Here is a 42,154-nt window from a genome sequence, read left to right as displayed (position 1 = left end):
CCAAAAGCCAAAACGGAGCGAGACCTCGCGACCAAATCGCTCCGCGAGCCTGTCCTCGCTAACTGCGCAACAGGCCCTCTCTGGGAGGCGTCTCAGGGGATCAGGCGAAAGCCAATTTTCTCGACGGTCTTGGCACTGACCGGCCAAGTTCATGCGCAGCTTCTATCCAAGCCGCGATGGCATCCTGAACATTCGCGATGGACTCTTCGGGAGTTTCGCCATCGCTCACGCAGCCGGGAAGATCCGGGACATAAGCGGAGAACCCGCCACCGTCCTCAATCGAGAGTGGTGCGATGACGACAGGATATTCAAGCTTGTCCGTCATGCTTTTTTGCCTCGTCGATAAACGATACGAGCTTTCGGATATATACGGGCTTGATCGGGCGTATGAAAGACACCGTCAAAATGTCAGCCATTGTCGTGTGGTAGATTTTGTAATGCGAACCGCCCGATCTCGGCGGCACGCATTGAATGCCGGCCTTCGTCGCAAACTGCTTTAACATCTCGCATCGACCAGTCGCCGCGGGGATTGCGGCGCATTTGTTCGAGTCTCTTGCTCACGAAAGTCGTTCCGGGGGGCGTTCGACAACTCACCGCCGGTCCATGTCGCGCTTGAACTGGTCGAAGATCGTGCCGACGCTCTTCTCATATTCGTCGCGCTGCTGAGCGCCGGTCTCGAACATCTTGCCGAAGATGTCGTCGAACGGGTTTCGCGGCCGGCCGCTCGGGTTGGTCTGCGGCTGTTGCGGGGCGCTCTGTTGCGGCTGTGGTGCCGGCTGTCCGCCGGGCAGGCCGAAGCCGCCGCCGCCTTGGCGCAGCATCTCTTCGAACATCTTGCCGAGCGGGTTGTCGCCATAGGGGCTTTGCGTCTGTGGCGGTTGAGTCTGCTGCGGCTGCTGCGTCGTACCGCCGCCGAACATATCCTGCAGCACCTTGCCGAGGGGATTTTCGCCATAGGGGTTGGGCGATTGCTGCGGTTGGGACTGGGACCCACCGCCGCCGAACATATCCTGCAGCACTTTGCCGAGCGGGTTCTCGCCATAGGGATTGGGCGCCGGCTGCGGCGCCTGGCGTTGCTGCGGCGCCGGCGCGACGCCGCTTTGCCGCATCATCTGCTCGATGATCTCGCCGAGCGGATTGTTGCCGCCACCGAAACCGCCGGCGGCCTGCATCTGCCCCCCACTCAATTGAGTGTTGGTCTGCTTGAACAGCCCGCCCATCATCATCGAGGCCATGGCCGGCAGCATCTGTTGCAGCACCTGCTGGCTCAATCCCGTCGCCTGCGCGGCCTGGCTCGCCACGGCGCGCGACAAATCCTTCGAGCCGAACAGGTGGCCGAGAATGCCGTTGCCCTCATCGATGCCTTGCGGCGAAAAGGCCCTGGTAGCGTCCTCGAAATACTTGGCGTGCTGGCCGCTTGCCATCGCCGTCATGAAGGCGCCGAGACCGTAAGGGTCGGCCGTGTTGCGCTGCAACCCTTGCGAGAAGGCGGGCAGAAGTGCCTGCACCGCGGCCTGCGTCTGCTGCATCGAAAGCCCGTATTGCTGTGCCAGCGCCTGCATGCCGGCGCCGTTCTGGGCCTGGGTGAAAATATCGAACAGGGAAGGCATTTGGGTTCTCCTCCGAGAATATCCTCGTGAGGAGCCTAGTTCGTTTCCATCACCGATTGAAGCGGCTTTCGGTGGCCAACTCCTCGGCGCATGCCTGACAGTTAATACGCATACTCCATGAACACCGGCTCGATCGAGCCGCCCCAGCGCGTGTGGTAGGCCGACAGCATCTCCTCGGCGCTGGTGGTGCCGCGCGCCACGACCTCGTCCAGCGTGTTCAGGAACGACGTCTCGTCATAGCCGTCGCGGTTCTTCTTGCCGCGGTTCTTGAGGCCCGTGCGGGAGATGGCCAGCACGTCACGGGCGACGTCGCGCAAGGTGGCATTGCGGAACGGTGCGGAAATGCCGAGCTCCGGCACGGCGTTGCGCATTGCGAGCGCCTCTTCATAGGTCCAGCTCGAAGTCAGCGCCTCGGCGGCGTCCAGCGCCTGCTCGTCATAGAGCAGCCCGACCCAGAAGGCGGGCAGGGCGCAAATGCGCCGCCACGGCCCGCCGTCGGCGCCGCGCATTTCGAGGAAACGTTTCAGGCGCACGTCGGGGAACAAGGTCGAGAGATGGTTCGCCCAGTCGCCCATCGTCGGCAGGCCGTCGGGGATTTCATTGCGCGCAGCGCCCGCCATGAACTGGCGGAACGTGTAGCGCGTCATGTCGTGATAATGGCCGTCGCGGATGACGAAATACATCGGCACGTCGAGCGCCCATTTGACATAGTCGGCAAAGCCGAAATCGGGCGAGAAGCAGAATTCGAGCATGCCGGAGCGCTGGTTGTCGGTGTCGCGCCAGATATCGCCGCGCCAGCTCTGCAGCCCGTTCGGCCGGCTCTCGGTGAAGGGCGAGTTTGCAAACAGCGCCGTCGACAGCGGCTGCAGCTTCAGCGACACCTGCATCTTGCGGCGCATGTCGGTCTCGCTCTCGAAGTCGAGATTCACCTGGATCGTGCAGGTGCGGTACATCATGTCGAGGCCCTTGGCGCCGACCTTCGGCATGTAGCGCGTCATGATCTCGTAGCGCGACTTCGGCATTTTCGGTGTGTCGGCCAGCGACCATTTCGGGCTGCCGCCGAGGCCGAGGAAGCGGATGCCGAGCGGCTCGGCGATCTCGCGCACCTGCGCCAGATGCGCGTTGCCTTCGCGGCAGGTCTGGTGGATCGACTCCAGCGGCGCGCCGGAAAGTTCGAACTGGCCGCCGGGCTCCAGCGAAATCGCGCCCTGGCCGGTCGGCTCGACCAGGCCGATGATGCGGCCGGCATCCATGATCGGATCCCAGCCGAGCTTTTCCTGCATGCCTTCCAGGATGGCGCGGATGCCGCGCTCCCCGCCATAGGGCACCGGGGCGTTACCGTCGACATAGAAGGGGAACTTCTCGTGCTCGGTGCCGATGCGCCATTTTTCGCGCGGTTTGTTGCCGGCGGCCAGATAGCCGACCAGTTCGTCGACGCCTTCGATGGGCTGGGTATCTGTTGTGTCGCGCGCCATCTAGCCCCTCCGTGCGCATGATCTCCGAAAACCGATACCGATTTCCGCTGGACGTCCGGCGCAAGTCTTTAAGTGTTACAGCGCCCTTTGCTCCACGAAAAGGTGGCGAGGGTGCTGCAGAGGCCGGACGGCCGCCGGCGCTAGATGGACGAAATGTCAGTGGCCGATCAAGCAAAAAATCCTGAGCCAGGCCTCAACAGGATTTGATCACCAGTCGCCGATCGTCGCCTGGATCACCGCCAATGCCGCCACCGCTGCGGTGTCGGCGCGCAGGATGCGCGGCCCGAGCGGGATGGCGGTGACGAAAGGCAAGGCCCTCAGCATCTTGCGCTCGTCCTCGGAAAATCCGCCTTCCGGACCGACCAGAAGCGCAAGTTTCTTCTCACTGACCGCTTGCAGGGCCGGCAGCGGATTGTTCGTCGAGGCATCCTCGTCGCAGAAGATCAGCCGCCGCTCCTTGTCCCAATTGGCAAGCAACCGTTCCAGCTTCTCCGCTTCTCGCATTTCCGGCACCGCCAGGATGCCGCATTGCTCGGCCGCTTCAACCACATTGGCGCGCAGCCGATCGATGCCGGGCTTCGCCACCTGCGTGTGCTGGGTGATGACCGGCTGCAGGGTGCCGGCGCCCATCTCGACAGCCTTCTGCACGAGGTAGTCGAGCCGGCCCTGCTTCAGCGGTGCAAAGCAATAGACGAGATCGGGCAGCGGCGGCTGCGGCCGCTGCAGTTCGAGCACCCTCAGCCGGACCGCTTTTTTGGACCTCGCGGCGATCGACGCCGACCATTCGCCATCGCGGCCGTTGAAAAGCAGGACTTCGGCGCCTTCGCCGAGCCGCAGCACATGGGCGAGATAATGGCTTTGCTGTTGCCCGGCATCGAATTCGAGACCCGAGCCCAGATCGTCCGGCACGAACAGCCGCTGCATTTTGTAGTTGGCGCGCATGGCTCAAGCAGGTTCCGCAAAAGTGTCCCGCGGTTTTGCGATCAGAACCTGCGAAAAACAAGGGAATCTAAGCAGATATTCGTGGGACATCCCACGGATATCCGCTTGGCAATGAGCGAGGCCGGCTGCGGCGTCAAGCTTCGGCGGTTGGATGCCAGACCGGTGCAAAGCCTTGCCGCAGCACCGCGATGGTGGTCGCCGGCGTCAGCAGGCGCAACGGTCGGTCGTCCAGGCGATCGAAGGCAATTGGACTGGCGTAGCCCGCGAACGACCATTTGCGTGCGGTACCGGCACGCAGCACATAGGCAGCGTCGCCGTGCGCGATCATCGTTCCGTCCGGCAAGCCGCCGAGCTCCGGTGCGGCCACGGCAAGCGGGCATCCGCCTGAGGCCAGCCGCTCCTTGTGGAGCCTTTTATCGACCATCGGCGCGCGCGGCTCAGCAATGCCGAACGCCTCGCCGAAGCGCTTGACGAACTCGGTCGCTCGTTCGCGTTGGCAGAAGAAGCAGGGCCGGTGGCCGGCAGTCAATGCCGTCACCTCGTCGAGGAAGAACAATTCGGTCCAGCCGGCTTTTCCTCCCGGCCTGTTGCGGCCCATCGGCTCGCGTCGCACGCCCCGGAATTGGCAAACGCAGATGATCCAGGCCGGCAACGCCCAGCGCTTCCTCAGCAGCGTCTTGGTCTCGGGATCGTGGATGATACCGCGATTGCCGGTGAACAGGCCGCGTTCCGGCACGGCATGGATGGCGCCGAAGGGGTCGATCCGGTTCTGCAGTGGCATAGCTTTCTCTCCGGCACGTATCTTGGCTGAAATACGGGCCGCATGATATCGCTCGCCCCAGCGTTTTCATGTCAGCAGGATTCTAGATGCGCGTGCTGGTGGTCCAGAACTACGACAATACCGGCCTCGGTCAGGTCGGTGCCGCTCTGGCCGAAGCGGGCGCCGATCTCGACCTGCGGCGCCCCTACCAGGGCGATCCGTTGCCGGAGGATGCAGGCGGGCATGATGCGATGGTCTTGCTGGGCGGCGGGCAGAATGCGCTGGCCGACGAGGACTATCCCTATTTTCCGGCGCTTCTCGAGCTGACGCGCGATTTCGCGGACAAGGGCCGCTCGGTGCTCGGCATCTGTCTCGGAAGCCAGCTTCTTGCCCGCGCGTTCGGGGGCGACAACCACATCGGCGGCGCCACCGAGTTCGGCTGGCACAAAGTCTCGCTGACGCCGGCCGCCAAGTCGGACCCGGTGCTGGCGGCGCTGCCCGAGAAATTTCCGATCTTCGAATGGCATGACGACACCTTCGCGCTGCCGGAAAACGCCGTGCGGCTGGCCGGCAGCGAGGTGGCCGAAAACCAGGCCTTCCGCCTCGGCCGCGCTATCTATGGCTTCCAGTTCCACTTCGAGGCGGATACGCCGATGGTGCGCGACTGGAGCACGTCCTTCGCGGCCACGATCGCCGAGCGCCATCCCGACTGGAACGATCGCCTCGGCGACGAGCTGGCCCGCAATGGCGCCGACGCGGACGCTGCCGGGCTGGCGATTGCCCGCGCCTGGGTCGCTACGATCTGATCATCCAGGCCGTCCTCGCCGGGCGTGGCATAATTGGCACGCCCGGGGGCTTCCGCCTGGGGATAACATTCTTCTTTCTTGGTTTGTGTCCGGCCGCTCTTCTAAGAGGGCGCGCTTCGTATCGTCGGTGCAACCGCCATGAACCTTTTGTGTGATCCAGCCGACACACCGGCGATACAGAATCTGCTTAGAAGCGCGAAATCGTCGAAAGATTGAGACGCATTTTATCGTTTCAACGCATTGGTAACCGCCTCGTGCCCAGATGCAGAAAGCTTAACCAGAGATGACGTCCGTGAAAGCAGCTCTCCTGTCTTTTGTCATGCTGTCTGCCATCGTCGTGTGCGGCCTCGGCATTTATGCTGCCGATGCAGCCAACAATCACCAAGCCGTCGACGGCTACGGCGTCACCGCCGCGCTTCGCTAAAGCCTGATCCTTCCCGATCGACGGAAGCTGATCCCACGCCGGATCACGGCTAGAACGCCTTTCCTTCGGCTGTCAGGATACGCTTTTCCGCGCCGTTGACGACGAGCGCGCTCAGCGTTCCCGAATGCCAGGCGAGCGTGTCGACATTGACGCGGTTGGCCAACACTTCAGCCTCCGGCACCGGTGTGTGGCCGTGCACGATCACCTTCGGATAAAGGCCGGGGTGGTCATGGAAGGCGTCGCGGATCCAGATCAGGTCCTGCGGGCTCTGGCGGTCGAGCGGAATGCCGGGCCTGATGCCGGCATGGCAGAAGAAGAAGTCGCCGAAGGTCACCGAAAAGGACAGCGAGCGCAGGAAGTCGACATGGGCTTGCGGCACCGCTTCGACCAATGCCGCGTGTCCGCGCGCCAGCGCCTCGTCCGGCCTGCCGAACCAATTGCTGCCGGTCGAGAGCTTCACCCCGTATGACGCCGCGGTCTGGACCCCGCCATAGCGCATGAACAGCCCGTCCGGGTCCGGACGGTCGAGAAAATCGAGGAAGCCGATATCGTGATTGCCGGCAAGCATCAGGTTGCGCGGATCGCGCGCTCGCGCCTCGATCAGGAAGTCGATGACGCTTTTGGAGTCCGGTCCCCTGTCGGTATAGTCGCCGAGATGGATGATGCGCCAGTCGCTGGATGCTGCGTATTCCAGCTCGCTTTCGATACGGCGGTGCATGGCGGCGAGCAGGTCGTGGCGGCCATGCACGTCGCCAATCGCGTAGAGACGCATGCCGTCCGGCCCGCGCGCGTCGAGATAATGGATGCCGGTCTCAGTCAAGGCGAGCGTTTTCCCGTGTCGTTCATCACGGGAAACTAGGGCGGATCGGTGAACAAGGCCTAGCGCCGCAGCTGGTCCTTGCCCATATCGGTTACCAAACGCTTACCGCACAGCGCCAGCGTGATGTCCATTTCCTTGCGGATGATTTCGAGCGCCTTGGTGACGCCGTCCTTGCCCATCGCGCCGAGGCCGTAGAGGAACGGCCTGCCGATATAAGTGCCCTTGGCGCCGAGGCAGAGCGCCTTGAGCACGTCCTGACCGGAGCGGATGCCGCCGTCCATATGGACCTCGATCCGGTCGCCGACCGCATCGGCGATTTCTTCCAGCACCGAGATCGAGGAGGCGGCGCCGTCGAGCTGACGCCCGCCATGATTGGAGACCACGATCGCATCGGCACCGGTCTCGGCCGCCATCAGTGCGTCCTCCTTGTCGAGGATGCCCTTCAGGATCAGCTTGCCGCCCCAGCGCTCCTTGATCCAGGCGACGTCCTTCCACGACAGGTGCGGGTCGAACTGCTCATTCGTCCAGGACGACAGCGAAGAGACGTCGCCGACACCCTTGGCGTGGCCGACGATGTTGCGGAAGGTGCGGCGTGGGGTGCCGGCGATCCCCAGGCACCAGCGCGGCTTCAGCGCAAGGTCGATGATGTTGGCAAGCGTCATCTTCGGCGGCGCCGAAAGCCCGTTGCGGATATCCTTGTGGCGCTGTCCGAGGATCTGCAGATCGAGCGTCAGCACCAGTGCCGAGCACTTTGCCGCCTTGGCGCGGTCGATCAGGTTGAGCACGAAATCCTTGTCGCGCAGCACATAGAGCTGGAACCAGAACGGTTTCTTGGTCGCCGAGGCGACATCCTCGATCGAGCAGATGCTCATGGTCGACAGCGTGAACGGTACGCCGAACGCTTCCGCCGCCTGCGCCGCCAGCATCTCGCCGTCGGCATGCTGCATGCCGGTCAGTCCGGTCGGCGCAAGCGCCACCGGCATCGCCACCTTCTCGCCGATCATGGTCGATTCCAGCGAGCGGTTGCTCATGTCGACCAGTACTCGCTGGCGGAATTTTATCTTGCCGAAGTCCTCTTCGTTGGCCCGGTAGGTGCTCTCCGTCCAGGCGCCGGAATCGGCATAGTCGAAGAACATCTTCGGTACCCTGCGGCGTGCCAGGTCCTTGAGGTCGGCGATGGTGAGGATGTCGCTCATGGTGGTCCCCGCTAAATCTGTGCTTAGGAGCGTTTGCGTGTAGGTTCGGTTTCGCCGGCTTCCGAGCGCTGTCTCAGCCTCAGCCGCGACACCCGCTGCCAATCGCCGCTGCGCTCGGCTTCAGCCATCGAGCGCTCGACAAAGGTGATGTGGTCCATCGCCGCCTTGCGCGCCGCGACCGGATCGCCGGCCTTGATCGCGGTATGGATCGCCCGGTGCTGCTCGAGCAGCGCCTCGCGCGCGCCGGGCACGCCGAACACCAGAAGCCGGTTCTGGAACACGCCCTCCGACAGCAGCCGGTAGCAGGAGCGCAGCGTGTGCAGCAGGATGATGTTGTGCGCGCATTCGCACACCGCATGATGGAACTCGACGTCAATTTCGGCCTCGTCGTCGAAATCGCCGGTCCGGTGCGCCTCGTCCATGCGCGCCATGATGCGGTCGAGCAGGGCCAGATCCTCTGGCGTGGCGCGGCGCGCCGCATATTCGGCCGCCACCGCCTCGATCTCGCGCCGGTATTCCAGATAATCGGTCACCGCCTTGCGGTGAGTGGAGATGAGGTCCGTCACCGGCTTGGTGAAGAGCTGGCCGATGACGTCGGCGACATGCGTGCCGCCGCCGGCCTTGGTCGTCAGCAGTCCGCGGCCTTCCAGCGCCTTTAGCGCATCGCGCAGGATCGGCCGCGATACGTCGAACTGGCGCGCCAGCTCGCGCTCGCCGGGCAGCCGGTCGCCGGTGCGCAGCACGCCTTCGAGAATCAGGCTTTCGATCTGCTGCCCCACCTCGTCGGCGGTGCGCGAATGCTCGATCCTGGAGAAAATGTCGCTCAAAGGGGCGCCTGGAGAACGGGACGGAAGTAGCCCAGACTAAAGCGTCGGTGGCCAACTGGTCAAATTATTTATCCAATTTGTCTGGTCCGATCGGATCGCTTGCCGCGCCTCCCCATCCCGAAGCCCTGATATTTGCTGTTTACGCGTCCCGCCGATTACCGCAAGACGAGCGGATTGCACGATGGGTCGAAAATCAGGGGGACCAGCCGTGTCGGACGAGACGTCCAAGCTCGAATTCCAGCCGCGCGCGCAAGGCAGCGTGATGGGCTTCCCGGCGCATGAGGGGCGACCTGGCGCGCTGGGCGAGGTCCACGCCCGTCCGCACCCGCTGATCGAAAAACCGCGGGTGCTCATCCAGCTTTCTTTCATGACCGAGGGCGGCGCCGCGGTCGACCATGCTGTGCTCTCGGAACTGTCGCGGCGGCTGGGCATCGCCGCGCCCGAGCGCTATGCGCGCCATCATGCCATGAAATGGGGCAAGGGCACGCTGCGCTGGGAACGGCATACGGAATTCTCGACTTATCTCTGGGAGGGGCCGCTGGCCGAAAACGGCCGGGCCCAGGAGGATTCGCCCTTCGGCAATGGCTTCTCGCCGCCGGGCACCGTGATTTCCGGCATCCGCCTCGAGATCCGCAAATGGACACAGGCGAGTGAAAAGCTGATCGCCGGCTTTGACCCGACCAGCCTGTGCTATTCGCTGGTCGAGCGGGGCGCCGCCGCCATCATCACCGATTTCCGCCAGGACGGCGATGGCCTGACCCGCATGCTGGTGCTCGATCGCGGCCTGACGCCGGCCAGCACCGGCGCCTTGTCGCAGCGGCTGATCGACATCGAGACTTATCGGACGCTGGCCATGCTCGGCCTGCCGATGGCCTTGACGCTGTCCGGCCGCGCCCGTCGCATCGAGGACCGCCTCGCGCAGACGACGCTGGAAATGAAGGCGGTCGAGACCCGCGACAGCCAGACGCTGCTCGCCGATCTCACCGAACTTGCCGCCGAGCTCGAGGCCGACGCCGCGTCCAGCCTCTACCGCTTCGGCGCCAGCCGCGCCTATGACGGTATCGTCACCGCGAGGCTCCAAGCGCTGGATGAAGAGCCGGTGCAAGGCTATGACACCTGGGCGGGCTTCCTGCTGCGGCGCATGGCGCCCGCCATGCGCACCTGCCGCTCGGTCGAGGAGCGCCAGGCCAACCTGTCGCGGAAACTCACCCGCGCCACCACGCTTCTGCGCACCTGGGTCGATGTCGATGTCGAGAAGCAGAACCGCGACCTGCTCGCCTCGATGAACAACCGCGCCCGGCTGCAACTGCGCCTGCAGCAGACAGTCGAAGGCCTGTCGGTCGCCGCCGTGTCTTATTACGTCGTCGGCCTCATCGGCTATGTGGCCAAGGGCGCCTCGATCTTCGGTCACGCTTTCGCGCCCGAAGTTGTCACCGCGGCCTCCGTCCCGGCCGCTATCCTGCTGGTCTGGTGGGGCGTGCGCCGCGTGCGGAAAATGCATTCCGAGCCGGCGAAGCATCCAGGCGAGTAAGCACCTCTTTTACCTCCCCCTTGTGGGGAGGGTCGATCCGCATAGCGGATCGGGGCGGGGGTGCTCGTAAAGCGCCTCGTGGCCCCCACCCCGCTCACTTCGTTCGCGACCCTCCCCGCAAGGGGGAGGGTAGAGCGCCAGCGGCAGATTGCCGCTGCGGAAGCTTGTTGTCACGCTCGCCGCCGAATGCAACCAAAGCAGCGTTTGCAACAAAACGGTCAAGCTGGTAAAAGATTTTGACCAGTCAAGCGAGATGAGGCCACCCCGATGTCCGGCCTAGCCATGCCCAAGCCAGATGCCGGCACGCTGCGCCGGCGCACCGAGATCGTCACCGACATGCGCATCATCGTGCCGGGCGAGGGGGTCGTCGACGCGGCCAATGAAATGCGCGCCTTCGAAAGCGACGGCCTGACCGCCTACCGGCAGCTGCCGCTGATCGTGGTGCTGCCGGAAACGGTCGCGCAGGTCTCGCGCGTGCTGAAATACTGCAACGAACGCAACATCCGCGTCGTGCCGCGCGGCTCCGGCACTTCGCTGTCCGGCGGCGCACTGCCGCTCGAGGATGCGGTGCTGCTGGTTATGAGCCGCTTCAACCGCATTCTTCAGATCGATTATCCCAATCGCGTCGTTGTCGCCCAGCCGGGCGTCACCAACCTCGGCATCACCACCGCCGTCGAGCAGGAGGGCTTTTACTATGCCCCCGATCCATCCTCCCAGATCGCCTGCTCGATCGGCGGCAATGTCGCGGAAAATTCCGGCGGCGTGCACTGCCTGAAATACGGGCTCACCGCCAACAATGTGCTGGGCATCGAGATGGTGCTGATGAATGGCGAGGTGGTGCGCCTCGGCGGCAGCCATCTCGATCAGGAAGGCTACGATCTGCTCGGCGTGATGACCGGCTCGGAAGGCCTCCTCGGCGTCGTCACCGAGGTGACGGTGCGCATATTGAAGAAGCCGGAGACCGCGCGCGCTCTCTTGATCGGCTTTCCGACCAGCGAACAGGGCGGCCAATGCGTCGCCGACATCATAGGCGCCGGCATCATTCCCGGCGGCATGGAGATGATGGACCGTCCGGCGATCCACGCGGCCGAGGATTTCGTCCATGCCGGCTATCCGCTCGATGTCGAGGCGCTGTTGATCGTCGAGCTCGACGGACCGAGCGTCGAGGTCGATCACCTCATCGGCCTCGTCGAGGCGATCGCCTACAGGAACGGCTCGACCACCTGCCGCATCTCGCAATCGGAGCAGGAGCGCCTGAGCTTCTGGGCCGGCCGCAAAGCGGCCTTTCCGGCTGTCGGCCGCATCTCGCCGGACTATTACTGCATGGACGGCACCATCCCGCGCAAGGAGTTGCCGAGGGTGCTTGCCGGCATGCGCGACCTTTCCGAGAAATATGGTCTGGGCGTCGCCAATGTCTTCCACGCCGGCGACGGCAATCTGCACCCGCTGATCCTCTACGACGCCAATGTCCCGGGCGAGCTCGATAAGGCGGAAAGTTTTGGCGCCGACATCTTACGGCTTTGCGTCGAGGTCGGGGGCGTCCTGACCGGCGAACATGGCGTCGGCGTCGAGAAGCGCGACCTGATGCCAGAAATGTTCAACCAGATCGACCTCGACCAGCAGATGCGGGTGAAATGCGCGTTTGATCCCAACCACCTGCTCAACCCCGGCAAGGTGTTTCCGCAGCTTCGCCGCTGCGCGGAGCTGGGAAGAATGCATGTGCATCGCGGGCAGGTGGCCTTTCCGGACATTCCGAGGTTTTGATGGGGGCTCAGGATCAAAGTTCCTCGCCCCCGCAAAGCGGGGGAGAGGTGGCTCGGGCGAAGCCCGAGACGGAGAGGGGGGCGGCCTATCAGCCAAGCCGCCGCTCGCCCGAGAAAATTGCCCGCGCCCGCGCGCTTCGTAGCGGCGATAACCAGGCGGAAGCGATCCTTTGGAACGAACTGAAGGCAAGAAGGCTAGGCGGATACAAATTCGTTCGCCAGATGCCCATCGGTCCGTATTTCGCGGATTTTGCGTGCAGGAGCGAAAAGCTGATTGTGGAACTGGATGGCAGCCAGCACGCGGACAGCTCGTACGACAGGCGGCGGGATGAATTCATGCGAGGCGAGGGCTTCTCGGTTTTGCGGTTTTGGAGCTTCGATGTTTGAAGAACAAGAGGAGCGTTTGCGAGACGATCTTTGCGGCGTTGGAAGGACGGCTTGCCGAAGACGCAGTTGCTGCCGACCTCAGGTTTGTTTTCGCAGCCAGGAAGACGGGAGACAGCGCTCTATGATGGCCCCCTCTCCGTCTCGGGCTTCGCCCGAGCCACCTCTCCCCCGCTTTGCGGCGGCGAGGAACCCAAGCTTTCCAAGGTCGCAACGTCGGTGGTCGGCGTTTCCTCTCCCCCATGAAATGGGGGAGAGGTGTCCGCGTAGCGGACGGAGAGGGGGCAGCGCTGCCGTATGCGATTGCCCTGGCCTCGCGGGGGCGAGGAACGGCGCCCGCTCATGACCACCTTCGCCCCCTCCACTGCCACCGAAACCCTCTCCACCATCCAATGGGCAGCCGCCGAAGAATCGCCGCTCGAAATCCTGGGCCACGGCTCCAAGCGCGGCATCGGTCGACCATTGCAGACTGAGCATACGCTCGACTTGTCGCACCTCACCGGCGTAACCCTCTACGAGCCGGCCGAACTGGTGCTCTCGGCCCGCGCCGGCACGCCGCTCGCCGAGATCGAAAAATTGCTTGCCGAAAACGGCCAGCAATTCGCGTTTGAGCCGATGGACTACGGCCCGTTGCTCGGCGGCGAGCCGGGCCAAGGAGGCAAGAACGGCACGATCGGCGGCGTGCTGGCTTCGAACCTGTCCGGCCCACGCCGCCTCAAGGCAGGTGCGGCGCGCGACCACATCCTGGGTGTCGCCGCCGTCTCCGGCCGCGGCGAGGCGTTCAAGTCGGGCGGGCGCGTGGTCAAGAACGTCACCGGCTATGACCTCTCCAAGCTGATGGCCAACAGCTGGGGCACGCTCGCCGTCTTGACCGACGTCACCTTCAAGGTCCTGCCTGCCGCGGAAACCGAAGTGACCTTGGCTATTCGTGGCCTGCTCGACGATGCCGCCGTTGCCGCCATGGCGCTGGCGCTTGGCTCCAGCGCCGAAGTGTCGAGCGCCGCGCATCTGCCGGAGCGCATCGCCGCGAAGGTCGCCGGCGGCAAGTATGGCAGCGATGCCGCAACGCTGTTGCGCGTCGAGGGCTTTGGCCCTTCGGTCGTCTATCGCATCGAGGCGCTGAAGCAACTGCTCGGCAAGGCCGGGCCGCTCGAGGAGATCGCCGGCGAGGCCTCGAAAACCCTCTGGCGCGACATTCGCGATTGCCGGCCTTTCGCCGATGGCGGCACGCGACCGGTCTGGCGCGTCTCGATGGCGCCGTCTGAGGCGCATCACATGGTGATGGCGTTGCGCATGCAGGCCGCGGGCGATGCCTTCTATGACTGGCAGGGCGGCCTGGTGTGGCTGTCGATGCGCGAGAACGACCCGGAGGCCGGGCTGCTGCGTGAACTGATCCGCAAGCATGGCGGCGGCCATGCGACGCTGGTGCGCGCATCCGAACCGCATCGCGCGGCGCTGCCGGTGTTCGAACCGCAGCCGCCGCATCTGGCCGCGCTTTCGGCGCGGCTCAAGGCCGAGTTCGATCCAAAGCAGGTTCTCAACCCCGGCCGCATGGCCTAAAGCAATTCCAGGAAAAGTGTGAAACGGTCTTCCGTCCGGAATTGCGTTTAACAGAGACGGCGATATGCAGACCAATTTCTCCGCCGCGCAGCTTGCCGATCCGCATGTCGCGGATTCGGAAAAGATCCTGCGCAAATGTGTGCATTGCGGCTTCTGCACCGCCACCTGTCCGACCTATGTGACGCTGGGCAACGAACTGGATTCCCCGCGCGGCCGCATTTACCTCATCAAGGACATGCTGGAGAACGGCCGGCCGGCCGACAAGGAGATCGTCACCCATATCGACCGCTGCCTGTCCTGCCTTGCCTGCATGACGACATGCCCCTCGGGCGTGAACTACATGCATCTGGTCGATCACGCCCGCGCCCATATCCAGGAGACCTATAAGCGCCCGCTGCTTGACCGGATGACGCGCGCCATGCTGGCCTTCGTGCTGCCTTACCCGAACCGCTTCCGCGCCGCGCTGAAGCTCGCCGGGCTTGGCCGGCCGTTCATCGGCCTGTTCGAGAAATTGCCGGCGCTGAGACCGGTGGCGGCCATGCTGAAGCTCGCGCCCGCGTCGATCCCCCCGGCATCGCCGCTGGCCTCGCCCCGCACGCATGCCGGGAAAGGCGCGAGGCGTGGCCGCGTCGCGATCCTCACCGGCTGCGCGCAGTCCGTGCTCGATCCGGCGATCAACGAGGCGACTATCTCTTTGCTGACTAGGCTCGGCGTCGAGGTCGTTGTGCCGGAAGGCGAGGGCTGCTGCGGCGCGCTCGTCCATCATATGGGTCGTGAGGATCAGGCCCTTGCCTCGGCCAGGCGGAATGTCGACGCCTGGACGCGCGCCATCGACCGGGGTGGTCTCGACGCCATCATCATCACCGCCTCGGGCTGCGGCACCACGATCAAAGACTATGGTTTCATGCTGCGCCTCGATCCCGCCTATGCCGAAAAGGCGGCGCGCGTCTCGGCTCTGGCCAAGGACGTCACGGAATACCTCGCCGCTCTCGATTTGCCCGAGCCGGTGCGCAAACCGGGCACGGTCGTCGCCTACCACTCCGCCTGCTCGATGCAGCATGGCCAGAAGATCACGCGCCAGCCGAAGGAGTTGCTCGCCAAGGCAGGTTTCGTCGTGCGCGAGCCGCGCGAGGGTCATCTGTGCTGCGGCTCGGCCGGCACCTACAACATCCTGCAGCCCGAGATTTCGGCTAAATTGCGCGACCGTAAGGTGAAAAACATCGAGGCGACCGGCGCCGAAATCGTCGCCACCGGCAACATCGGCTGCATCACGCAGATCGCGTCCGCCGCCAAGCTGCCGGTCGTGCACACGATCAAGCTGCTCGACTGGGCCTATGGCGGCCCGAGGCCGGAAGGCGTTGTCGACAGCGGTTTGATCGCTGCCGAATAATTATTCCGCCGCGAGCTGGTCCGGCACGCCGTAGGTCGCGCGGTAAAGCGCGCGCTGGCGGTTGAGCGCCACCATGGTGTTGCGCAACAGGATCGCGACCGTGAGCGGGCCGACGCCGCCCGGCACCGGCGTGATCCAGGACGCCACTTCCTTGACGCTGTCGGTGTCGACGTCGCCGACGATGCGGGTTTCGCCGTCGGGCCCGATCTCTGAATTGATGCCGATGTCGATGACGGCGGCACCCGGTTTCACCATGTCGGCCTTGATCAGCCGCGGCTTGCCGACGGCGACGAACAGCGCATCGGCGCGCCGCGCATGCGCCGCCAGCGAGCGCGTCATGTGATGGCACACCGTCACCGTTGCGCCCTCGCTCATCAACAGGAAGGCGATCGGCTTGCCGACGATCTCCGAATGGCCGACGACGACAACTTCCAGCCCCTTGAGCTCGAGGCCGGTCTCCTTCAGCAATTCGACTGAGGCCGCCGCCGTGCAGGGCGCCAAATCGAGCTGGTTGTAGACGATGTTGCCGATCGAGGCCGGATGCATGCCCTCGACATCCTTCAGCGGATGCACCGCCGCCTGCAGCGTCTTGATCGGGATATGCGCCGGCACCGGCCGTTGGATGATGATGCCGGTGACGCGCGGGTCGGCATTGAGGCCGTGGATCGCCGCTTCCAGCTCGCCGGCGGTGATGTCGGCGCCAAAACGCCGTTCCTCGAAGCTGATGCCGGCAAGGGCTGCCTTGGCGCGCTGGTTGCGCACATAGACATCGACCGCGGCTGTGTCGCCGACGGTGATCGAGACCAGCTTCGGCGGAAAACCTTCGGCCGTGGCGATCGCCGCGTCTTCGCGCACCGAAGCGATGATGCGCTGGGCGACCGGGCCGCCTTTCAGGTAGCGGCTGTCGTCGGTTCGGGTCATGGCTGGCACCTTTGTCTTCTGGCGCAATTCGGACGACAAGCGCAACAGCGGCTTTCTGTCTGGAATTGCGCAACAACTGAGATTTGTGCGCTGCAATAGCAGAACAGCGCCGGGAAATCAGCCCCGAAAGCGAAACCGCCTGCTTTGCGGGCGACTGCAGCGTCATGCATCGAAAAAACGCAAAAACGAAAAAGGCAGCGCGGTTTCCCTGCGCTGCCTTTTCGCGACTGGCCGTATCCCCACACGGCCCGTCCCCCGTAAACCCCTTCACTGGTTAAAGCACATCCCGCAGGATAGCACTATGACTTGGCTGCAACAGCATCGGACAAAAAGTGCTGCGCCGTCTAACCAGCTGATTCGCTGGGATTATATCACCTCGACCATCGTTCCGACATTCACGCGCTCGTAAAGGTCGACGACATCTTCGTTGCGCATGCGGATGCAGCCGGAAGACACCGCGCCGCCGATCGTCCAGGGCTGGTTGGTGCCGTGGATGCGGTATTCGGTGGTGCCGAGATAGAGCGCGCGCGCGCCGAGCGGGTTCTCGATACCGCCGGCAAGATAGGTTGGCAGGTAGCGGCCCTTGGCAGCTTCGCGCTTGATCATCTCCGCGGGCGGCCGCCAGTCCGGCCAGACCTTCTTGTCGGTGATCTTGTGCGTGCCTGACCATTCGAAGCCGGGTTTTCCGGTGCCGACGCCGTAGCGCCGCGCCTTACCGTTCTTCTCGACCAGATAGAGGAAATTCTGGTGCGTATCGATGACGATGGTGCCCGGCTTCGCAGGGCCGTCATAGGCGACTTCCTGCGGCAGGTAGACCGGATTGATCTGCGGCCGCATCACCATGCGCTTGGCCGGCTGCTGCACGGCCGCCGTCTTCTGCCGGTCGGGCTGCGCCTGGAACAGGCGCTGCAGCGGCTGCTGTGCCGCCTGCCGGGCCGGCCGCACGATGCCCGGCGCGTGGCCAAGCTGCAGCACCCAGGGTGCCGAAAGGTCGGGGCTCACCATGACCGGCGGCACGTCGGCATAGCGGTCATTGGCAAGGGAAGTCGTGGCGCCAGCGGCAAGAATGGCCACCGCGCCGAGCAGGGAACAAAACGCTGTCTTCATCGGAACGCACCTTGATCGAACTCATTCGGGGCGGCGAGCGCGCCCGCGATTTCGCGATCCTTGGCGCGGAGCGGCAAGCAAAACATGAATCGGAATGCGTAAAATGCCGCTTTGTCAGTAAACCTTTTGGTGTGGTTACCGGCCGGTTCAGGAATCTGGTAAAGCCACGGTAAAACGGCGCTGAAGCGCATTAACGAATGGATCTGCTAGCGATGGCGACTGAAAATGCCGGTATTCTCGACGGCCCCGACGGCAAGGCACGCTGCTTCTGGCACGGCAACCTGCCGGACTATCTTCATTACCACGATCATGAATGGGGCCGGCCGGTAACGGACGATCGCCGGCTGTTCGAGAAGATCTGCCTCGAAGGCTTCCAGTCGGGCCTATCGTGGCTGACCATACTGCGCAAGCGCGAGAATTTCCGCGAGGCCTTCGCCGGTTTCGACTTCGACAAGGTGGCGGCATTCACCGATAAGGATGTCGAGCGCCTGCTCGGCAATGCCGGCATCATCCGCCATCGCGGCAAGATCGTTTCGACCATCAACAACGCCAAACGCGCCCGCGAGATGGTGGACGAGTTCGGCTCGCTTGCCGCCTGGTTCTGGAAGTTCGAGCCGGGTCCGGGCGAGCGGCCCGAAATCGTCGACCTGGCGCATCTGCGCTCCAATCCGACGACGGCGGTGTCGGTCAGGATATCGAAGGAATTGAAGAAGCGCGGCTGGAGCTTTGTCGGCCCAACGACAGTCTACGCCTTCATGCAGGCGATGGGCCTGGTCAACGACCATCTCGAAGGCTGCTACTGCCGCGCCGAGGTGGAGAAAGAGCGCATGAAGCTGAAGCGACCGAAGTAGCGGCGCCGGCAAGCGCGCACGCAAATTGCAACTGCATGATGATCCCCTGATCGTCGAGTGAAAGTCAGATGCTGCCGGCGCCGGCCAGGAACAGCTCGGCAATGATCGCAGCCACGGCCGCGAAGGCCTGGTAGATGACCAGCAGGCCGGTTATCAGCGCGTCGCGCACGGTCGGCTCACGTCTCTGCGTCGGAACTTCGAACGGGCCAGCCGGCTGCTGCGCTGGCCTGAGGGCGACATTGCCGGCAGGCCGCAGCTTGGGCGATGTGCCGCTCTCGATCATGTCGTTAGCCGTTGTCATGGCCCCGAACCCCTTGTTTCGGCGCGCTTTATGGTCGCCGATTGTGTCGGCAGCATGCCGCGCCGATGGCGGAATTGTTTCGTTTTTGGCGCGGGTTTGTTTCGGATACCGACGCGAGTTCCGAAGTATTGGGACACGAGGCTGAGGTTAATCGCCGCTCGTTCGCGCTGCCCCTCATCACCCTGCCGGGCACTCTCCCCGTATAGTGACGGGGCGAAGGACGCTGCCGTCGCCGATTTCGCCAATCGCTGACGTTGAATCCAGGCGCCGGCGCCGCGGCCTCTTCCTTCTTCCCGTCACTATACGGGAGAAGGTGCCGGCAGGCGGATGAGGGCAGCGCGGCGCCAGCAAACTATCGAACTGTTCCTGCAGTTCTGCAAACGCTTGCCGCACCACTTGGCATGGGTTAGGACACGCCCGCTCCAGATAAGCCAGTGTTTACTTAACGAAAAGACCGATCCCATGGCCGACAAATCGGAAAAGACGAAAGCGCGGTTGCCGCGCGGTTTTGCAGACCGCAGCGCCGAAGACATTCGCGCCGTCGAGAAGATGATGGCGACCATCCGCTCGGTCTATGAGCTCTATGGTTTCGAGCCGGTCGACCAGCCGATGATCGAATACACCGATGCTTTGGGAAAATTCCTGCCCGATCAGGACCGGCCGAATGAAGGTGTCTTTTCTTTCCAGGATGACGACGACCAGTGGCTGTCGCTGCGTTACGACCTGACCGCCCCGACGGCCCGCTTCGTCGCCGAGAATTTTGACAAGCTGCCAAAACCCTATCGCAGCTATCGCTCCGGCTGGGTGTTCCGCAACGAAAAACCCGGTCCCGGCCGCTTCCGCCAGTTCATGCAGTTCGACGCCGACACGATCGGCACGCCCGGCGTCGCCGCCGACGCCGAGATGGCGATGATGATGGCCGATGTCATGGAAGCACTCGGCATCAAGCGCGGCGACTACGTCATCCGTGTCAACAACCGCAAAGTGCTGGATGGGGTGCTGGAAGCGATCGGGCTTGGCGGCGACCAGAATGCCGGCCGCCGGCTGACCGTGCTGCGCGCCATCGACAAGCTCGACAAGCTCGGGCCGGAAGGCGTCAGGCTTCTGCTTGGTCCCGGCCGTTGGGATGGCGGCAAGGAAGGCGAGGGCGACTTCGCCAACGGCGCCGGATTGAACGACACGCAAAGTGAGGCGGTTCTTCTGGCAACGGCAAGGAACGGGCAGGCCGCCCAGGATGCAAGCGTCAATGCCAACGCTGTCTATCAGGAAGGCGTTGGCGAACTGGCAACGATCGAGGCGCTGGTTAGAGCCGCTGGCTATGGCGAAGACCGCATCGTGATGGATCGCTCCGTCGTGCGCGGGCTCGAATACTACACCGGCCCGGTCTTCGAGGCCGAGCTTCTTGCTGAAATCCCCAACGACGAAGGCCAGATCGTGCGCTTCGGCTCGGTCGGCGGCGGCGGGCGCTATGATGGGCTGATCTCGCGCTTCCGCGGCGAGCCGGTGCCGGCGACCGGCTTCTCCATCGGCGTCTCGCGGCTGATGACGGCGCTGAAGAACCTCGGCAAGCTCGACTCCTCCGATGTCATCGCGCCCGTCGTGGTGCTGGTCATGGACAAGGATACGGAAAGCCTCGGCCGCTACCAGAAGATGGTCGCGGACCTGCGCGGCGCCGGCATCCGCTCCGAAATGTATCTCGGCGGCGCCGGCATGAAGGCGCAGCTGAAATATGCCGACCGCCGCGGCAGCCCGGTCGCCATCATCCAGGGCGGCGACGAGCGCGCCAGGGGCGAGGTGCAGATCAAAGATCTGATCGAGGGCGCCCGCCTGTCTGCCGAGATCACCGACAATGCCGAATGGCGCGCCGCGCGGCCTGCCCAGGTGACGGTGGCGGAGAGTGAGTTGGTTGGCGAGGTGAAGAAGATACTCGCCGCGCAGGCCGAGGAGCGGGCACGTGGCCGATAGGGCGCCGACCTCCCCTTCTCCCCTTGTGGGAGAAGGTGGCCGAGCGAAGCTCGGTCGGATGAGGGGTGTTCCAGGGAACGCCGGCGTCTCATTCCTTCCAACACCCCTCATCCGTCTCGGCGCTGCGCGCCGATCCACCTTCTCCCACCAGGGGAGAAGGGGAAGGGGCGCCGCATGACCAGCCGTCCCGCCATCGCTGCCGACATCGTCAAACTCTTCGCCGCCCGCGACACCCACGCGGTGGAAGTCGCCGTGCTGCAGCCGGCCGACCCGTTCCTCGACATGGCCGGCGAAGACCTGCGCCGGCGCATCTTCCTGACGGAAAGCGAGACCGGCAAGACGCTGTGCCTGCGGCCCGAATTCACCATTCCTGTCTGTCTCGATCACATCGCCAGCCAGGCCGGCACCCCCCGCCGCTATTCCTATCTGGGCGAGGTGTTCCGCCAGCGCCGCGACGGCGGCAACGAGTTCTTTCAGGCCGGCATCGAGGATCTCGGCGACCGCGACACGGCCGCCGCCGATGCCCGTTCGCTGGCCGACGCGCATGCACTGCTGTCGCTGGTGCTGCCCGGCCGGGAGCTCGCCATCACCCTCGGCGACCAGACGCTGTTCGAAGCGGTGCTGGCGGCGCTCGGCCTGCCGCGCGGTTGGCGAATGCGCCTTGCGCGTGCCTTCGGCTCGGCGCCGATGCTGGAGGCAGCCCTTGCCGATCTCGCCAATCCGCCGCGCAACAGCCAGCTCTCTGGTCCGGTAGCCCTGCTGGCGCTCGACGGCGATGCGGAAGACCTTGCCGCGCATATTGCCGAAGGCATGGAGGAAGCCGGATTGTCGGCGTCGTCCGGCCGTGCCCCGGCCGATATCGCGCGCCGGCTGATCGAGAAAGCGCAACTGCGCAGCGTGCGGCTGTCCGATGACGCCTTCTCGGCACTGAAAGGTTTTCTCGAGATCGATGTCTCGCTCGACAGCGCGACCGCGGCGCTGGAAAAATTCGCCGCCGATGCCGGCCTGTCGCTGGGATCGGCGCTGGAGAACTTCGCCGCCCGCGCCAAGGCGATCGAGGCGCATGGGCTGTCGGCGGCAGAAATCCGCTATGACGCCGCCTTCGGCCGTCCGCTCGATTACTACACGGGCCTTGTCTTCGAGATCGCGGCGGCGGATGGCGATCGCCCGCTGGTCGGGGGCGGTCGCTACGACCGGCTGCTGACGCTGCTGGGAGCAAAAAAGCCGATCCCAGGCGTCGGCTTCTCGGTTTGGCTCGATCGCATCGAAGCCTTGCGGGAGAACGCCAAATGATCACGCTGGCGATCCCGTCGAAAGGCCGTCTCAAGGAGCAGTCGCTCGAAGTGCTGGCCAGGGCCGGCCTGGCTGTCGCCTTGCCAGAGGACGACCGTAAATACCGCGCCCGCATCGACGGTCTCGACAATGTCGAGGTGGCCTTCCTGTCCGCGTCCGAGATCGCCGGCGAGATCGGCCAGGGCGCAGTCGATCTCGGCATCACCGGCGAGGACCTTTTGCGCGAGAACCTCGCCGACTGGGAGGCGCGCGCCGAGATCGTTGCGCGCCTCGGCTTCGGCCATGCCGATGTCGTGGTCGCGGTGCCGGACATCTGGCTGGACGTCGACAGCATGGCCGACCTCGATGACGTCGCCGCCGATTTCCGCCAGCGCCACGGCCGGAGGCTCAGGATCGCCACTAAATACTGGCGGCTGACGCAGCAGTTCTTTTCGCTCAAGCACGGCATCCAGGTCTACCGCATCGTCGAAAGCCTCGGCGCCACCGAAGGCGCGCCGGCGGCGGGGCTGGCCGACGTCATCGTCGACATCACCACCACCGGCTCGACGCTGCGCGCCAACCACCTCAAAGTGCTGGGCGACGGCGTGATCCTGAAGTCGCAGGCTTGTCTGGTTGCTTCGAAGAAGCAGCGCGATGCGGCCGACGAAGCGGTCTTGCGCGACATCGCCGCTAAGATGAGCGTCCTGCCTCACCCTTGAGCGCCCTCAAGGGGAGGGGGACCTTTGACGGATTTCCACCGCCCTCATCGGCTGATAGGCTGGCTTATCCCGGGAGGTGACGGCGATGCCGATCAAACTCGACGAGCTCATGAACGCCACCAATCTGCGCAAAACGCGCAACAGCTTCATTGCTCCGGTTGGCGGCAAGGCGCATGTGTCGGGCGACCGCTCGGTGCCCCTGCTCGACAAGACCATCCCTGAATTGTTTTCCGAAACGGTGAGCAGATACGCGACGCTCGACGCTGCCGTCTTCGTCGGCCAGGACAAGCGCTTCACGTGGAGCGAGCTGTCGGATGCGGTCGACGCCTTGGCCGCCGGTTTCCTGGCGCTTGGGCTGGAAAAGGGCGACCGCGTCGGCATCTGGTCGCCAAACCGCTGGGAATGGCTGGTGACGCAGTTCGCCACCGCCCGCATCGGCTTGATCCTGGTCAACATCAACCCGGCCTATCGGCTGACCGAGCTCGAATACGCATTGAACAAAGTCAGCTGCAAGGCGCTGGTTACCGCCGCTCAGTTCAAGACCTCCGACTACCTCGGCATGATCGAGACATTGGCGCCTGAACTAGCCAGGGCCGAGCCTGGCAAGCTCAAGGCGAAGAAACTGCCGGCGCTCAAGATCGTCATCCGCATGGGCGACGACAACTCGCCCGGCATGTTCAATTTCGGTGACGTGCTCGCCATGGCCGGCCGCGACGAGCATGACAGCCTCGACCGCATCTCCGAAGGCCTGAAGCCCGGCGAGGCCATCAACATCCAGTTCACCTCCGGCACCACCGGCGCGCCGAAGGGCGCGACGCTGACGCATTCCAACATCGTCAACAACGGCAATTTCGTCACCTCGGCGATAAAGCTCACCGTCGACGATCGGCTCTGCATCCCGGTGCCGCTCTATCACTGCTTCGGCATGTCGATGGGCACGATGGGCTGTGTGTCGAAAGGCGCGACAATGGTCTTCCCGGGCGAGGGTTTTGACGCCGGCGCGACGCTCAAGGCGGTCGCGCAGGAACGCTGCACCGGCCTCTACGGCGTGCCGACCATGTTCGTCGCCATGCTCGACCATGCGGATTTTTCGAGCTTCGACCTCTCCAGCCTGCGCACCGGCATCATGGCCGGCTCGCCATGCCCGATCGAGGTGATGAAGAAGGTGGTGTCGCTGATGCATATGAGCCAGGTGACCATCGCCTATGGCATGACCGAGACCAGTCCTGTCTCCTTCCAAAGCAGCGTCGACGATCCGCTGGAAAAGCGCGTCTCCACCGTCGGCCGCATCCACCCGCATGTCGAGGTCAAGGCGATCGGCGCCGACGGCGCCACCGTCGCGGTCGGCGAGCCGGGCGAGCTCTGCACGCGCGGCTATTCGGTGATGAAGGGCTATTGGGACGACGCCGAAAAGACCCGCGAGGCGATCGACGCCGACGGCTGGATGCACACCGGCGACCTCGCCACCATCGACGCCGAGGGCTATTGCAACATCGTCGGCCGGGCGAAGGACATGGTCATCCGCGGCGGCGAGAACGTCTATCCGCGCGAGGTCGAGGAATTCCTTTATCGCCATCCCAAGATCAAGGAAGTGCAGGTCTTCGGCATCCCGGACGACAAATATGGCGAGGAGCTCTGCGCCTGGATCGTGCTGAAGCCCGACCAGATCGCCACCGCCGAGGAGATCAAGGCCTTCTGCGCCGGCCAGATCGCGCATTACAAGGTGCCGCGCTACATCCGCTTCCGCACCGAGCTGCCGATGACGGTGACCGGCAAGCCGCAGAAGTTCCTGATGCGCGAGGCGATGGTGGAGGAACTGGGACTGGTGGCGCAGAAGACGGCGTGAAACGGCATCCATGGACAACGAGTTTCCAAATTTCGCGGCGCTCAAAGCCGCCAAAATCGAAAACATAGATTATCGCATCATCGTCCGGCGTGGCGCGCGAACCGGCGGTGCGATCGTCATGGCTCCGCATGGCGGCAAAATCGAGCCTCGCACCTCGCTGATCACCGAGACGATAGCAGGGGCCGATCTCGATATGTATTGCTTTGAAGGGCTGATGCCGGAAAGCAACAGGGAACTGCATATAACGTCCAGGAACTTTGACGAGGCAACCGCGCTCGAACTGTTGCGGACGAAGTCCACCGTCGTCGCTATCCACGGCCGTCAGGATCGCGACGATTTCTCGACAGTCTACCTGGGCGGCAAGGACGCCGCGCTGGTTTCAGAGTTAGCCGGGCGTCTGCAAGAGGCCGGTTTCCAGACAAAAAGGGACAACCATCCCTTTCCCGGTCTCCAGGATACCAACATCGTCAACCGCGGGCTAACCGGGAAAGGAGCGCAACTGGAAGTGCCCTTCTCGCTGCGCCGCCGATTGGGGACCGAGCCGGAACTTCTGCAAAAATTCTGTGGGGCGGTTCGCAAGGCCATCGAGACGTTCGACGCCATAAACGGCGCCCGGTCCCCAATCATGTTTTGAAATGCTGCAAGGATGCCCATGAGAGGTGCTCCCCACGCGCTTTTCCGCTAAGCTCGCGCAAACGCCTGGCATTCGGGGGCTTCGATGACTGGTTACGGGCGATCGGTGACTTCCTACACAATGCCGTTGGCCGCGCTGGCAATGGCTTTCGCGGTCAGGGCCAGCGGCCTTTCGGTCGACGAAGGGTCGCTGAATACCAGGATCCTCGTCGGAGCGCTGTCGAGCGCCATCATGTTCACCACCATTTTCGTCGTGCTCGACCACGCCGAGGCAGTCGCCTTGCGCGTGGGCGAGCCCTATGGAACTTTGGTGCTGACTTTTGCGGTGACGGCAATCGAAGTGTCGATCATCGTCTCCATGATGCTGCATGGAGAAAACAACCCGACGCTGGCGCGCGAGTCCGTTTTCTCGACAGTGATGATCACCTCCACCGGCGTCGTCGGCATTTGTCTCACGCTTGGCGGCTGGCGCTACCGCAAGCAGGCGATCCTCCGGCAAGGCACCAACGCATACCTGTCGGTTCTGATCGCGCTGACCGTGATGACGCTTATTCTTCCGACCTACACCCAGGCTACCGATCCCGGCACGTTTTCGGCGGCTCAGCTTGGTTTCGTCAGCGTCCTTTCGGTGTTGCTCTATGCGAGCTTCGTGTTTGCCCAGACCGTCCGGCACCGGGAGGACTTCGTCCAGGGGCAGGCGCACGACGTTCCGACGCGGACCGCGTCCCACAAAAGCATTCTCGTCAGCGCCCTGCTGCTGTTGAGCGGGCTCATCGGCATTGTCCTGCTCGCCGAGCAGGTCGCCGCGAGCGTGGAGGATGCGCTCGCCGCCTATAAAGTGACCCAGGCCGACAGCATCGTGGGAGCAATGATCGCGGCACTGGTTTTGATGCCGGAGGCGATCTCGGCGATCCGGGCCGCCTTCAACAATGAGCTGCAGCGCAGCCTGAACGTCGCGATGGGCTCGGCCTGCGCCACGATCGGTTTAACAATACCGGCGGTCGCGGCCGCCAGCCTGCTGACGGGCAGGGGGCTGACCCTGGGGCTCCCGGCGTCCGATGCCGTGCTTCTGGTGCTGGCGCTTTTCATCTGCAGCGTCAGCTTCAGCACCGAAAGAACGACGTTCCTGACCGGCATGGTCCATGTCGTGGTGTTTTTCACCTATGTGTTTCTGATCTTTGTGCCGTGAGAACTGGCCGCGATCGGATGAGTGGCGGGTAGCGGTCCACAAGCCATCCTTGCTATCGCCGTCCACTCCGCATGCCCGACCGCTTCCGCGCCAAGACTCGCCATCCGCGGCGGCGAAGACGTTATTCGTCCGAGATGAAAAGATTTCTCTATTGGCCCCAATGGGCGGCGTGGACTTATCAGTATCCGCCCCCGCAAAACCAGTCCGAATTGGCCAGCGCAATATACATCGCGGTTTGCCAGGAATTAATGTTAGCTGCCCAGCTACTTTCCGCCCGCCGTATAAGCTCGGCTCGAATATCATCCGTTGTACCGCGCTCTGCGATACGCTGCAGTCCGTATCGAATGTTTGTAAGTTCCACGGCAGAGTGTGAGGCATACAAAGCGCCCAATCCAAATTTCTGGAAATGTAAACGCAGTCGCTTTTTCATCGTCTCTGGCCAATGAGGCGGCGGATCGGGCGTGTACAGAAGCGCGGCAGGGCTGCGTTCTTCAACAATTGCACAAAGCCAAAGTTCATCATCCACGTTGTCGAAATAAGGATGCAGCGTTTGCTGGTCCGCGCCCGTAGGCTGCGCATCAAGCTTCGCCTTGTTGCAGTCCCCGCAAGCGGGGACCAAATTCGCAGGCGTGATCACGAATGCGGCATGATGCGATTGTGCGAGGTAGTGATCGAGTGTCCCCACCGTTCGTTGACCGCACATAGGACAGATATCATTTGGTGGAAGCTTTTTGATAGCATCATAGATGTAGCGCGTGCCTTTGCTCTTCACAAAGGTCCCTTTATATACCCGCTTCATATCTTCTATAGTCATAGCCCCAACGCTGGTTGACTGAGCTATGGTGAAAAGCGTCTCGGCTGTTCCATGTTGCCTATAAGTTATCTCGGCTTTTTCAATTTGCTCACCGATGTGTTCAAGGCGAGCTGAGAGGTCTTTATCCTGGATGCTCTTGGCGCATTGATTGACGACATTGCGAGCTGAATATGCAGGAAGTATGAGTCGACGCATAGATTGCTATATTCCGGCGTCGCGCTCGGCTACGAGGGCCTGGACTATCGCCCGCGCCTCGGCGCCGAGTTGCCCTCCAAAATGTTCCAAGACTGCATCATACCCAAGACCTCGTTGGTTAACTGCAGAGTCAAGCATCTGGTGAAAGCCAGATTTCGTAACCTCGAAAACACTTCGCGTGTCAGAATGCCAACATTTTCGCCAAAGGTCTCGATTGATGGGCGCTCAGCCACCGAAACGCGCCCGGAACGACGGAGTTTCCATGCGCAAGACTGCGGCACTTCTTGCAGAACTACCGGGGAGTGAGTGGCAACTATGGCTACTCCGTTTCGCTTAACTAAAAGGTCAGATAACGCGCGGATAAAAGCAGATAGCAAAGGCGGGTTAAGGTGACCCTCCGGTTCGTCGAGTAGTACAAGTGTTCGCTCATCTACGAGCTCGACCAAGCGAGTTATAGTGAGTAGCACGATCGCATGGCCCGAGCTCAGTCTTTTGTATAATAGAACTGCCTCTTCGCCCCAATTTTCATCGTCCAAATCCAGGAGCGTCGCAACGTTTGCCTCGGCAAAAAGATCGTCTGTTTCAAGCGTTTCTACCGCTGCGCGCCAGCGCATTGATCGTAGTCCCTGACGGCAGGAGGCAAAGCTCTCTTGAAAGTCCATCGCGAGATCAGCTGGAGTTTTTCGCGTCATGAACTCTGTATCGTTTTCGTCGGTTTGCCATTGGAGGAGGCCAACCTGACTTGAGCGGATCAAGTCATTCGCAAGCGGGCGAAGATCAAAGTCATCGAATGCACTGAATGAAATCATAACTAAGCCCGAGAAAGACCATTCCTCCCCCTCAGCGGCGACGACAGCAATATCACCGATTGACTCATCGTCTTCTTCCAGTTTTCGACCAAGCAATGCGGTCGCGATCCCTCGCATGCATCGAGTCTTGCCAACACCATTGCGCCCAATAAGAACGTGGACATTTGTCGGTGGCTCCGTCTCAGGTATAATGTTAAACCCGATGACCGGTGGGGTAACTTCGTCACCTATTCAAAGTTAAATTCTGTTAGCGTGGCATCTCCGCGAGAGAGTCTATTTAAGCGGCCACGAATATTACGTGTGTCAACGCTACGAAGCAACGAGCGTTGCATAACCTGTTGGTCACGAGCTGAGTTGAAAATATCCAAGTCAAACGCACAATCGCGCAAGCCTAGAAGTACCCGATCTCGCTGAGAGATAGACAAGCTATTCAGAGTTTCATAGTAGTTCTCGTCTTGCCCCAGCGAGAAGAACCGATCGTCAAGGCTATCGAAAGTGTTATCTAATTCCGGCGAGCGAGCACCTGGGCCCACTGCCCCTGACGGTCGCAAACCATCTTGACCAATTTTTACAGAGCCAACCCGATGTCGGGTTCCTTGCTCATCAAATACCCAAAGGGTGAACATGGTTCGATAGCTGAACCAGTCATCCCAATTGTCTACGACGAGAAATGCTGCGTCATACGCTTCGGTGGGCACCTCAGTGAAGTTATTTGCAACGGTGAAGAACATTCTCGTCTATCACCTGACGCTTCTTCGCAAGCCAAGGGGACGTAAACATTCGTCGTTCTGCAACGGATCTCGGTACAAAATACGTTGCCCTACAAAGTGTTTGGTGCTGAGAAAGTGCTAAAACGGGAGGCGCGCGAGACCATGGCGCCTGCGAACGATCGGGCGATCCAAGGCGACTCTTAAATTATCTCTGACAGTCACGCCGCAAGCACCGCACGGTCCAGCCTGCGTATGATCCGCGCCAGTTCAACGCACTCGTCCTGCCTTACCTTGTTGCGGCGCCAGGCCATGCAGATCATGCGCTGCGGCATCGGCTCTTGGAACGGCACGATCCTCAGATCCGGCATGACGCCGGCCGCACTTGTCGCCATTTCCGGCACCAGCGTGACGCCGAGCCCATGCGCCACCATCTGCAGGAGCGTCGTCAGGCTTGTCGCGCCATAGCTTGCCATCGCCACCGGCCGCACATTGCCGCAGATGGCCAGGGCCTGCTCGCGCAGGCAGTGGCCTTCCTCCAGAAGCATCAGCCGCTCCAGCGCCGGGCTTTCGGGCGGCACCGGCGGTGAGGCGAAGGCCGGATCTCCGGCGGGAACGGCGAGGAAGAAGCGGTCGGGGAAAAGCGCTTCGGTGACGATCGCCGGCTGATCGAGCGGCAAGGCCGCGATGAAGGCGTCGAGCCGGCCGGTGGCCGCGTCCTCGACCAGCGACGCGGTCACCGCCTCGCGCAATTCGAGCTGCAGGAAAGGATAGTGCCTTTTCAGCTCCGGGAGCACATGCGGCAGGAGATAGGGCGCGACCGTCGGAATGATGCCCAGCCGGAAGCGTCCTTGCATGGTCGGGCGGCCGCGCCGGGCAGTCGTCTCGACGTCACGTATATCGGCCAGAATGCGCTCGATTCGCGGCTGCAGGGCAAGCGCCTCGTCGGTCATGCGCACCGCCTTGCCGCCGCGCTCGAACAACAGGCAGTTCAGGCGCCCTTCCATCTCGGCGATCTGCGCGGAAAGGGCCGGCTGACTGACGCCGGCAAGCTTCGCCGCGCGGCCGAAATGCAGCGTCTGCGCCAGCGCGTCGAAATACTGCATTTGCCGGACGGTGAGGCCAATCATAAGAAAATCCTATCAAACGAAACAGGAAAGGCAATTTGTCTTTATCGGCAGGCCGGCCTAGTCTGGAATCATTCCAGGTTGGCGTGGCCAGCGGCTGCCCCCGAAATTTCGGGAAAAATCAACCTCGGCAAAATGCAACCACGGCAAAACCTCGGCAGAATCGGGAGACTAAGATGGACGCGAAAACCGACGACAATAGCGCTGGCAAATGCCCGGTGGCGCACGGATCCAGACGGAGCAACCGTGACTGGTGGCCGAACCAGCTCGACCTTGCTGTCCTGCATCAGCAATCGAACCTCTCGGACCCGATGGACGAAGATTTCGACTACGCCAAGGAGTTCGCGAGCCTCGACCTCGATGCGGTGATCGCAGACCTGCACAAGGTCATGACGGATTCGCAGGACTGGTGGCCGGCCGACTTCGGCCATTACGGGCCGCTCTTCATCCGCATGGCCTGGCACAGCGCCGGCACCTATCGCATCGGCGACGGCCGCGGCGGCGCCGGCGCCGGTCAGCAGCGCTTCGCGCCGCTGAACAGCTGGCCGGACAACGCCAACCTCGACAAGGCGCGCCGGCTGCTGTGGCCGGTCAAGCAGAAATACGGCCGCAAGATCTCCTGGGCCGACCTTCTGATCCTCACCGGCAACGTCGCGCTGGAATCGATGGGCTTCAAGGCCTTCGGCTTTGCCGGTGGCCGCGCCGACGTGTGGGAGCCGGAGCAGGACGTGGATTGGGGCTCCGAAACCAAGTGGCTCGGCGACGAGCGCTATTCTGGCGACCGTGAGCTTCGCGGCCATCTCGGCGCCGTCCAGATGGGCCTGATCTACGTCAACCCGGAAGGCCCGAACGGCAAGCCGGATCCGGTCGCCGCCGCGCGCGACATCCGCGAGACCTTCGGCCGCATGGCCATGAACGACGAGGAAACCGTGGCACTGATCGCTGGCGGCCACACCTTCGGCAAGACGCATGGCGCCGGCGACGCCTCGCTGGTGGGCGCCGAGCCGGAAGGCGCCGGCATCGAAGCGCAGGGCCTCGGCTGGTCGAGCAAATATGCCTCCGGCATTGCCGGCGACGCCATCACCTCGGGCCTCGAGGTCACCTGGACGACGACGCCGACCAAATGGAGCAACAATTTCTTCGACAATCTCTTCAACTATGAATGGGAGCTGACGAAGAGCCCGGCCGGCGCCCATCAGTGGACGCCGAAAGGCGGCGCCGGCGCCGGTACCGTTCCGGACGCCCACAATCCCTCCAAGCGTCGCGCGCCGGCCATGCTCACCACCGACCTCGCGCTGCGTTTCGACCCGGCCTACGAGAAGATCTCGCGCCGCTTCCACCAGAACCCGGACCAGTTCGCCGACGCCTTCGCCCGCGCCTGGTTCAAGCTCACTCATCGCGACATGGGCCCGGTCGTGCGCTATCTCGGCCCGCTCGTGCCCAAGGAAGAGCTGATCTGGCAGGATCCGATCCCGGCCATCGACCATGGGCTGGTAAGCGAGTCCGACATCGCTGCGCTCAAGGCCAAGATCCTGGCCTCCGGCCTGTCGGTGTCGGAGCTGGTCTCGACCGCCTGGGCCTCGGCCTCGACCTTCCGCGGCTCGGACAAGCGCGGCGGCGCCAATGGCGGCCGCATCCGTCTGGCGCCCCAGAAGGATTGGGAGGTCAACGAGCCGGCCCAGCTCGCCAAGGTGCTGGCCAAGCTGGAAGCCATCCAGAAGGAGTTCAACGCAGCCCAGACCGGCGACAAGAAGGTCTCGCTCGCCGATCTGATCGTGCTTGGCGGCGTCGCCGCGGTCGAGAAGGCGGCGAAGGACGGCGGCAACGAGGTCAAGGTGCCCTTCACGCCGGGCCGCATGGATGCTTCGCAAGAGCAGACGGACGTCGCCTCCTTCGCGGCGCTGGAGCCGAAGGTCGACGGCTTCCGCAACTATGCCCGCGGTACGTTGCCGATGTCGGTCGAAGCGATGCTGGTTGATCGCGCCCAGTTGCTGACGCTGACGGCGCCGGAGATGACGGTGCTTGTCGGCGGCTTGCGCGTGCTCGGCGCCAATGCCGGCGGCTCGAAGCACGGCGTCTTCACCGACAGGCCGGGCACGCTCACCAACGACTTCTTTGTCAACCTGCTCTCGATGGCGACCGTCTGGGACCCGGCGGCCGGCTCCGAGCCCGGTTCGGACGAGGTCTACGAAGCGCGCGACCGCAAGACCAAAGAGGTGAAGTGGACCGGCACCCGTGCCGACTTGATCTTCGGCTCGCACGCGCAGCTGCGCGCGCTTTCAGAAGTCTACGCCTCGGCCGACGCCAAGGCCAAGTTCGTCAAGGATTTCGTCAAGGCCTGGACGAAGGTGATGAACGCCGACCGCTTCGACATCGCGAAATAAGGTCGTAACCTCCCAAGCAAAAGGCGCGGGGTCATGCCCGCGCCTTTCACTTTCATCGAACTGCGGTCAGTCCTTTTCGAACATGCCGGCCTTGGCGACGACACCGGCGACCGCCCCGCCGATCAGCGGCGCGACGATGAACAGCCAGAGCTGGCTGAGCGCAGCACCACCCGAAAACAGCGCCGGGCCGATCGAGCGGGCCGGATTGACCGAGGTACCGGTCACCGGGATCATGGCGAAGTGGATGCCCGCCAGCGTCAGGCCGATGACCAGGCCGGCAAAGGCGGTGGTATGCTTGGCGTTGGTGACGCCGAGGATCACCGTGACAAAGGTGAAGGTGCCGATCAGCTCCCACAGGAAGGCCGAGCTCATGCCCCATTTCGTTTCGTCCCAGCCATTGGCGCCGAAGCCGCCGGTGTGGCCGCCGGCCTGGCCGGAAACGATGATCCACAGCGCCAGCGAGGCGATGATGGCGCCGATGATCTGCGCGATCCAGTAGGGGACGACGTCCTTGGCCGGCATCCGTCCCGCCAGGAACACGCCCAGCGTCACCGCCGGATTGAGATGCGCGCCCGAGATCGGGCCGATCGCATAGGCCGCGGCAATCAGGCCGATGCCGAATGCCAGGCCGATGCCTTCCTGTCCGAGCGGCAGCGCGCCGCCGAAACCGCCCGTGACCACGGAGGCGGTGCCGATGAACACCAACAAAAACGTGCCGAGAACTTCTGCCAGATAAGTCTTCATTGCCCTCTCCTCATAGGATCCGCCAAACCGCGTTTCCTGCGTCGCGAATCACTGCCGGAAGAGTATTCCTGCGGACAACACTTGGAAAGATGACAGGTTAAGCCTGTGGGCTTCCTTACAGACGTCAATCAAAACATTAGAAGTCTTTCATATTCTGTTCGATTGTTCTGTTTCCTGGCTGCGCCGCTCATGGTGGAAAAACCGTTCGGCCAAATCGCCCGGTCCTGAAACATCATTTTCATCGGCAAGCCGAACGGAACTGTTTCAATCCCGGCCTGAAAGGCTTTATGAGCGGGCTGGAACCGATTTGTAACAGCTACGGAAAACGGGGATGCGACTGGGCGGAAGGCTGGCGGCGGCCATAGAGGTCCTTGAAGACATCGGCCGGCGGCACCGGCCGGTGGCCGACGCACTGCGCGACTGGGGCCTGTCGCATCGCTTCGCCGGCGGCGGCGATCGCGCGGCGATCGGCAACATCGTCTATGACGCGCTGCGCCGCAGGCGCTCGGCCGGCTGGCTGTTCGGCGAGGACACGCCGCGCGCCATCGGCTTCGGCGCGCTTCTGTTGGAGTGGGGGCAGACGGCGCAGTCGCTCAACGACGCGCTGGACGGCGATAAATTCGCGCCGCCGCTGCTCAGCGCGTCCGAGTTGAAGGCGGCGGCCGAGCGCAGGCTTGGCGACGCGCCCGATGCTGTGCGCGCCGACGTCCCGGACTGGTGCGCGCCGTTGCTCGAGCAGGCCTATGGCGACGCCTGGGTCGAGGAAGGCGCCGCTCTCGCGCAGCGCCCGCCGCTGGACCTGAGGGTCAACACGCTCCAGGCCGATCGCGCCAAGGTGCTGGCCGAGCTCCAGGGCACCGGTGCCGCGCCTACGGCGATCGCGCCGCATGGCATCCGCATCCCGCCGATCGACAGCGACGGCAGACATCCGAACGTGCAGGCCGAGCCCGCCTTCCAGAAAGGCTGGTTCGAAGTGCAGGATGAAGGCTCGCAGCTTGCCGCGGCGCTCGCGGGGGCTGCGCCCGGCATGCAGGTGCTCGACTATTGCGCCGGCGCCGGCGGCAAGACGCTGGCGCTGTCGGCCGAGATGGGCAATACAGGCCAGCTCTTTGCCCATGACGCGGAAAAGGTGCGGCTGGCGCCGATCTTCGAGCGCATCCGTCGCTCGCACAACCGCAACGTCCAGGTCGTCAGCAAGCCGGCGGAGCTTGCACCACTCACCGGGCATATGGACCTCGTGCTGATCGACGCGCCCTGCACCGGCAGCGGCACCTGGCGGCGCCGTCCCGACGCCAAATGGCGGCTGACCGAGCGTCAGCTCGATGCCCGCAAGGGTGAGCAGCAGGCGATCCTCGACACCGCGCAAGCTTTCGTCAAGCCGGGCGGCCTGCTGGTCTACATCACCTGTTCGGTGTTCGACGCCGAGAACGGCGAGCAGGTCGCGGCGTTCCGCGCGCGCCATGAAGGCTTCGCGCCGGTCGATCACCGCCAGCTCTGGGACAGCCGCTTCCGGGGCCATGAAGGAGCCGCGCGCATTGCCGATAGCGGCGGTATCTCGCTGTCGCCGGCGCTCAGCGGCACCGACGGGTTCTACCTCCACGCCCTGCGCAGGAGTGCTTCTTGAAGATGCCGACTTTTGCTGCGCTGCAGCATAAAAGATTGCCTGTCTTGCCCGGCTCTGCAATAACTTCGCCAGCAATATGAGGCAAAGCGCCATGGCAGCAGCCAAGATCGTACCCGCTCCGGATTTCGAGGAACGCGTCAGAGCGTCCTTTGCCCGCCAGAAGGCGATGGCGACGATCGGCGCCGAGCTGACGCTGGTGACGCCCGGCATCATCGAGATCGAAATGCCGTATTCAACTTCGCTGACCCAGCAGCACGGTTTCCTGCATGCCGGCGTCATCTCCACCGCGTTGGACTCCGCCTGCGGCTACGCGGCCTTTTCGCTGATGCCGGAGAATTCCGGCGTGCTGACCATCGAGTTCAAGGTGAACCTGCTCGCGCCGGGCAGGGGCGAGCGGTTCCTGTTCCGCGGCTCCGTGACGAAGCCCGGCCGCACCATCATCGTCGCCGATGGCCAGGCCTACGCCTTCGCAGCCGACGGCGAGGCCAAGCTGATCGCCACCTGACCGGCACGATGATGACGGTGGTCGGCCGCGACGGAATTGAAGGTTGAACCATGGCGGGTGCAGTTCAGATCGCCGGCAAGGCTGTTCTCTTCGTCATCGCGGCGGAGGCCGAATACGGCCCACACCTCAAAAATCTGTTCACGCCGCTGATGACCGGGGTCGGTCCGGTCGAAGCCGGTGTCAGGTTGGGCGCCGAGCTGGCCGCATTGAAGGCCGAGGGAGCACTGCCGGACTTGGTCGTCTCGCTGGGCTCGGCCGGCAGCCGCAAGCTGGAACAGACCGAAATCTACCAGGCCGTGTCGGTGAGCTATCGCGACATGGATGCCTCTCCGCTTGGCTTCCAGAAAGGGGCGACGCCTTTCCTCGACCTGCCGGTGACGGTGCCGCTGCCTTTCGTCATCCCGGGCATCAAGACCGCCTCGCTTTCGACCGGCGGCGCGATCATTTCCGGCGCCGCCTATGACGCTATCGATGCCGACATGGTCGACATGGAGACCTTCGCCTGCCTGCGCGCCTGCCATCTGTTCGGTGTGCCGCTGATTGGGCTCCGCGGCATTTCCGACGGCGCGGCCGATCTGCGCCACGTCAATGATTGGACGGAATATCTGCATGTGATCGATGAGAAGCTCGCTGCCGCCGTTGGCTTGCTGGAGCAGGCGATCGAATCCGGCGCGATCCGCCTGGGTTAGGCCCAAAGGGACTGAAAGCCGCAGCGCTGAGCCATTGCGCCGACTCGTTTCTTTCTCTAAAGGCTCGCCATGACGACGACAGCCAATCATCCCGACACCGTTCTGATTGTCGATTTCGGCAGCCAGTTCACGCAGCTCATCGCCCGCCGCATCCGCGAGGCCGGCGTCTTTTCCGAGATCGTGCCGTTCCAGTCGGCCGAAGCGGCCTTCAAGCGCATCAAGCCGAAAGCGGTGATCCTGTCGGGCGGCCCGGCTTCGACCACCGACATCGGCAGCCCGCGCGCGCCGCAGGTCGTCTTCGACGCCGGCGTGCCGGTGCTCGGCATCTGCTATGGCCAGATGGCGCTCTGCGTGCAGATGGGCGGCGTCGCCGAAAGCTCCAATCATCGCGAGTTCGGCCGCGCCTTCGTCGAGATCGAGAAGGAGAGCCCGCTGTTCGAAGGCCTGTGGGCGCCCGGCCAGCGCCATCAGGTGTGGATGAGCCATGGCGACCGCGTCATCGAACTGCCGCCGGGCTTCAAGGTGCTCGGCAAGTCGGAAAGCTCGCCCTTCGCGATCTTCGGCGATATCGAGCGCAAGATGTACGGCATCATGTTCCATCCGGAAGTGGTGCACACGCCGGACGGCGCCAGGCTGCTCAGGAACTTCGTCCACAACATCGCCGGCATCGAGGGCGACTGGACGATGCGCGCCTATCGCGAGCACGCGGTGGAGACGATCCGCAAGCAGGTCGGCAAGGGCAAGGTCATCTGCGCGCTTTCGGGCGGCGTCGACTCCTCCGTCGCGGCGCTTCTCATCCACGAGGCGGTCGGCGAGCAGCTGACCTGCATCCTCGTCGACCACGGCCTGATGCGCAAGGACGAGGCCAAGGGCGTGGTGGAGATGTTCCGCCAGCACTATAACCTGCCGCTGATCCTGGTCGATGCTTCCGACCGTTTCATCTCGGCGCTGGAAGGCGAGGCCGACCCCGAAAAGAAGCGCAAGACCATCGGCCGGCTATTCATCGAGGTGTTCGAGGAAGAGGCGAAGAAGCTCGGCGGCGCCGATTTCCTGGCCCAAGGCACGCTCTATCCCGACGTCATCGAGAGCGTCTCCTTCTCCGGCGGCCCGTCGGTGACGATCAAGTCGCACCACAATGTCGGCGGCCTGCCCGAGCGCATGAACATGAAACTGGTCGAACCGCTGCGCGAACTCTTCAAGGACGAGGTGAGGGCGCTCGGCAAGGAGCTCGGGCTGCCCGAGAGCTTCATCGGCCGCCATCCCTTCCCAGGCCCCGGCCTCGCCATTCGCTGCCCGGGCGGCATCACGCGCGAGAAGCTGGAAATCCTGCGCGAAGCCGACGCCATCTATCTCGACGAGATCCGCAAGGCCGGCCTCTACGACGCCATCTGGCAAGCCTTCGCCGTGCTGCTCCCGGTGCAGACGGTCGGCGTGATGGGCGACGGCCGCACCTATGAATTCGTCTGCGCATTGCGCGCCGTCACCTCCGTCGACGGCATGACGGCCGACTTCTACCACTACGACATGAACTTCCTCGCCGCCGCCGCCACCCGCATCATCAACGAGGTGCGCGGCATCAACCGGGTGGTGTATGACGTGACGTCGAAACCGCCGGGGACGATCGAGTGGGAATGATTCAGACCCACTCCAACGTCGCAGGAAACACGCCAATCTGCGACGGAAGGCATTGAAACAAAAATAAATCCCTCCGCGGACAATCGACCACAATCGGTGCGCAGAGATTGGCCGTGGCGGACCGCCTGATGGCCCTTCCGCGTATTGCTCGCTCGGATTTTCCAAAGTACCGTCTGTCCCGATGAGGCTCGTGACGGTACTTTTTTGCTTGTAAAGCATTGAAAATAAAGGAGAGTTCCTGCCACGCAGCCCCGAAATTGTACTGACGGTACTTTTTTCAGGAGGCAATGGGAATGCTGACGGATGCCGCTCTTAAGGCTCTGAAACCAAGAGAGAAAATGTACAAAATTGCGGACCGTGACGGCATGTATGTTCGCGTCATGCCCAGTGGCGCAATCTCGTTTCGACTGGACTACAGGCTCAACGGACGCCGCGAGACGGTCTATTTAGGCAGATATGGACGGGACGGAATCTCGCTTTCTCTGGCCCGAGAGAGGTGCCTCGACGCGAAGCGCGCCGTTAGGGAGGGACGATCGCCGGCAATCGAGAAGCAGCGCGCGAAACGTCGTCTCAAGGAGGCGAAGAGTTTTGGGGAGTTCGGCGAGAAATGGCTCAGTGCCGCTCCAATGGCCGACAGCACCCGAGCCATGCGCCGTTCCATCTTCGATCGCGAGCTTCTTCCGGTCTGGCGCAATCGCCTCCTGACGGAGATCACCCCGGACGATTTACGCGCCCACTGTGGTAGCATCGTTGAACGCGGCGCGCCGGCGACCGCCATCCATGTACGGGACATCCTGAAGCAGATTTACAGTTTCGCGATCCTGCACGGAGAGAAGGTGGCTAACCCAGCCGCTGAAGTTGGGCCCGCATCGATTGCCACGTTCGTACCTAAAGACCGCTCGCTTTCACCCTCGGAAATTCGTGATGCTGAAACAGCTCGAGCACATCGCCACACTTCCCACGATCCGTTTGGGCATGCGGCTCTACCTGCTTACGATGGTGCGGAAGAGCGAGTTGCAGGACGCGGTTTGGGATGAGGTCGGCGACTTTCTCAATCCATGCAGGGTCAGGCCCTTCGGCAGGCCGGCAAGCTTGCACCGATGCGCCAACACGCCAGTCAGCGACTTGGCGGAGAACGGCTCACCGTAGCCATTGACCAGGACGGTCTCGCCGCGCCTGTCGGCCGCATCCAGGATATCAGACAGCATCAGTGTGATCGGCACAAAAAGCCGCTTGCCGCCAGTTCGTCCCTTGTTCTTGGCTTGAACGATATCAAACCAGTCGAAGTGGCGCTCGACGCCATCGATGAAGAAACGGGTGCCCCTCTGGTCCCAGCGCAGGCCCGCAACGTCGCCGCGGTTGCCGAGCCAAAGCGCCAAACCATAACAAGTGCATGCTGCGATGCCGAGCTGCCAACGGTTTTCGAATTGCGCCATCACGTCGCGCGACCAAGCCTTCCAGCCAGCATAGGCAGGGTGCCACTCCACCGCTGCTGTGGGGTCGATTTCGATCCAATCTTGCCGCAGTGCGACATAGACCAGCTTGCGAATGCCCACCAACAGGTGCTTGGCCTTATGGGCCGTGGCGATGAACCGGCCAAGGAGTTCTTCGACATGGAAGCGTCTGAGGTTCTTAACCGGAACGTTGCGCCAGATGAGCGGGTGGTCAGGGACCACCCGCAGTTCTAAAAACTGTTCGATCAGCCAAGTGTTCTTGCGTTTGCTGGCCTCATCAAGCGCCAGCCACTTGACCGAGATCTTCAGCCGTTGAAAGGCGGCTCCAAACGTGCCGGGCAGCTCCGGGCATTTGGACGACGGGGGCCTTAGGGACTTTCCGGCCCTCGGCCGCCGCTTGGTATGCGTCCTTGAAACCGGGTTGATTGGGTGCGGGCAGGCTAACCACACGCTCCTTCGTCCGATAGCGCCAGCGAAGTTTCCCATGACGATCGGTGTAGGAGGAGAGGCCGGGATATTTGTCGGTCAGGGCAGAATGAATCTATTCCCTGCGCTGATTCCCTTGCAACGGGACGTCGACGATGTTTTCTTCATCGTCTCCAGGTAGTTCGCCAAAGGCCACTTCGAGTTTGAGCCGATCCCAAATCACGCGACCGTCAACTTTCTTCGGCTTCGGCATGCGGCGGTCAGCAACCATCTGGTCGAATTCGGGTTATGCCACGCCAACATATCGGGCGGCTTCTTCGCGTGAGAGGCCGCGAGGAGGATAGGAGAGGGTGTCGCTTTTCATGACCTCGCCGCCGGTATATGCCCGCCCTTGTGCGCGGACTTCCATTCAGAGATCAGGATCTAGATCGTATCAGCCACCGTCGGAAGGGCACCGATCAAGCTGTGCGGTAAATTGCGGTCAAGACGTACAAATAGGATGGTTGTGTGAGTTCAGGGGGTCGAGTCGGAAGAGCGCTACAAGCGTTCCCCACATTCGGAACCGGTCCCCTTTGCATATCGTGTGGCATCATAGCCATACCGTCAATTTGGTATCCGAACCGAATGCAGAAGAGCTAATAGGGAACTCTAACGGATTGATGGCGACTACCATGACTAAATGGTTGATAAGGCAACGTTATCATTCGTTTTTTGCTGGCCGACAGGCTGTGCGTTTTGGTGCGAAATTAATGGCAGAAAGCGAACGCGCGCTTTACCCTCGAACACATGGTTCGCTTCGATCCCGCGACCGCCAGCCCCGCCGCCCACCGTTCCGGCCTGGGACCGGCAACTCTATTTCCCCAAAGACGCGGCCTGCTCCAGGCCGATTTTTATGTTTCGGCGACCCTCTATAATCGCTTATCGCTATCAATCCAGCAGACTTTAAGTCTCTGGCCTGTTGCACCAACGGGAGAATCGTTCATCGAAGGAGCCAGCTGCTAGCTTTCTCAAATGAGGTCCGCTAACTGCGCCGTTGCCTGGCGCCTCACCATACGGCTTCGGATGCTTCGCTGTCTGCCGCTTAGGTTGGGATTTGATCTGGTGTTGAGCAGCGTTACACCGGTGCTGGCTCAGTCGGGACCAAGCCTTTAGATGGCACTTCGATTTAGCCATGCGGCCGACGCCCATGTCGATTTGCTAATGCCCGTTAGCGCTGCGCAGTCGCAGCGACCACAGGCACCTTTGCGCTTGCCTCGAAGGCATTCTATTTTTGCAAATTATAGCCGCTCGTGGGTATCGTATGTCGGTACTGCCTATCTTACGAATTTACGCGCCGCTCAACGCGGTGCTGGCCGCGCCTGGACTTCTGGCGGTGGCAGCGCTCACGGTACCGGACATGTCCGAACGAACCAGAGTGGCTCTGGCTGCCCTGCTCGCCGTCATTTGGGGCGCCTATCTCCTCCAAATGGTCGCGACGCTGCTCAAGCGCCGGGAAGGAGACGTTCGGGATAGGACGCCGGCAATCGCCGTCGATGTGCTCGCGGTTTTGATTCCACTCGCGGCATTTTTGCTCGTCGGCACACCGGACCGGAGCCTCTACTGTGCTGTCTGGCTGCTGAAACCGCTGCGCGACTCGACTTTCTTCCCAGTGCTGGGCAGAGTCCTGGCCAACGAAGCGCGCAATCTGATCGGCGTCACCACGCTCTTCGGTGTCGTTCTGTTCGGCGTCGCGCTCGCGGGCTATGTCATCGAACGCGGCATCCAGCCGGAAAAGTTCGGCAGCATCCCCCAGGCAATGTGGTGGGCGGTGGTCACGCTGTCTACTACCGGCTATGGCGACGCTATTCCGCAAAGCTTCGCCGGCCGCGTCCTTTCCGGGGCGGTCATGATGAGTGGCATCGGCATCTTCGCGCTCTGGGCCGGCATTCTTGCCACCGGCTTCTATCAAGAAGTCCGTCGCGGCGATTTCGTCCGGAATTGGCAATTGGTCGCTGCCGTACCGTTGTTTCAGAAGCTCGGCCCGGCCGTGCTGGTCGAGATCGTGCGCGCGTTAAGACCCCGCACGGTGCCGGCGGGCGCGGTGGTCTGCCGTATTGGCGAGCCTGGTGATCAGATGTTCTTTGTCGTGGAGGGCCGCGTCAGCGTCGCGACGCCGAACCCGGTGGAGCTTGGCCCCGGCGCCTTCTTCGGCGAGATGGCGCTGATCACCGGCGAACCGCGTATGGCGACCGTCAGCGCCGCAACGGTGGTCTCACTCCTGTCGCTGCACTCGGCGGATTTCCAGATGCTATGCGGCAGCAGCCCGGAAATCGCGGAAATCATCCGCAACACCGCCCTAGAGCGGCGCGGCACGGCACCGATGGCTTGACCATACTGGGCGCGCGGTCCCGGACTGTGTATCATCTCTGCCTAAGATCGCGATCAGACGGCGCCCCCTTCTCGTAATGTTCTTGCGATCGAGGCCGTGCCGGTCGATGTCCAGGTGATGATCGCGCCGGGCAAGGTCGCCATGCAGACCGTCAGCCTGCAGACAAGGCGCTGGCCGAAAGCCGCGAGCGCGTGCAGGCAGCACTCCATGCCTCGGGTCTATCGATGCCGTCGAAGAAGGTGACGGTCAACCTCGCGCCAGCGGATCTGCCCAAGGATCGCAAGGCCAAAAGGCAACAACAGCAGCTAGTCTCTCATGTTCCCTGTCAAGATTGAAGGCAAGAAGGCTCGCCTGCTTGGCAGGTTTGCCATGCAGTCGGAT

The 42,154-nt window shown here is 63.0% G+C and carries 36 protein-coding genes and 5 pseudogenes; 22 read left to right on the top strand and 19 right to left on the bottom strand.

The genetic code is table 11. The annotated features are described in order from the left end of the window. Nucleotides 1–100: 100 nt before the first annotated feature. The 6 genes from LB528_RS26775 to LB528_RS26750 form a co-directional block, all read right to left on the bottom strand. The gene (locus LB528_RS26775; protein WP_224515710.1) at nt 101–325 is read right to left on the bottom strand and encodes a type II toxin-antitoxin system HicB family antitoxin; all 225 of its coding nucleotides are present in this window, start codon (nt 323–325) and stop codon (nt 101–103) included. A gap of 83 nt (nt 326–408) precedes the next feature. Next, a complete protein-coding gene (locus tag LB528_RS26770) occupies nt 409–561 on the bottom strand; it encodes a hypothetical protein (protein ID WP_224716904.1) in 153 nt (50 codons plus the stop codon). Between the two features lie 29 nt (nt 562–590). Beyond that, entirely contained in the window at nt 591–1,610 is a 1,020-nt protein-coding gene (locus tag LB528_RS26765; protein ID WP_224716903.1) for a DUF937 domain-containing protein, read from the bottom strand. A gap of 101 nt (nt 1,611–1,711) precedes the next feature. Next, a complete protein-coding gene (locus LB528_RS26760; protein ID WP_224716902.1) occupies nt 1,712–3,085 on the bottom strand; it encodes a glutamate--cysteine ligase in 1,374 nt (457 codons plus the stop codon). 207 nt (nt 3,086–3,292) lie between these two features. Next, nucleotides 3,293–4,027 (bottom strand): 16S rRNA (uracil(1498)-N(3))-methyltransferase, encoded by a 735-nt coding sequence (locus tag LB528_RS26755; RefSeq protein WP_224716901.1) that lies wholly within the window; start codon nt 4,025–4,027, stop codon nt 3,293–3,295. A gap of 133 nt (nt 4,028–4,160) precedes the next feature. Further along, nucleotides 4,161–4,808, bottom strand: a complete 648-nt coding sequence (locus tag LB528_RS26750; protein ID WP_224716900.1) for a hypothetical protein — start codon at nt 4,806–4,808, stop codon at nt 4,161–4,163. An 86-nt stretch (nt 4,809–4,894) separates the two neighbouring features. Here LB528_RS26750 and LB528_RS26745 point away from each other — a divergent pair, with 86 nt between their 5' ends. Beyond that, entirely contained in the window at nt 4,895–5,593 is a 699-nt protein-coding gene (locus LB528_RS26745; RefSeq protein ID WP_224716899.1) for a type 1 glutamine amidotransferase, read from the top strand. A 292-nt stretch (nt 5,594–5,885) separates the two neighbouring features. Continuing rightward, entirely contained in the window at nt 5,886–6,017 is a 132-nt protein-coding gene (locus LB528_RS30310) for a hypothetical protein (RefSeq protein WP_263487490.1), read from the top strand. Nucleotides 6,018–6,066: 49 nt separating this feature from the next. Here the strand turns inward: LB528_RS30310 and LB528_RS26740 are convergent, their stop codons facing one another. Genes LB528_RS26740 through LB528_RS26730 form a run of 3 tightly spaced genes read right to left on the bottom strand, consistent with a single transcriptional unit; the run spans nt 6,067 to nt 8,860 of the window. Beyond that, nucleotides 6,067–6,837, bottom strand: a complete 771-nt coding sequence (locus LB528_RS26740) for a metallophosphoesterase (RefSeq protein ID WP_224515699.1) — start codon at nt 6,835–6,837, stop codon at nt 6,067–6,069. 59 nt (nt 6,838–6,896) lie between these two features. Then, nucleotides 6,897–8,033: an alpha-hydroxy acid oxidase gene (locus tag LB528_RS26735; protein WP_224515698.1), complete on the bottom strand. Its 1,137-nt coding sequence runs from the start codon at nt 8,031–8,033 to the stop codon at nt 6,897–6,899. Between the two features lie 23 nt (nt 8,034–8,056). Next, the gene (locus LB528_RS26730; RefSeq protein ID WP_224716898.1) at nt 8,057–8,860 is read right to left on the bottom strand and encodes a FadR/GntR family transcriptional regulator; all 804 of its coding nucleotides are present in this window, start codon (nt 8,858–8,860) and stop codon (nt 8,057–8,059) included. A gap of 208 nt (nt 8,861–9,068) precedes the next feature. Here LB528_RS26730 and LB528_RS26725 point away from each other — a divergent pair, with 208 nt between their 5' ends. The 5 genes and pseudogenes from LB528_RS26725 (at nt 9,069) to glcF (ending at nt 15,488) form a co-directional block, all read left to right on the top strand. Beyond that, nucleotides 9,069–10,391, top strand: a complete 1,323-nt coding sequence (locus LB528_RS26725) for a DUF3422 family protein (protein WP_224716897.1) — start codon at nt 9,069–9,071, stop codon at nt 10,389–10,391. Between the two features lie 267 nt (nt 10,392–10,658). Continuing rightward, nucleotides 10,659–12,155 carry an FAD-linked oxidase C-terminal domain-containing protein gene (locus LB528_RS26720; RefSeq protein ID WP_224716896.1) on the top strand — a complete coding sequence of 499 codons (1,497 nt, stop codon included), beginning with the start codon at nt 10,659–10,661 and terminating at the stop codon, nt 12,153–12,155. Further along, nucleotides 12,155–12,666 (top strand): annotated as a pseudogene (locus LB528_RS26715) (endonuclease domain-containing protein). The gene LB528_RS26720 and the pseudogene LB528_RS26715 overlap by 1 nt, the downstream one beginning before the upstream one ends. A gap of 214 nt (nt 12,667–12,880) precedes the next feature. Continuing rightward, nucleotides 12,881–14,098: an FAD-binding protein gene (locus LB528_RS26710; protein ID WP_224716895.1), complete on the top strand. Its 1,218-nt coding sequence runs from the start codon at nt 12,881–12,883 to the stop codon at nt 14,096–14,098. 64 nt (nt 14,099–14,162) lie between these two features. Next, the gene (glcF, locus tag LB528_RS26705) at nt 14,163–15,488 is read left to right on the top strand and encodes a glycolate oxidase subunit GlcF (RefSeq protein WP_224716894.1); all 1,326 of its coding nucleotides are present in this window, start codon (nt 14,163–14,165) and stop codon (nt 15,486–15,488) included. Here glcF and LB528_RS26700 read toward each other — a convergent pair whose 3' ends face one another. Both LB528_RS26700 and LB528_RS26695 read right to left on the bottom strand, forming a co-directional pair. After that, nucleotides 15,489–16,409: a bifunctional 5,10-methylenetetrahydrofolate dehydrogenase/5,10-methenyltetrahydrofolate cyclohydrolase gene (locus LB528_RS26700; protein WP_224716893.1), complete on the bottom strand. Its 921-nt coding sequence runs from the start codon at nt 16,407–16,409 to the stop codon at nt 15,489–15,491. A gap of 366 nt (nt 16,410–16,775) precedes the next feature. Beyond that, nucleotides 16,776–17,516 (bottom strand): L,D-transpeptidase, encoded by a 741-nt coding sequence (locus LB528_RS26695; RefSeq protein WP_224716892.1) that lies wholly within the window; start codon nt 17,514–17,516, stop codon nt 16,776–16,778. A gap of 212 nt (nt 17,517–17,728) precedes the next feature. On the opposite strand from LB528_RS26695, the gene LB528_RS26690 reads away from it, so the two are divergent. Next, complete coding sequence (locus tag LB528_RS26690) at nt 17,729–18,367, top strand: DNA-3-methyladenine glycosylase I (RefSeq protein WP_224716891.1); 639 nt, start codon at nt 17,729–17,731, stop codon at nt 18,365–18,367. A gap of 64 nt (nt 18,368–18,431) precedes the next feature. Here LB528_RS26690 and LB528_RS26685 read toward each other — a convergent pair whose 3' ends face one another. Next, the gene (locus LB528_RS26685) at nt 18,432–18,668 is read right to left on the bottom strand and encodes a hypothetical protein (protein WP_224716890.1); all 237 of its coding nucleotides are present in this window, start codon (nt 18,666–18,668) and stop codon (nt 18,432–18,434) included. 462 nt (nt 18,669–19,130) lie between these two features. Here LB528_RS26685 and hisS point away from each other — a divergent pair, with 462 nt between their 5' ends. The 6 genes from hisS to LB528_RS26655 all read left to right on the top strand — a co-directional run bounded on the left by hisS (nt 19,131) and on the right by LB528_RS26655 (nt 26,292). After that, nucleotides 19,131–20,633, top strand: a complete 1,503-nt coding sequence (gene hisS, locus LB528_RS26680; RefSeq protein ID WP_224716889.1) for a histidine--tRNA ligase — start codon at nt 19,131–19,133, stop codon at nt 20,631–20,633. 174 nt (nt 20,634–20,807) lie between these two features. Beyond that, nucleotides 20,808–21,926, top strand: coding sequence for an ATP phosphoribosyltransferase regulatory subunit (locus LB528_RS26675; protein WP_224716888.1), 1,119 nt, complete (start codon nt 20,808–20,810; stop codon nt 21,924–21,926). Next, the gene (gene hisG / locus LB528_RS26670; RefSeq protein ID WP_224515676.1) at nt 21,923–22,624 is read left to right on the top strand and encodes an ATP phosphoribosyltransferase; all 702 of its coding nucleotides are present in this window, start codon (nt 21,923–21,925) and stop codon (nt 22,622–22,624) included. Before LB528_RS26675 ends, hisG begins: the two co-directional genes overlap by 4 nt. 85 nt (nt 22,625–22,709) lie before the next feature. Continuing rightward, a complete protein-coding gene (locus LB528_RS26665; protein WP_224716887.1) occupies nt 22,710–24,470 on the top strand; it encodes an AMP-binding protein in 1,761 nt (586 codons plus the stop codon). A 10-nt stretch (nt 24,471–24,480) separates the two neighbouring features. Beyond that, nucleotides 24,481–25,104 (top strand): poly-gamma-glutamate hydrolase family protein, encoded by a 624-nt coding sequence (locus LB528_RS26660; RefSeq protein WP_224515671.1) that lies wholly within the window; start codon nt 24,481–24,483, stop codon nt 25,102–25,104. A gap of 231 nt (nt 25,105–25,335) precedes the next feature. Continuing rightward, a complete protein-coding gene (locus tag LB528_RS26655) occupies nt 25,336–26,292 on the top strand; it encodes a calcium:proton antiporter (RefSeq protein WP_224716886.1) in 957 nt (318 codons plus the stop codon). Between the two features lie 178 nt (nt 26,293–26,470). Here LB528_RS26655 and LB528_RS26650 read toward each other — a convergent pair whose 3' ends face one another. From LB528_RS26650 to LB528_RS26635, 4 genes are all read right to left on the bottom strand, one after another. Next, entirely contained in the window at nt 26,471–27,301 is an 831-nt protein-coding gene (locus LB528_RS26650; RefSeq protein ID WP_224716885.1) for an HNH endonuclease, read from the bottom strand. A 44-nt stretch (nt 27,302–27,345) separates the two neighbouring features. Beyond that, nucleotides 27,346–28,227, bottom strand: coding sequence for an AAA family ATPase (locus LB528_RS26645; protein WP_224716884.1), 882 nt, complete (start codon nt 28,225–28,227; stop codon nt 27,346–27,348). A gap of 110 nt (nt 28,228–28,337) precedes the next feature. Further along, entirely contained in the window at nt 28,338–28,841 is a 504-nt protein-coding gene (locus tag LB528_RS26640; protein WP_224716883.1) for a hypothetical protein, read from the bottom strand. 197 nt (nt 28,842–29,038) lie between these two features. Then, nucleotides 29,039–29,947, bottom strand: coding sequence for a hydrogen peroxide-inducible genes activator (locus LB528_RS26635; RefSeq protein WP_224515659.1), 909 nt, complete (start codon nt 29,945–29,947; stop codon nt 29,039–29,041). Between the two features lie 173 nt (nt 29,948–30,120). Between LB528_RS26635 and katG the strand changes: the two genes are divergently transcribed. Next, nucleotides 30,121–32,328: a catalase/peroxidase HPI gene (katG, locus tag LB528_RS26630; protein ID WP_224716882.1), complete on the top strand. Its 2,208-nt coding sequence runs from the start codon at nt 30,121–30,123 to the stop codon at nt 32,326–32,328. A gap of 66 nt (nt 32,329–32,394) precedes the next feature. Here the strand turns inward: katG and LB528_RS26625 are convergent, their stop codons facing one another. Continuing rightward, on the bottom strand, nt 32,395–33,072 hold the full coding sequence (locus LB528_RS26625) for an MIP family channel protein (protein WP_224515654.1): 678 nt from the start codon (nt 33,070–33,072) through the stop codon (nt 32,395–32,397). A 331-nt stretch (nt 33,073–33,403) separates the two neighbouring features. On the opposite strand from LB528_RS26625, the gene LB528_RS26620 reads away from it, so the two are divergent. The 5 genes and pseudogenes from LB528_RS26620 to LB528_RS26600 all read left to right on the top strand — a co-directional run. Further along, complete coding sequence (locus LB528_RS26620) at nt 33,404–34,696, top strand: RsmB/NOP family class I SAM-dependent RNA methyltransferase (protein WP_224716881.1); 1,293 nt, start codon at nt 33,404–33,406, stop codon at nt 34,694–34,696. A gap of 91 nt (nt 34,697–34,787) precedes the next feature. Further along, a pseudogene (locus LB528_RS26615) lies at nt 34,788–35,248 on the top strand (PaaI family thioesterase). A 3-nt stretch (nt 35,249–35,251) separates the two neighbouring features. Then, a complete protein-coding gene (locus LB528_RS26610; protein WP_224716880.1) occupies nt 35,252–35,890 on the top strand; it encodes a 5'-methylthioadenosine/S-adenosylhomocysteine nucleosidase in 639 nt (212 codons plus the stop codon). Nucleotides 35,891–35,959: 69 nt separating this feature from the next. Next, the gene (guaA, locus tag LB528_RS26605; RefSeq protein WP_224716879.1) at nt 35,960–37,525 is read left to right on the top strand and encodes a glutamine-hydrolyzing GMP synthase; all 1,566 of its coding nucleotides are present in this window, start codon (nt 35,960–35,962) and stop codon (nt 37,523–37,525) included. Nucleotides 37,526–37,818: 293 nt separating this feature from the next. Next, nucleotides 37,819–38,581: pseudogene (locus tag LB528_RS26600) on the top strand (tyrosine-type recombinase/integrase); the annotation flags it as partial. Here the strand turns inward: LB528_RS26600 and LB528_RS26595 are convergent. Together LB528_RS26595 and LB528_RS26590 are read right to left on the bottom strand one after the other, a co-directional pair. Further along, nucleotides 38,509–39,429 carry an integrase gene (locus tag LB528_RS26595; protein ID WP_224716878.1) on the bottom strand — a complete coding sequence of 307 codons (921 nt, stop codon included), beginning with the start codon at nt 39,427–39,429 and terminating at the stop codon, nt 38,509–38,511. The pseudogene LB528_RS26600 and the gene LB528_RS26595 sit on opposite strands and share 73 nt — an antisense overlap. 91 nt (nt 39,430–39,520) lie before the next feature. Continuing rightward, a pseudogene (locus LB528_RS26590) lies at nt 39,521–39,769 on the bottom strand (hypothetical protein). A 936-nt stretch (nt 39,770–40,705) separates the two neighbouring features. Between LB528_RS26590 and LB528_RS26585 the strand changes: the two are divergent. Together LB528_RS26585 and LB528_RS26580 are read left to right on the top strand one after the other, a co-directional pair. Further along, nucleotides 40,706–41,773, top strand: a complete 1,068-nt coding sequence (locus tag LB528_RS26585; RefSeq protein ID WP_224716877.1) for a cyclic nucleotide-gated potassium channel — start codon at nt 40,706–40,708, stop codon at nt 41,771–41,773. An 87-nt stretch (nt 41,774–41,860) separates the two neighbouring features. Beyond that, nucleotides 41,861–42,051: pseudogene (locus LB528_RS26580) on the top strand (magnesium chelatase domain-containing protein); the annotation flags it as partial. Nucleotides 42,052–42,154 lie beyond the last annotated feature (103 nt).

The organism is Mesorhizobium sp. CA4, from assembly GCF_020165075.1.
Taxonomy (GTDB): Bacteria; Pseudomonadota; Alphaproteobacteria; order Rhizobiales; family Rhizobiaceae; genus Mesorhizobium.
The sequence above is the reverse complement of the archived record's forward strand: the minus strand, read 5'-3'. Positions and strand labels throughout refer to the sequence as shown.

What these genes read in the sequence shown, in the direction of transcription:
- LB528_RS26775 (WP_224515710.1), bottom strand. Translation starts at nt 325, where the DNA reads ATGACGGACAAGCTTGAATATCCTGTCGTCATCGCACCACTCTCGATT.
- LB528_RS26765 (WP_224716903.1), bottom strand. Translation starts at nt 1,610, where the DNA reads ATGCCTTCCCTGTTCGATATTTTCACCCAGGCCCAGAACGGCGCCGGC.
- LB528_RS26760 (WP_224716902.1), bottom strand. Translation starts at nt 3,085, where the DNA reads ATGGCGCGCGACACAACAGATACCCAGCCCATCGAAGGCGTCGACGAA.
- LB528_RS26755 (WP_224716901.1), bottom strand. Translation starts at nt 4,027, where the DNA reads ATGCGCGCCAACTACAAAATGCAGCGGCTGTTCGTGCCGGACGATCTG.
- LB528_RS26750 (WP_224716900.1), bottom strand. Translation starts at nt 4,808, where the DNA reads ATGCCACTGCAGAACCGGATCGACCCCTTCGGCGCCATCCATGCCGTG.
- LB528_RS26745 (WP_224716899.1), top strand. Translation starts at nt 4,895, where the DNA reads ATGCGCGTGCTGGTGGTCCAGAACTACGACAATACCGGCCTCGGTCAG.
- LB528_RS26735 (WP_224515698.1), bottom strand. Translation starts at nt 8,033, where the DNA reads ATGAGCGACATCCTCACCATCGCCGACCTCAAGGACCTGGCACGCCGC.
- LB528_RS26720 (WP_224716896.1), top strand. Translation starts at nt 10,659, where the DNA reads ATGTCCGGCCTAGCCATGCCCAAGCCAGATGCCGGCACGCTGCGCCGG.
- LB528_RS26710 (WP_224716895.1), top strand. Translation starts at nt 12,881, where the DNA reads ATGACCACCTTCGCCCCCTCCACTGCCACCGAAACCCTCTCCACCATC.
- glcF (WP_224716894.1), top strand. Translation starts at nt 14,163, where the DNA reads ATGCAGACCAATTTCTCCGCCGCGCAGCTTGCCGATCCGCATGTCGCG.
- LB528_RS26700 (WP_224716893.1), bottom strand. Translation starts at nt 16,409, where the DNA reads ATGACCCGAACCGACGACAGCCGCTACCTGAAAGGCGGCCCGGTCGCC.
- LB528_RS26695 (WP_224716892.1), bottom strand. Translation starts at nt 17,516, where the DNA reads ATGAAGACAGCGTTTTGTTCCCTGCTCGGCGCGGTGGCCATTCTTGCC.
- LB528_RS26690 (WP_224716891.1), top strand. Translation starts at nt 17,729, where the DNA reads ATGGCGACTGAAAATGCCGGTATTCTCGACGGCCCCGACGGCAAGGCA.
- LB528_RS26685 (WP_224716890.1), bottom strand. Translation starts at nt 18,668, where the DNA reads ATGACAACGGCTAACGACATGATCGAGAGCGGCACATCGCCCAAGCTG.
- hisS (WP_224716889.1), top strand. Translation starts at nt 19,131, where the DNA reads ATGGCCGACAAATCGGAAAAGACGAAAGCGCGGTTGCCGCGCGGTTTT.
- LB528_RS26675 (WP_224716888.1), top strand. Translation starts at nt 20,808, where the DNA reads ATGACCAGCCGTCCCGCCATCGCTGCCGACATCGTCAAACTCTTCGCC.
- hisG (WP_224515676.1), top strand. Translation starts at nt 21,923, where the DNA reads ATGATCACGCTGGCGATCCCGTCGAAAGGCCGTCTCAAGGAGCAGTCG.
- LB528_RS26665 (WP_224716887.1), top strand. Translation starts at nt 22,710, where the DNA reads ATGCCGATCAAACTCGACGAGCTCATGAACGCCACCAATCTGCGCAAA.
- LB528_RS26660 (WP_224515671.1), top strand. Translation starts at nt 24,481, where the DNA reads ATGGACAACGAGTTTCCAAATTTCGCGGCGCTCAAAGCCGCCAAAATC.
- LB528_RS26655 (WP_224716886.1), top strand. Translation starts at nt 25,336, where the DNA reads ATGTTCACCACCATTTTCGTCGTGCTCGACCACGCCGAGGCAGTCGCC.
- LB528_RS26650 (WP_224716885.1), bottom strand. Translation starts at nt 27,301, where the DNA reads ATGCGTCGACTCATACTTCCTGCATATTCAGCTCGCAATGTCGTCAAT.
- LB528_RS26645 (WP_224716884.1), bottom strand. Translation starts at nt 28,227, where the DNA reads ATGCGAGGGATCGCGACCGCATTGCTTGGTCGAAAACTGGAAGAAGAC.
- LB528_RS26640 (WP_224716883.1), bottom strand. Translation starts at nt 28,841, where the DNA reads ATGTTCTTCACCGTTGCAAATAACTTCACTGAGGTGCCCACCGAAGCG.
- LB528_RS26635 (WP_224515659.1), bottom strand. Translation starts at nt 29,947, where the DNA reads ATGATTGGCCTCACCGTCCGGCAAATGCAGTATTTCGACGCGCTGGCG.
- katG (WP_224716882.1), top strand. Translation starts at nt 30,121, where the DNA reads ATGGACGCGAAAACCGACGACAATAGCGCTGGCAAATGCCCGGTGGCG.
- LB528_RS26625 (WP_224515654.1), bottom strand. Translation starts at nt 33,072, where the DNA reads ATGAAGACTTATCTGGCAGAAGTTCTCGGCACGTTTTTGTTGGTGTTC.
- LB528_RS26620 (WP_224716881.1), top strand. Translation starts at nt 33,404, where the DNA reads ATGCGACTGGGCGGAAGGCTGGCGGCGGCCATAGAGGTCCTTGAAGAC.
- LB528_RS26610 (WP_224716880.1), top strand. Translation starts at nt 35,252, where the DNA reads ATGGCGGGTGCAGTTCAGATCGCCGGCAAGGCTGTTCTCTTCGTCATC.
- guaA (WP_224716879.1), top strand. Translation starts at nt 35,960, where the DNA reads ATGACGACGACAGCCAATCATCCCGACACCGTTCTGATTGTCGATTTC.
- LB528_RS26585 (WP_224716877.1), top strand. Translation starts at nt 40,706, where the DNA reads ATGTCGGTACTGCCTATCTTACGAATTTACGCGCCGCTCAACGCGGTG.